Origin of the sequence: Mycolicibacterium palauense (assembly GCF_002592005.1) — a bacterium.
Taxonomy (GTDB): domain Bacteria; phylum Actinomycetota; class Actinomycetes; order Mycobacteriales; family Mycobacteriaceae; genus Mycobacterium; species Mycobacterium palauense.
Window position 1 is genome coordinate 1 of the sequence record NZ_NVQF01000026.1, and the last position, 55,947, is coordinate 55,947.

The 55,947-nt window shown below is 70.3% G+C and carries 57 protein-coding genes and 3 pseudogenes (1 of these 60 only partly in view); 35 read left to right on the forward strand and 25 right to left on the reverse strand.

From position 1 onward, the window contains the following. Positions 1–137 precede the first annotated feature (137 nt). From CSR00_RS30130 to CSR00_RS12615, 3 genes are all read left to right on the forward strand, one after another. Positions 138–347: a hypothetical protein gene (locus tag CSR00_RS30130; protein WP_141564348.1), complete on the forward strand. Its 210-nt coding sequence runs from the start codon at positions 138–140 to the stop codon at positions 345–347. Between the two features lie 370 nt (positions 348–717). After that, on the forward strand, positions 718–2,370 hold the full coding sequence (locus tag CSR00_RS12610; RefSeq protein ID WP_099022752.1) for an alpha/beta hydrolase: 1,653 nt from the start codon (positions 718–720) through the stop codon (positions 2,368–2,370). Continuing rightward, on the forward strand, positions 2,367–3,005 hold the full coding sequence (locus CSR00_RS12615) for a hypothetical protein (RefSeq protein ID WP_245905975.1): 639 nt from the start codon (positions 2,367–2,369) through the stop codon (positions 3,003–3,005). The genes CSR00_RS12610 and CSR00_RS12615 overlap by 4 nt, the downstream gene beginning before the upstream one ends. A 49-nt stretch (positions 3,006–3,054) precedes the next feature. On the opposite strand, the gene CSR00_RS12620 is transcribed toward CSR00_RS12615, so the two are convergent. Further along, positions 3,055–3,369: an ANTAR domain-containing protein gene (locus CSR00_RS12620; protein ID WP_407662434.1), complete on the reverse strand. Its 315-nt coding sequence runs from the start codon at positions 3,367–3,369 to the stop codon at positions 3,055–3,057. Positions 3,370–3,540: 171 nt separating this feature from the next. Here CSR00_RS12620 and CSR00_RS12625 point away from each other — a divergent pair, with 171 nt between their 5' ends. Next, entirely contained in the window at positions 3,541–3,753 is a 213-nt protein-coding gene (locus CSR00_RS12625) for a three-helix bundle dimerization domain-containing protein (protein WP_141564349.1), read from the forward strand. Between the two features lie 16 nt (positions 3,754–3,769). On the opposite strand, the gene CSR00_RS12630 is transcribed toward CSR00_RS12625, so the two are convergent. Further along, a complete protein-coding gene (locus CSR00_RS12630) occupies positions 3,770–4,027 on the reverse strand; it encodes a hypothetical protein (protein WP_099022755.1) in 258 nt (85 codons plus the stop codon). A 102-nt stretch (positions 4,028–4,129) separates the two neighbouring features. Here CSR00_RS12630 and CSR00_RS12635 point away from each other — a divergent pair, with 102 nt between their 5' ends. Beyond that, entirely contained in the window at positions 4,130–4,615 is a 486-nt protein-coding gene (locus CSR00_RS12635; RefSeq protein ID WP_099022756.1) for an SRPBCC family protein, read from the forward strand. A 13-nt stretch (positions 4,616–4,628) separates the two neighbouring features. On the opposite strand, the gene CSR00_RS12640 is transcribed toward CSR00_RS12635, so the two are convergent. Further along, positions 4,629–4,928 (reverse strand): hypothetical protein, encoded by a 300-nt coding sequence (locus CSR00_RS12640; protein ID WP_099022757.1) that lies wholly within the window; start codon positions 4,926–4,928, stop codon positions 4,629–4,631. A 142-nt stretch (positions 4,929–5,070) separates the two neighbouring features. On the opposite strand from CSR00_RS12640, the gene CSR00_RS12645 reads away from it, so the two are divergent. Genes CSR00_RS12645 through CSR00_RS12665 form a run of 5 tightly spaced genes read left to right on the forward strand, consistent with a single transcriptional unit; the run spans position 5,071 to position 7,699 of the window. Beyond that, a complete protein-coding gene (locus CSR00_RS12645) occupies positions 5,071–5,547 on the forward strand; it encodes an RNA polymerase sigma factor (RefSeq protein ID WP_099022806.1) in 477 nt (158 codons plus the stop codon). Next, complete coding sequence (locus tag CSR00_RS12650) at positions 5,544–6,152, forward strand: methylated-DNA--[protein]-cysteine S-methyltransferase (protein WP_099022758.1); 609 nt, start codon at positions 5,544–5,546, stop codon at positions 6,150–6,152. The genes CSR00_RS12645 and CSR00_RS12650 overlap by 4 nt, the downstream gene beginning before the upstream one ends. A 28-nt stretch (positions 6,153–6,180) precedes the next feature. Then, complete coding sequence (locus CSR00_RS12655) at positions 6,181–6,600, forward strand: TIGR03618 family F420-dependent PPOX class oxidoreductase (protein ID WP_099022759.1); 420 nt, start codon at positions 6,181–6,183, stop codon at positions 6,598–6,600. A gap of 59 nt (positions 6,601–6,659) precedes the next feature. Further along, the gene (locus CSR00_RS12660) at positions 6,660–7,160 is read left to right on the forward strand and encodes a hypothetical protein (RefSeq protein ID WP_099022760.1); all 501 of its coding nucleotides are present in this window, start codon (positions 6,660–6,662) and stop codon (positions 7,158–7,160) included. Then, on the forward strand, positions 7,157–7,699 hold the full coding sequence (locus CSR00_RS12665; RefSeq protein WP_099022807.1) for a GNAT family N-acetyltransferase: 543 nt from the start codon (positions 7,157–7,159) through the stop codon (positions 7,697–7,699). Before CSR00_RS12660 ends, CSR00_RS12665 begins: the two co-directional genes overlap by 4 nt. Positions 7,700–7,726: 27 nt before the next feature. Here CSR00_RS12665 and zapE read toward each other — a convergent pair whose 3' ends face one another. Beyond that, on the reverse strand, positions 7,727–8,794 hold the full coding sequence (zapE, locus tag CSR00_RS12670) for a cell division protein ZapE (protein ID WP_099022761.1): 1,068 nt from the start codon (positions 8,792–8,794) through the stop codon (positions 7,727–7,729). Positions 8,795–8,828: 34 nt separating this feature from the next. On the opposite strand from zapE, the gene CSR00_RS12675 reads away from it, so the two are divergent. The 4 genes from CSR00_RS12675 (at position 8,829) to msrB (ending at position 13,052) form a co-directional block, all read left to right on the forward strand. After that, entirely contained in the window at positions 8,829–9,626 is a 798-nt protein-coding gene (locus tag CSR00_RS12675) for a pyrimidine reductase family protein (protein WP_176562040.1), read from the forward strand. Positions 9,627–9,724: 98 nt separating this feature from the next. After that, positions 9,725–11,290, forward strand: a complete 1,566-nt coding sequence (locus CSR00_RS12680) for an alpha/beta hydrolase (protein ID WP_099022763.1) — start codon at positions 9,725–9,727, stop codon at positions 11,288–11,290. A 20-nt stretch (positions 11,291–11,310) separates the two neighbouring features. Further along, the gene (gene aftC / locus CSR00_RS12685) at positions 11,311–12,630 is read left to right on the forward strand and encodes an arabinofuranan 3-O-arabinosyltransferase (RefSeq protein WP_407662435.1); all 1,320 of its coding nucleotides are present in this window, start codon (positions 11,311–11,313) and stop codon (positions 12,628–12,630) included. Then, a complete protein-coding gene (msrB, locus tag CSR00_RS12690; RefSeq protein ID WP_099022765.1) occupies positions 12,627–13,052 on the forward strand; it encodes a peptide-methionine (R)-S-oxide reductase MsrB in 426 nt (141 codons plus the stop codon). Before aftC ends, msrB begins: the two co-directional genes overlap by 4 nt. 13 nt (positions 13,053–13,065) lie before the next feature. On the opposite strand, the gene hemQ is transcribed toward msrB, so the two are convergent. The 3 genes from hemQ to hemE all read right to left on the reverse strand — a co-directional run bounded on the left by hemQ (position 13,066) and on the right by hemE (position 16,267). Further along, positions 13,066–13,770: a hydrogen peroxide-dependent heme synthase gene (gene hemQ / locus CSR00_RS12695; RefSeq protein ID WP_099022766.1), complete on the reverse strand. Its 705-nt coding sequence runs from the start codon at positions 13,768–13,770 to the stop codon at positions 13,066–13,068. Between the two features lie 75 nt (positions 13,771–13,845). Next, positions 13,846–15,198, reverse strand: a complete 1,353-nt coding sequence (locus tag CSR00_RS12700) for a protoporphyrinogen oxidase (protein ID WP_099022767.1) — start codon at positions 15,196–15,198, stop codon at positions 13,846–13,848. Positions 15,199–15,205: 7 nt separating this feature from the next. Further along, positions 15,206–16,267 carry a uroporphyrinogen decarboxylase gene (gene hemE, locus CSR00_RS12705; protein ID WP_099022808.1) on the reverse strand — a complete coding sequence of 354 codons (1,062 nt, stop codon included), beginning with the start codon at positions 16,265–16,267 and terminating at the stop codon, positions 15,206–15,208. A gap of 133 nt (positions 16,268–16,400) precedes the next feature. Between hemE and CSR00_RS12710 the strand changes: the two genes are divergently transcribed. Together CSR00_RS12710 and CSR00_RS12715 are read left to right on the forward strand one after the other, a co-directional pair. After that, positions 16,401–16,937 carry a DUF3000 domain-containing protein gene (locus tag CSR00_RS12710; RefSeq protein ID WP_245905981.1) on the forward strand — a complete coding sequence of 179 codons (537 nt, stop codon included), beginning with the start codon at positions 16,401–16,403 and terminating at the stop codon, positions 16,935–16,937. Next, positions 16,849–18,288 (forward strand): HRDC domain-containing protein, encoded by a 1,440-nt coding sequence (locus CSR00_RS12715; protein WP_099022769.1) that lies wholly within the window; start codon positions 16,849–16,851, stop codon positions 18,286–18,288. Before CSR00_RS12710 ends, CSR00_RS12715 begins: the two co-directional genes overlap by 89 nt. A gap of 12 nt (positions 18,289–18,300) precedes the next feature. Here the strand turns inward: CSR00_RS12715 and CSR00_RS12720 are convergent, their stop codons facing one another. From CSR00_RS12720 to CSR00_RS12740, 5 genes are all read right to left on the reverse strand, one after another. Continuing rightward, positions 18,301–19,470 (reverse strand): lipase family protein, encoded by a 1,170-nt coding sequence (locus tag CSR00_RS12720; protein ID WP_245905982.1) that lies wholly within the window; start codon positions 19,468–19,470, stop codon positions 18,301–18,303. 95 nt (positions 19,471–19,565) lie between these two features. Then, complete coding sequence (gene dxs / locus CSR00_RS12725; RefSeq protein ID WP_099022770.1) at positions 19,566–21,479, reverse strand: 1-deoxy-D-xylulose-5-phosphate synthase; 1,914 nt, start codon at positions 21,477–21,479, stop codon at positions 19,566–19,568. Positions 21,480–21,507: 28 nt separating this feature from the next. After that, positions 21,508–22,818, reverse strand: a complete 1,311-nt coding sequence (nhaA, locus tag CSR00_RS12730) for a Na+/H+ antiporter NhaA (protein ID WP_245905976.1) — start codon at positions 22,816–22,818, stop codon at positions 21,508–21,510. A gap of 89 nt (positions 22,819–22,907) precedes the next feature. Then, positions 22,908–24,086, reverse strand: coding sequence for a class I SAM-dependent RNA methyltransferase (locus CSR00_RS12735; RefSeq protein ID WP_099022771.1), 1,179 nt, complete (start codon positions 24,084–24,086; stop codon positions 22,908–22,910). Continuing rightward, positions 24,083–26,080, reverse strand: coding sequence for an APC family permease (locus CSR00_RS12740; protein WP_099022811.1), 1,998 nt, complete (start codon positions 26,078–26,080; stop codon positions 24,083–24,085). Before CSR00_RS12740 ends, CSR00_RS12735 begins: the two co-directional genes overlap by 4 nt. A 123-nt stretch (positions 26,081–26,203) precedes the next feature. Here CSR00_RS12740 and CSR00_RS12745 point away from each other — a divergent pair, with 123 nt between their 5' ends. Then, entirely contained in the window at positions 26,204–26,887 is a 684-nt protein-coding gene (locus CSR00_RS12745) for a potassium channel family protein (RefSeq protein ID WP_099022772.1), read from the forward strand. Positions 26,888–26,945: 58 nt separating this feature from the next. Further along, positions 26,946–27,617, forward strand: a complete 672-nt coding sequence (locus CSR00_RS12750) for a potassium channel family protein (RefSeq protein ID WP_099022812.1) — start codon at positions 26,946–26,948, stop codon at positions 27,615–27,617. A 247-nt stretch (positions 27,618–27,864) separates the two neighbouring features. Here the strand turns inward: CSR00_RS12750 and CSR00_RS12755 are convergent. Next, positions 27,865–28,449 (reverse strand): annotated as a pseudogene (locus CSR00_RS12755) (DUF3159 domain-containing protein); the annotation flags it as partial. A 98-nt stretch (positions 28,450–28,547) separates the two neighbouring features. Then, entirely contained in the window at positions 28,548–28,919 is a 372-nt protein-coding gene (locus CSR00_RS12760; RefSeq protein ID WP_099022773.1) for an OB-fold nucleic acid binding domain-containing protein, read from the reverse strand. A gap of 149 nt (positions 28,920–29,068) precedes the next feature. Here CSR00_RS12760 and CSR00_RS12765 point away from each other — a divergent pair, with 149 nt between their 5' ends. Continuing rightward, positions 29,069–29,767 carry an alpha/beta fold hydrolase gene (locus tag CSR00_RS12765; protein ID WP_099022774.1) on the forward strand — a complete coding sequence of 233 codons (699 nt, stop codon included), beginning with the start codon at positions 29,069–29,071 and terminating at the stop codon, positions 29,765–29,767. A 285-nt stretch (positions 29,768–30,052) separates the two neighbouring features. Here the strand turns inward: CSR00_RS12765 and CSR00_RS12770 are convergent. Continuing rightward, positions 30,053–30,736 (reverse strand): annotated as a pseudogene (locus CSR00_RS12770) (DUF3710 domain-containing protein); the annotation flags it as partial. Next, on the reverse strand, positions 30,736–31,200 hold the full coding sequence (gene dut, locus CSR00_RS12775) for a dUTP diphosphatase (protein ID WP_099022775.1): 465 nt from the start codon (positions 31,198–31,200) through the stop codon (positions 30,736–30,738). The gene dut and the pseudogene CSR00_RS12770, both read right to left, overlap by 1 nt. Positions 31,201–31,225: 25 nt before the next feature. Here dut and CSR00_RS12780 point away from each other — a divergent pair, with 25 nt between their 5' ends. Next, positions 31,226–31,702, forward strand: a complete 477-nt coding sequence (locus CSR00_RS12780; protein ID WP_099022776.1) for a DUF3093 domain-containing protein — start codon at positions 31,226–31,228, stop codon at positions 31,700–31,702. Positions 31,703–31,765: 63 nt separating this feature from the next. On the opposite strand, the gene CSR00_RS12785 is transcribed toward CSR00_RS12780, so the two are convergent. Continuing rightward, positions 31,766–32,068: a DUF4193 domain-containing protein gene (locus tag CSR00_RS12785; protein ID WP_099022777.1), complete on the reverse strand. Its 303-nt coding sequence runs from the start codon at positions 32,066–32,068 to the stop codon at positions 31,766–31,768. Positions 32,069–32,257: 189 nt separating this feature from the next. Here CSR00_RS12785 and cei point away from each other — a divergent pair, with 189 nt between their 5' ends. After that, positions 32,258–32,908 (forward strand): envelope integrity protein Cei, encoded by a 651-nt coding sequence (gene cei, locus CSR00_RS12790; RefSeq protein ID WP_099022778.1) that lies wholly within the window; start codon positions 32,258–32,260, stop codon positions 32,906–32,908. Positions 32,909–32,926: 18 nt separating this feature from the next. On the opposite strand, the gene CSR00_RS12795 is transcribed toward cei, so the two are convergent. Further along, complete coding sequence (locus CSR00_RS12795; protein WP_099022779.1) at positions 32,927–33,814, reverse strand: inositol monophosphatase family protein; 888 nt, start codon at positions 33,812–33,814, stop codon at positions 32,927–32,929. 103 nt (positions 33,815–33,917) lie between these two features. Here CSR00_RS12795 and ppgK point away from each other — a divergent pair, with 103 nt between their 5' ends. Both ppgK and CSR00_RS12805 read left to right on the forward strand, forming a co-directional pair. After that, positions 33,918–34,709, forward strand: a complete 792-nt coding sequence (gene ppgK / locus CSR00_RS12800; protein ID WP_099022780.1) for a polyphosphate--glucose phosphotransferase — start codon at positions 33,918–33,920, stop codon at positions 34,707–34,709. Positions 34,710–34,958: 249 nt separating this feature from the next. Continuing rightward, positions 34,959–36,464 carry an RNA polymerase sigma factor gene (locus CSR00_RS12805; protein ID WP_099022781.1) on the forward strand — a complete coding sequence of 502 codons (1,506 nt, stop codon included), beginning with the start codon at positions 34,959–34,961 and terminating at the stop codon, positions 36,462–36,464. A 69-nt stretch (positions 36,465–36,533) separates the two neighbouring features. Here CSR00_RS12805 and CSR00_RS12810 read toward each other — a convergent pair whose 3' ends face one another. Then, complete coding sequence (locus tag CSR00_RS12810) at positions 36,534–36,920, reverse strand: DUF952 domain-containing protein (RefSeq protein ID WP_099022782.1); 387 nt, start codon at positions 36,918–36,920, stop codon at positions 36,534–36,536. Between the two features lie 127 nt (positions 36,921–37,047). On the opposite strand from CSR00_RS12810, the gene CSR00_RS12815 reads away from it, so the two are divergent. Both CSR00_RS12815 and CSR00_RS12820 read left to right on the forward strand, forming a co-directional pair. Next, on the forward strand, positions 37,048–37,239 hold the full coding sequence (locus CSR00_RS12815; RefSeq protein ID WP_099022783.1) for a DUF7455 domain-containing protein: 192 nt from the start codon (positions 37,048–37,050) through the stop codon (positions 37,237–37,239). Positions 37,240–37,308: 69 nt separating this feature from the next. Further along, a pseudogene (locus CSR00_RS12820) lies at positions 37,309–38,203 on the forward strand (YihY/virulence factor BrkB family protein); the annotation flags it as partial. Positions 38,204–38,398: 195 nt separating this feature from the next. Here the strand turns inward: CSR00_RS12820 and CSR00_RS12825 are convergent. Continuing rightward, a complete protein-coding gene (locus CSR00_RS12825) occupies positions 38,399–38,638 on the reverse strand; it encodes a DUF3039 domain-containing protein (RefSeq protein ID WP_099022785.1) in 240 nt (79 codons plus the stop codon). A gap of 100 nt (positions 38,639–38,738) precedes the next feature. On the opposite strand from CSR00_RS12825, the gene CSR00_RS12830 reads away from it, so the two are divergent. From CSR00_RS12830 to CSR00_RS12840, 3 genes are all read left to right on the forward strand, one after another. Beyond that, positions 38,739–39,146, forward strand: coding sequence for a DUF3099 domain-containing protein (locus CSR00_RS12830; protein ID WP_099022786.1), 408 nt, complete (start codon positions 38,739–38,741; stop codon positions 39,144–39,146). Positions 39,147–39,259: 113 nt separating this feature from the next. After that, positions 39,260–40,252 (forward strand): sigma-70 family RNA polymerase sigma factor, encoded by a 993-nt coding sequence (locus CSR00_RS12835; RefSeq protein WP_281259712.1) that lies wholly within the window; start codon positions 39,260–39,262, stop codon positions 40,250–40,252. A 185-nt stretch (positions 40,253–40,437) separates the two neighbouring features. Continuing rightward, entirely contained in the window at positions 40,438–41,130 is a 693-nt protein-coding gene (locus CSR00_RS12840) for an iron-dependent transcriptional repressor DtxR (protein WP_099022788.1), read from the forward strand. A gap of 25 nt (positions 41,131–41,155) precedes the next feature. Here the strand turns inward: CSR00_RS12840 and CSR00_RS12845 are convergent, their stop codons facing one another. Then, positions 41,156–42,265 (reverse strand): DUF4192 domain-containing protein, encoded by a 1,110-nt coding sequence (locus CSR00_RS12845; RefSeq protein ID WP_099022789.1) that lies wholly within the window; start codon positions 42,263–42,265, stop codon positions 41,156–41,158. A 187-nt stretch (positions 42,266–42,452) separates the two neighbouring features. Here CSR00_RS12845 and sthA point away from each other — a divergent pair, with 187 nt between their 5' ends. From sthA to CSR00_RS12865, 4 genes are all read left to right on the forward strand, one after another. After that, positions 42,453–43,868: a Si-specific NAD(P)(+) transhydrogenase gene (gene sthA, locus CSR00_RS12850; RefSeq protein ID WP_099022790.1), complete on the forward strand. Its 1,416-nt coding sequence runs from the start codon at positions 42,453–42,455 to the stop codon at positions 43,866–43,868. 404 nt (positions 43,869–44,272) lie between these two features. Continuing rightward, entirely contained in the window at positions 44,273–45,217 is a 945-nt protein-coding gene (locus tag CSR00_RS12855) for a proteasome assembly chaperone family protein (protein WP_245905983.1), read from the forward strand. Between the two features lie 113 nt (positions 45,218–45,330). Next, positions 45,331–46,353, forward strand: coding sequence for an alpha/beta fold hydrolase (locus tag CSR00_RS12860; protein WP_099022791.1), 1,023 nt, complete (start codon positions 45,331–45,333; stop codon positions 46,351–46,353). Between the two features lie 47 nt (positions 46,354–46,400). Continuing rightward, positions 46,401–47,090 carry a PhzF family protein gene (locus CSR00_RS12865; protein WP_099022792.1) on the forward strand — a complete coding sequence of 230 codons (690 nt, stop codon included), beginning with the start codon at positions 46,401–46,403 and terminating at the stop codon, positions 47,088–47,090. 16 nt (positions 47,091–47,106) lie between these two features. Here the strand turns inward: CSR00_RS12865 and nrdR are convergent, their stop codons facing one another. Beyond that, positions 47,107–47,571: a transcriptional regulator NrdR gene (gene nrdR / locus CSR00_RS12870; protein ID WP_099022793.1), complete on the reverse strand. Its 465-nt coding sequence runs from the start codon at positions 47,569–47,571 to the stop codon at positions 47,107–47,109. Between the two features lie 143 nt (positions 47,572–47,714). Next, a complete protein-coding gene (locus tag CSR00_RS12875) occupies positions 47,715–48,149 on the reverse strand; it encodes a LysM peptidoglycan-binding domain-containing protein (RefSeq protein WP_141564350.1) in 435 nt (144 codons plus the stop codon). A 431-nt stretch (positions 48,150–48,580) separates the two neighbouring features. On the opposite strand from CSR00_RS12875, the gene lexA reads away from it, so the two are divergent. After that, a complete protein-coding gene (lexA, locus tag CSR00_RS12880; RefSeq protein WP_176562042.1) occupies positions 48,581–49,321 on the forward strand; it encodes a transcriptional repressor LexA in 741 nt (246 codons plus the stop codon). A gap of 114 nt (positions 49,322–49,435) precedes the next feature. Here lexA and CSR00_RS12885 read toward each other — a convergent pair whose 3' ends face one another. Together CSR00_RS12885 and CSR00_RS12890 are read right to left on the reverse strand one after the other, a co-directional pair. Next, positions 49,436–51,706, reverse strand: coding sequence for an LGFP repeat-containing protein (locus tag CSR00_RS12885; RefSeq protein ID WP_456093786.1), 2,271 nt, complete (start codon positions 51,704–51,706; stop codon positions 49,436–49,438). A 347-nt stretch (positions 51,707–52,053) separates the two neighbouring features. Beyond that, positions 52,054–53,214 carry an acyl-CoA dehydrogenase family protein gene (locus CSR00_RS12890; protein ID WP_099022795.1) on the reverse strand — a complete coding sequence of 387 codons (1,161 nt, stop codon included), beginning with the start codon at positions 53,212–53,214 and terminating at the stop codon, positions 52,054–52,056. Between the two features lie 153 nt (positions 53,215–53,367). Between CSR00_RS12890 and CSR00_RS12895 the strand changes: the two genes are divergently transcribed. Continuing rightward, complete coding sequence (locus tag CSR00_RS12895) at positions 53,368–55,710, forward strand: molybdopterin guanine dinucleotide-containing S/N-oxide reductase (RefSeq protein WP_099022796.1); 2,343 nt, start codon at positions 53,368–53,370, stop codon at positions 55,708–55,710. Next, positions 55,707–55,947 carry the 5' end (the start) of a hypothetical protein gene (locus CSR00_RS12900; RefSeq protein WP_099022797.1) on the forward strand. Its footprint extends 275 nt past the window's final position, so 241 of the gene's 516 nt are visible here — the first part of the coding sequence; its start codon is at positions 55,707–55,709; its stop codon lies beyond the right edge, outside the window. The genes CSR00_RS12895 and CSR00_RS12900 overlap by 4 nt, the downstream gene beginning before the upstream one ends.

Sequence of the window (55,947 nt, forward strand, 5' to 3'; positions counted from 1 at the left end):
CCACAAAGGCAAACTGCTCGAACGGCCCACCGACATCACCCCACCGACACCGCCCTCAAACGACGACGAGCACACCGGAACGGAGGTCGCCTGAAACACCCCGATCCACAGGAATTGACAATTTCTCCGTCGGCACCGTGATCGCGTTCAGCAGCTTCATATTCGTTGGTCTGTCGGCGAAGGGGCTCGCGCCGGGATGGGTTCCGGTGGCGACGCTCATCGGTGGTATCGCCGTCGCCGCCCTCGGTGTGGTTGTTCTGATAGTCATCGAGGAGCGTGAGAAGCGGGCGGCTCAAGACGGCACGCCTTTGGACAACGCCGCTGCCACTGAAGGTACTGACGGATAGTGGTGGCGGAACGGCGGTGCGGACCACTACCAGAAGGCTTCTGGATCCCGGCCCGGGCTTCTGTCGGCGCCGCCCTCGCCCTCGCCCTCGAGGTTGACCGCCACCGGGCCTCCGACGTCTCGTCTCCAGAGGTGACTGGCACGAACCGGGCGTTGCTGCTACCCCTTGAGCAGAAACACCCGCCTACACACGACGGGTGACCGAAGGGGGTGTCGACATGGCGCCACACCCGGAGCAGCCGGCGCCGCCGGCATCCGCCGTCGCCCGCCAGCGGGTGCCCACTACCGGCATGCCGCCGATCCGGTGGCGTGACAAACCCCGCGGTGGGTGCCCCGGCGCGCACACCGCGACGCACAAGTCGTAGCCGACGGTGACACTCACCGTGGCCGACATCGACCGGTGGGATCCCGGTGACGTCCGGGAGGTGTTCCACGCGGCCGCCAGCCGCGCCCAGGCCGCCCAGGACGCCGCCAACGGGCTCGCGACCCTGCCGATGTTCGAGAGCTGGGGCGGCGAGGCTGCCGAGGCCGCCCGGCAGGCCATCGGCAGGACCCGCGCGGACCTCGACGCCCACGGTCGCGAGGCCCTGGCCGTGGCCAACGCGGCGCGCTCGGCGGCCGATGAGATCGAGCGCATCAAGTCCGAGCTGACCAGCGTGCGCGCCGACGCCGAGCTGCTCGGGATGCAGATCGACCCCGATACCGGGCGGGTGGTCGCCGGCCCGGGGTTCACGGGCACCCCCATGGAGGTGCTGCTCAAGCAGCAGCAACTGCAGCCCCGGGTGGACCGGATCGTGGCCGAGGCCAACCTCGTCGACCACGCCCTGGCACACGCCATCGAGATGGCCGACGGCACCGACCCGATCCCGGCGTCGCCGCACTCCAGCGATCCGGAGGTGCAGGCCGCCCTCAACGGGGACGTGCCGCAGGATCCGCAGCAGTTCGAGGATCTGTGGAACACGCTCGACACCGAGCAGAAGGACTGGCTCTACGCTCATGACCACAGCATCGGAAACCACCCGGGGATGCCGTGGGGCTCGGCCGACGACCCCGGCAAGGACCACTACAACCGTCTGCACCTCGATGAGCTTCGGGCCGCCAACGAGGCCGAGCTGCAACGCCTGCACGACGAGCACCCGCAGTGGGGCGCGAACCCGACGGCCCCCTCCGAGCAGTACCTGCAGTGGCGACGCCGATGGGACGACGCCACCCGACGCCACGACGAGTACGCCCAGGTGCGTCGGGCACTCGACGCGCCCGACGGCATGCCACGGCTGCTCGGGCTGCTCGATGACCAGGGCCATGCCGCCGTGGCCGTCAACAGCCCCGACACCGCCCGGCGGACGGCGACCTTCGTGCCGGGCACCGGCCAGGATCTGAGCCGCCTGGAATACAGCACCGCCAAATCCCAGGAGATGCTGCAGGCGACGCTGCGCGCCGACCCGACCCTCGATCCCGGTGACGTGTCGGTGGTGACGTGGATGGGCTATGACCGACCGATGAGCGTGATCACCGACGCCCCGTCGACGAGCTACGCGCACAACGGAGCCCAGGCCCTCGATGATTTCCAGGACGGTCTGCGCGTCACCCACGACGATGCCGCCGTGCGCGGTGCGTCGATCAACACCGTCATCGGCCACAGCTACGGCTCCACGGTGGTCGGCGCCGCCGGGCTCGACGGCCATCACCTCGACGCCGACAACGTCGTCACGGTCGGCAGCCCCGGTGTGCTGGCCGGGCACGCCAGCGACCTGAGCCTGGCCCCCGGCGCGCGCGTCTTCGCCGCGCGGGCCGAGAACGACATCATTGGCATCGCCACCTACGCCAGCCTGGGTCCCGACCCGATGGGCGCCGGGTTCGGGGCCATCCCGTTCGAGGCCGCCCCCGGCCCCGCCGGCCCCTTCGGCAGCCCCACCGTGGAGGCCCACAGCTCCTACTGGAGTGCGGGCAACCCCGCGCTGACCAACATGGGCCGCATCATTGCCGGACAAACCGACGTCACAGCACCTACCTTCACACCATGACCCGTCGCCTCACCCAGCTACCGGTCACGGCGCTGGTCGCGCTACCGGTCGCGGCGCTCATGGTCGCCTGCTCCTCCTCGACGCCGGACCCGACACCCGAAGACTCACCAGGCCGATCGAGCGTCACTGCGATTCCGGGAGGACCGATGGAGCCCCTGCCCACCCCCGCCGACCCGAAGATCCCCACCAGCCAGCGTGAGGCGCAGGAGACCCTCATCGGTTATCTGCAGAAGACCGTCGACGAGCTCCCCGCCGGCATCAGCCTGGACGGCTCGCGCTACGTGATCGGCGACGGCACCACCTACTGCGAAGACAACCCCAGCGGCCGGGACTCCCCCGTACACGTCGAAGACTGGCGCGACATGAAGGTCCCGCCCGGCACCGATTTCACCGAGCTGATCGACCAGACCGGCGAGATCTGGAAGCGGTGGGGCTGGGACGTCCTGGAGCGCGACGGCTTCACCAAACCCAACCGCTTCGGCTACGCCCCCGACGGGTATGTCCTGCAGATCGAGGCCCGACCGGACCCCAGCTACCCACCCTCGCTGATCGGGTCCTCCCCCTGCTTCCCGGGTGACCTGCGCAACGACCACATCACCGCACCGACCCTCATCCAGCAGGCACCCGGGACCTGAGCCGGACACGGCGGCCCGCCGGTCACGGTCGCGGCTGAGCGGGGTGTGGTTAGCCGGCGGCGAGGCGCGGCACGCCGCCGCTGCGCAGCAGTTGACCCCATTCGACCTGCACCGCGGCCCGGACCTCCAGACCGTGGCCGGGCACCGCAGGCGCGTCGGTGGCCAGCTCGACCAGCGCCGAGGCCACCGCCAACACGGTCACCTTGTGGCGGCGCGCCACGGTCACCAGCTCGTCGAACGCCTGCTGCACCGAGCACCGGCGCAGCCCGATCAGAATGCCCTCGGCCAGATCCAGGGCCCGCCGACCGTCCAGTGGCGGCACCCCCTCGGCGCGCATGCGCCCACCCGCACTGCGATGAAACACCACCACAGCATGACCGCCGGGGGCGGCGGGATCAACAGAACACGCGGTATCGGGGACGCGAACAGCGGAAAAATCACCCGATTCGGCCCCGCGGCCACGCGAAAGGTGGTCCGGGCGCGCGGATCTCGTGCACCGGTTGACCGTCGGTGAACGGAATGTGACCATCTGATGATGTCCGCGTCGATGGATGAGCAGACACTGGTCGCCGAGGTGATCGAGCGACTGGCTGCACGCTACCCGGCCCTGAGTGCGGCGGAGGTCGCCGACGTCGTACACGAGGTGCATGCGGCCTTCAACGGCGCCCCCCTGCGGGAGTATGTGCCGCTGTTCGTCGAACGCCGCGCGCGTTCCGCGCTGGGCGAATTGTCGGTCTCCTACGCCTGAGGACCGACCGGCGGCCTCAGACCCGGGCGCCCACTTCGCGGGACCGTTCGACGATCTCCGGGAACCGGCGGCACAGCCGGGCCACCAGGTACTGGGCCGTGCTGATCTCCTGGCGCAGCTCGGCCGCGCGGCGCCGCAGGGCCAGTCCGCGGTGACTGTCGACCGACCCGCGGTCACGCTCGATCGTGGCCAGCGTCGCGGTCATGTCCTGCAACTGCGTGCACAGGGCGTCGCGCAGCACCCGCGCCTGCGCGATATCGGCGTCCTCGATCACCCGACAATATTGACACCGGCGCCGACCCCCCGCACGCGGAAGCCGCCGGGCGCCGGTGAGCCCCGGCAGTCATCGCGCCGGCGCCGGTGACAGGATCGGGCCATGACCGATCGCATCGAGGTTCAGCGCACCATCGCCGCGCCCGCCGCCGACATCTTCGCCGTGCTGTGCGACCCCCAGGGCCATGTCGCCATCGACTCCTCGGGCATGCTGCAGGACGCCTCCGGCCGGCCCGCGGGTGGGGTCGGCGACGAGTTCGTCGTGCACATGGACCGCGAGGCACTCAACGACTTCCCCGAACTGGGCCGCTACGACGTGACGGTCCGGATCACCGAGTTCGAGCAGGACGCGGCGATCGCCTGGACCATCCTCGGCCAGATCACACCGCAGATCGGCCACGTCTACGGCTACCGTCTGGCGCCCAGCGCCGACGGTGAGGCCACCGTAGTCACCTCGTTCTACGACTGGTCGGACATCGATCAGACGTGGCGGGATGCCGGCATCTTCCCGGTGATCTCCGAGCTGGCGCTGAGGGGCACCCTGGGCATCCTGGACCGCACGGTGCGCCGCGGCTACCCGCGCGGCTGAGCGGCGGTGCGGCTCAGCCGATCTGCTCGGCCGGTTCGACGTATTCGCTGACGCCGCCGGGCGGCGCGGGCGGCACCCCGGGCGCGGCCACACAGACCCCGGTGGTGGCGTCGACCATCATGCCCTCGGGGCACTGGCTGCGGCAGCCGAAATCGGTGGCCTCGTCGTCGACGACCTGACCGGGCGGGCAGGTCGCCGATCCGGCCCATACCGGAGTCGCCGCGGGCAAACCGCTCAGCAGCGCCGCCGCGGCCAGCGCTGCGGCGCTCGCCGCGGCCCAGCGAAGCGCGCGAGGTCGGTGATCTGAACCCATGGCAGCCCCTCCCATCAGGGATGATGTCGCCGCAGCGTAACCGCGAGCCGGGCCCGCCCACCGGAGCCACGCCGGGCCCCCTCACCGGCGACTGCGCGCGATCTCACACCCGGGGCCGCCGCAGCGTCTTCATGATGTGAAGATGCGTCCCTTCGAAGAAGTGGTGGCCGACCACGGCGCCACCGTGCTGCGGGTCTGCCGGGCCGTCGTGGGCCCGGACGACGCCGAGGACGCCTGGGCGGAGACCTTCCTCTCGGCGCTGCGCGCCTACCCGGATCTGCCGGCCGACGCCAACGTCGAGGCCTGGCTGGTCACCATCGCCCACCGTCGGGCACTCGACGCCGGACGTGCCCGCAGCCGCCGACCCGCCCCGACGGCCGAGCTGCCCGAGCGGGCCGCCGCCCGCTCGGATCCCGCCGAGCGGGATCCCGACCTGTGGTCGGCCCTGGCCCGGCTTCCCGACAAACAGCGCCGCGCGCTGGCCTACCACCACATCGCCGGGCTGCCCTTCACCGACATCGCCGCCCTGCTCGGCAACTCACCCGACGCGGCGCGACGCGCCGCCGCCGACGGGCTGAAGAAGCTGCGCGCCACCTACCTGAGGGACCGAACCGCATGATCGACAACATCTTCGACACCGCGATCGCCGACACCGACGCCGCCGACGGCCGGCTGCTGACGCGGCTGCACGGCCGGCTGGAACGCGACGCCGCCCACCACGGCGTCCTGGACATCGGCTACCGCACCCTCGACACGCCCGCGGGGACGCTGCTGCTGGCGGCCACCGACCGCGGCGTGGTGCGGGTGGTCTTCGACCGCCAGGGCCACGACGCGGCGCTGGCCGATCTGGCCGAGCGCATCAGCCCCCGGATTCTGCGCGCTCCCGGTCGCCTCGACGAGACCGCCCGACAGCTCGACGAGTACTTCGCCGGCCGTCGCACCGAATTCGACCTCCCGCTGGATCTTCGCCTGGCACACGGGTTCCGGCGCTCCGTCGTCGAGCATCTGCGCGGCATCCGCTACGGCACCCGGGAGAGCTACGCTGCCGTGGCCGCCGCCGTCGGCAGCCCCAAGGCCGTGCGCGCCGCCGGCACCGCGTGTGCCCACAACCCGCTGCCGGTGCTGATCCCCTGTCACCGGGTGGTGCGCTCCGACGGCACCCTCGGGCAGTACGCCGGCGGCACGCCGGCCAAGGCGATGCTGCTCGGGCTGGAGGGGGAATAATCGGGCGCCGCAGCCGGTAGATCAGCTCATGAGGCTTCCCCAATCCGCCCGGGCATTGATCGGTTCCGGCGCCAACGCCACCCTCGTCACCCTCAACGCCGACGGCAGCCCGCACGTCAGTGTGGTCTGGGTGGCGCTGCAGGCCGGCGACACCGGCGACGAACTGGTCTCGGCGCACCTGGCCGAATACCGCAAGATCCGCAACGTGCGGCGTGAACCCCGCGTCGCGGTGACCGTCCTGGCTCCCGGATCGGGCGAGCTGATGACGCCGTACCTGAGCATCACCGGCACGGCGCGCATCGTCGAGGGCGGTGCCCCGGAACTGCTCACCCAACTGGCCGACGCGCTGGCGCCCGGCGCCGCGTTCCCGCCGCCCGACGCCCCGCCGGGATACCTGACCCGGATCGCCGTCGACACGGTGGGCGGGATCGGCCCCTGGGCGTCCTGACCCCAGCGGATGACACCAACCCCGGGTGCCGCGACACCCGATGTGCCATCATGCGACCCATGCGCCGCTGGTATGCGACCCTGCTCGTCCTCGCCTCCGCCCTGGCCCTGGGCTTCGGGGCTCCCACCCCGAGCGCCGGCGCCGTCGACGCCCCGATCGGCAAACTCGGCGACACGCTGCGGGTGCAGGACGGCGACCTGATCGCCGACGTCACCGTGCTCTCGGTGGAGCCCTCGGCGATCCCGCCGGGCTGGGGCTACCCGCCCCGCTGGCCGCGCCAGCAGGTGTGGAAGGCCAAGGTGGTGGTCCAGGCGGTGCGGGTGCCCAATCCCTATGCGATGACGGTGTCGTTCTGGTTCCGCGGGGTCACGCCCACCGGGGACGCCTACGAGCCACGCAACACCGACGCCCCCGACGATCTGCGCCTGGCGCTGCAGAACGCCCCGCAGGGCTCCACGGTGGGCGGGTTCGTGTTCTGGGACTGCTACCGCGACCTGGTCTCCAACGTGGTGCTCGTCGACAAGAAGACCGGAATCCGCCTGGCCCAGTGGAACCTCTGAGCACCGCGGTCGGGGTCGGCGCCGCCACCCGCGCCGACGTTCCCGAACTCTCCGCGCTCGCCGCACGCACCTTCCCGCTGGCCTGCCCGCCGTCGTCCACATCGGACAATGTCGCGGCGTTCATCGCCGCGAACCTCTCGACGGACCGCTTCGCCGCCTACCTCGCCGACCCCGACCGGGCGGTCCTGGTGGCGCGGGCCGGCGACGATCCCGCGATCCTGGGTTACGCGATGCTCGTGGACGGCGTGCCCGACGACCCCGATGTGCAGCGGGCGGTGACGGTGCGGCCCTCGGCGGAGCTGTCGAAGATCTACGTCGCACCCGAGGTGCACGGGGCCGGGGTGGCCGCCGCGCTGATGGCCGCCGCCGTCGAGTACGCGCGCCGCGGCGGCGCGCGCAGCGTCTGGCTCGGGGTCAACCAGCAGAACCAACGGGCGCAACGCTTCTACGGCAAGCAGGGGTTCACCGTGGCCGGCGCCAAGACGTTTCAGCTCGGCACCGAGGTCGAGCACGACTACGTGATGACGCGCCCCCTCTAGCGGACCCGGCGGCGGCCCCGCAATGACTCAGCTCGCCATGCCCGCCGCGGTCAGCGCGAGCAGCCGCGACGTGGCGCGCAGGTACTTCTTGCGGTAGCCACCGGCCAGCATCTCCTCACTGAACACGGTGTCGAGTTTGGCCCCCGAGGCCACCACCGGGATGCCCGCGTCGTAGAGCCGGTCAGTCAGCGCCACCAACCGCAGCGCGACGTTCTGGTCGTCGAGCTCGTGCACACCGGTCAGGAACACCTCGGTCACACCCTCGATCAGGGTCAGATAGCGCGACGGGTGCATGGTGGCCAGATGCGTGCACAGGGTGTCGAATTCGTCGAGGGTGGCCCCGGGCACCGTCGCGGCGCGCTCGGCCACCTGATCGTCGGTCAGCGGTTCCGGTGCCGGCGGCAACCCGCGGTGGCGGTAGTCGGGACCCTCGATGCGCACGGTGGTGAAAATCTCTGCCAGCGTGTTGATCTCACGCAGGAAGTCCTGTGCGGCGAACCGGCCCTCGCCGAGCTGCTCGGGCAGCGTGTTCGACGTCGCCGCCACCGACACCCCCCGCTCCACCAACTGTGACAGCATCCGCGAGACCAGGGTGGTGTTGCCCGGATCGTCGAGTTCGAACTCGTCGATGCACACCACCAGGTACTGGCCCAGCAGGTCGATGCACTCCACGAAGCCGAACACCCCGGCCAGCTGGGTGAGCTCACCGAAGGTGGCGAACGCCGTGGGCGCCAGCTGCCGGTCGCTCAGGGAGTAGTACGTCGAGGCCAGCAGGTGCGTCTTGCCGACGCCGAATCCCCCGTCCAGGTACAGCCCCACCCCGGGCAGCACCTCACGCTTGCCGAAGAGCTTCTTCTTGCCCTCCCGGCGGGTCACCGCCTCCTCGCAGAAACGCCGGCAGAATCCGACCGCGGCCGCCTGGGTGGGCTCGGCCGGGTCGGGCCGGTAGCTGTCGAAACTGACCTCGGTGAACGTCGGCGGAGGGACCAACTGGGCGATCAACCGCTCCGGGGAGACCGTCGGGTGCCGGCTGGAAAGCCGGGCGACCCCCTCGGTGTCGCGGTCCGCCTGGGCATCGGAGGAGAGGGCGGGCATGGGGGCACTTTAGCCACGTGCTGCAATCGTGTTCATGGCCGAACCCGCCGCTGGGACACAGCTCACACTGCTCGGCTCCACCGAGCCCGTCGACGACGACCGCCTGGCCGAGCTCTACGCCTATCCCCCGGCCGACCCGTCCGACGGCGGCCGGTGCTGGGTGCGGTCGAACTTCATCGCCAGCCTCGACGGGGCCGCCACCCTGTACGGCAGATCCGGTGACCTGGCCGGCCCCGGCGACCGCGCCCTGTTCCAGATGATGCGGGAGCTCGCCGATGTCGTGCTGGTCGGGGCGGGCACCATCCGCGTGGAGAACTACTCCGGTGTGCAGCTGGGCGCCAGCCAGCGCGAGGCCCGCCGGGGCCGCGGCCAGTCCGAGGTCCCGCCCGTCGCGATCGTCACCCAGTCCGGCCGGCTGGACCGCGACCTGCGGGTCTTCACCAACACCGAGGTGCCGCCCCTGGTGCTGACCTGCACCGACTCCGTTCCCGAGGCCACCGCCCGGCTCGGCGGCCACGCCGAGGTGATCGACAGCTCCGGAGCGCATCCCTCGGCCGTGGACCCGGAGGCCGCATTGCACGCGCTGGCCACCCGTGGGCTGCTGCGGGTGCTGACCGAGGGCGGACCGACACTGCAGGGCGCCCTGGTCGAGCAGGGACTGCTCGACGAGCTCTGCCTGACCGTCGCCCCGGTGATCGTCGCCGGCGACGCCCGGCGCATCACCCACGCGCCCCTGGAGAAAACCATCTCGATGCGGCGGGCCCACCTGCTGAGCGACGAGGCCGGCTACCTCTACAGCCGCTACGTGCGCGACGGTGAGGCCGGGGCCTAGTTGGGGATCCACGGCATCCCCCGCTGGTGGTGGCGCCGGCCGGCACGCCCGGCGGCAGGCACACGGGCACGCGGGCGCCGATCGCTAGTGTGGGCAGCATGAGTCGACGCGTCCAGTTCGTCATCGCGGTCGCCGCGGTGACCGCGGTCGTCGCCGGCTGCGCCCCGGGACTGGCCGCCAACCCCCGGTATGCGACCGACACCGGCCACGGCGATCAGTCCGGTGACACCACCACGACACCGACGGCGCCCCCGGGTCCCCCGCCGATCGCCGCCCCCAAGAACGATCTGTCGTGGCGCGAATGCACCTCCCAGGTGTTCGGGGAGGCGTCGCTGACCGCGCCCCCGGGGGTGACCCTCGACTGCGCCAGCTACGACGCCGACCTGGACCCGATCGCCGGGGCCACCGGCACCATCAGCATCGGGGTGGTGCGCGCCCGCAGCGTGAGCACCCCGGCCGACGCGGGTCCCCTGGTGTACACCACCGGATCCGACATCGCCACGTCGCGCCAGCTTCCGGCGTGGCTGGTGCGCTCCGGCCCCGACGTGCTCAAGGCCCACCCGATCGTCGCCGTCGACCGCCGCGGCATGGGAATGTCGAGCCCCGTCGACTGTCGAGACCTGTTCGACCGTCAGGAGATGCGCGACCAGGCGCAGTTCGAACCCGGCAACGACCCGGTGGCCAACCTCGGCGACATCACGATGACCGCCACCACCAGTTGCACCGACACCATCGCCCCCGGTGACTCGGCGTATGACAACAGGCACGCCGCCGAGGATCTGGAACGGCTGCGCAGCACCTGGGACGTCCCGGCGCTGGCGCTGGTCGGGGTCGGCAACGGCGCCCAGGTGGCGCTGGCCTACGCCGGTTCGCACCCCGACAAGGTCGCGCGGCTGGTGCTGGACTCCCCGATCGCCCCCGGCGTCAACGCCGAGGCCGAGGCCGAGCAGGCGGTCCAGGGTCAACAGGCCGCGCTGGACAGCTTCGCCGAGCAGTGCCTGGCCACCAACTGCGCCCTGGGTCCCGACCCGAAGGGCGCGGTGGACGCCCTGCTGACCGCTGCCGGCCAGGGCCGCGGGCCCGGCGGCGAATCGGTGGCGGCGCTGGCCAACGCCATCATCACCGCGCTGGGTTTCCCCGACTCCGACCGGGTCACCAGCACCAGCCGGCTGGCCTCCATCCTGGCAGCGGCCCGCGCCGGTGACGACGGGCCGCTGACCGCGCTGATGAATCGGGCCGAGACCGAACGGGAGACCGACGGCCAGTTCATCAACCGCTGCAGCGACGCCCTGAACCGGCCCACACCCGACCGGGTCCGGGAGCTGGTGGTCGCCTGGGGTAAGCAGTACCCCCAGTTCGGGACCGTGGCCGCGCTGAACCTGGTCAAGTGCCTGCACTGGCCGAGCGGGTCGGCGCCCGAGCCGCCGCAGAACCTCAAGGTCAACGTGCTGCTGATGGGGGGCCGCAACGACCCGATCGTCGGCTCGGAAGGCGTGGCAGCCACCGCCGCCACCATCATCAACGCCGGCGCGACCAGCCGACGGGTGATGTGGCAGGGCATCGGCCACGGGGTGAGCACCTACTCCGACTGCGCGATCCCGCCGCTGGTCAACTATCTGGACACCGGCGACGTGCCCTCCACCGACACCTTCTGCCCCGCCTGACACGCCCGGGCGCGGCGCCGGTGTACGGTGCGCACGTGATGGAAGCCGAGTCGACGACCTCCACCGGGCGGCGCAGCCCCCGCCGGGCGCTGCTGGCCGCGTTTCGTCCGCGCACCAGCGCCCCCGACACCGCCACCGTGCTGCGGTCGGTCCTGTGGCCGATCGCGATCATGTCGATCATCCACCGCAGCTACGTGCTGGCGTCCAACGGCTACATCACCAACGACTTCGCCCCGGTCTACCGCGCCGTCGTCCGGATGAAGCTGGGACTGCCGGTCTACGACGAGAACTTCGCCTTCGTCGACCCGCACTATCTGTACCCCCCGGGCGGCACCCTGCTGCTCTATCCGTTCGCCTACGTACCCGAAGAGGCCTCCCGCAACTGGTACATCTTCTTGAACACGGTCGCCATCCTGGTGGCGGCCTATCTGCTGCTGCGGCTGTTCAACTACACCCTGGCCTCGGTGGCCGCGCCGGCGCTGATCGCCGCGATGTTCGTCACCGAATCGGTCACCAGCACATTGGTGTTCACCAACATCAACGGGTTCATCCTGGTGCTGGAGGTGCTGTTCTTCCGCTGGCTGCTCGACGGCCGCACCAATCGGGAGTGGCTGGCCGGGGTGGCGGTGGGGCTGACACTGGTGGTCAAGCCGTCACTGGCTCCGCTGCTGCTGCTCCCGCTGCTGAACCGGCAGTGGCGCGCGCTGGTGCCGGCCTTCGGCGTGCCGCTGCTGTTCAACCTGGCGGCCTGGCCGCTGATCGTCGACCCGATGGACTTCGTGCGCCGCACCGTGCCCTACATCCTGGGGACCCGCGACTACTTCAACTCCTCCATCCTGGGCAACGGCATCTACTACGGGCTGCCGATGTGGCTGATCGTGCTGATGCGAGTCCTGTTCCTGCTCTTGGCGATCGGCAGCCTCTGGCTGTTGTACCGCTACTACCGCACGCGCGATCCGCTGTTTTGGATGTTGACCTCCTCCGGGGTGCTGCTCACCGCGTCGTTCCTGGTGTTCTCGCTGGGCCAGGCCTACTACTCGATGATGCTGTTCCCGTTCCTGATGACGGTGGTGCTGCCCAATTCGGTGATCCGCAACTGGCCGGCCTGGCTGGCGATCTACGGGTTCTTGACCATGGACCGCTGGCTGATGTGGCACTGGCCCACCACCGGCCGCTACCTGGAGTACATGAAGATCACCTACGGCTGGTCGCTTCTGCTCGTCGTGGTGTTCTGCGTGCTGTATTTCCGCTACCTGGACGCCAAGTCGGAGGGCCGACTCGGCGACGGCATCGATCCTGCGTGGCTGACCTCGGCGCGGCGCGATAGCGTAGACGCATGAGTGAGCACTACACAGACCTTCCTCCGGCCAAGGTCGAACTCACCGAGGACGAATGGCGAGCCAAGCTCACCCCCGCGGAGTACGCGGTGCTGCGCGAGGCCGGGACCGAACGGCCGGGTACCGGTGAGTACACCGACGTCCACACCGAGGGGATCTATCAGTGCCGCGCCTGTGGCGCCGAGTTGTTCCGCAGCACTGAGAAATTCGATTCGCACTGCGGGTGGCCGTCGTTCTTCGACCCGTCGCACTCCGATGCGGTGATCCTGCGGCCCGACGCCTCCCACGGCATGCACCGGGTCGAGGTGCTGTGCGCCAGCTGCCACAGTCACCTGGGGCACGTGTTCGGCGGCGAGGGCTACCCGACCCCCACCGACCAGCGTTACTGCATCAACTCCATCTCACTGAAGCTGCTGCCGAGCTGACCCGCGGCCCCGGTCAGGGCAGCGCGTTGACCAGCTGTTCCACCCCGACGCGCGGACCGGTGAAGAACGGGGTCTCCTCGCGGACGTGCCGACGCGCCTCGGTGGCCCGCAGGTCGCGCATCAGGTCGACGATCCGGTACAGCTCGGGAGCCTCGAAGGCCAGCAGCCACTCGTAGTCGCCGAGCGCGAACGCCGGGACGGTGTTGGCCCGGACGTCCTTGTACCCGCGGGCGGCCATGCCGTGGTCGGCCAGCATCTTTCGGCGATCCTCGTCGGGCAGCAGGTACCAGTCCAGCGACCGGACGAACGGATAGACGCAGACGTAGTTTCCGGGCTCCTCACCGGCGAGGAACGCGGGGACGTGGCTCTTGTTGAACTCGGCGGGGCGGTGCAGCGCCACGCTGCTCCACACCGGCTTGCTCGAGCGCCCCAGCGTGGTGGTGCGCCGGAAGTCGGCGTAGGTGGCCTGCAGGTCTTCGACGCGTTCGGCGTGGGTCCAGAACATGAAGTCCGCGTCGGCGCGCATCCCGGCCACGTCGTAGAGGCCGCGGACGACGACGCCCTTGTCCTCCTGCTGCTTGAGGAACGTCGCGGTCTCGTCGGCGATCCGGTCCCGGTCGGCCTGGTCGCTGGGCAGCACACCCGGATCAACGGCGAACACCGAGAACATCAGGTAGCGGACGGTGGCGTTGATCGCATCGAAATCCAAGCGGGCCATGGCATCAATGGTGCCACGGCGCGCCGTGGGCGCCGACCGCGGGCCCCGGGCGTCCCGCCGGGTCCCGGCGGGTGATCACGCGGGCCGGGGCGCCGTCAGCTCGGCGACCGCGCGCCCGGCCGCGCCGATGCAGGCGGGCACCCCGATCCCGTCGAGATAGCTGCCGGCCAGCACCAGGCCGGGCGGCAGCCCGGCGCGCAGCTCGGCGACCAGCGTGGCATGGCCGGGGCCGTACTGCGGCATGGCCTCCAGCCAGCGGTGCACGCAGACGTCCACCGGATCGACCTCGACGTCGAACAGGGTCGCGAGGTCCGACAGCGCCCAGGCCAGCAGCTGCTCGTCGGAGGTGTCGCGGGCGGTGTCGTCGCCGAACCGGCCGAAGGACAGCCGCAGCAGTTCGACGTTGCCGCCGCGCCCCCACTTGCGGCTGGAGAGGGTGACCGCCTTGGCGTGCAGCCGCTCACCGCTGGCCACCAGCACCCCGGACTGCTGCGGCAGCGGGGTGCCGCCGGGCACCGCGAGGGCCACCACCGCCGACGACGCGGTGGTGATGCGGCTGGCCGCCGCCGCGGTGCGCGGTGCCACCGCGGCGACCAGCCGGGCCATCCGGGGTGCGGGCAGCGCGAGGACGACACCGTCGGCGTGGCACACCGCGCCCTCGTCGTCGCGCAGAACCCAGCCGTGCCCGTCGCGTTCGAGGCGTTCGACCGCGGTGGCCCGCCAGCGGAACCGGCCCTGGCCGATCAGCTCGTCCACCAGCACCCGGTAGCCGCCGTCGACGGCGCCGAACACCGGCCCACCGGGGTTCGGCGGCAGCACCGTGCGCACCGCCTCGGTCAGGCTGGTCGCACCCCGGTCCAGGGCGGCGGCCACCCCGGGCACCGCGGAGCGCAACCCGATCGTGGCCGCCGACCCGGCATACACCCCGGCCAGCATCGGATCCACCGACCGGGTCACCACCTGCGCGCCGAACCGGTCCCCGACCAGCCCGGCTACCGGCGGATCGGCGCCCGGGCGCCAGTCCAACGGGCGCGCCGGTTCGGACTCCATCCGCCCCAGCGTGGCCGCGTCGACCAGCCCCGACATCGACGGGGCCGAACTCGGGATGCCGTTGACGGTGCCGGCGGGCAGCGGGTGCAGCCGGGCCTGGCTGTAGATCAGCGGGCGGGCACCGGTGGTGCCGACCCGCCGCTCGGCCAGTCCCAGCTCGTCGAGCAGGTCGACCGCCTCGGGGCGGCGCACCACGAACGCCTCGGCGCCGACGTCCATCGGCTGGCCCCCGACCCGCTCGGTGCGCAGAATGCCGCCGAGCCGGTCGGCCGGGTCGAACACCGTGATCGCGGCGTCGCCCCCCAGCGCCCGGCGCAGCCGGTAGGCGGCGGTCAGGCCCGAGATGCCGCCACCGACAACACAGTAGGAACCACTCACGAGCCGCTCACAGGGAATGCACCAGCGTCACCAGTTCGGTCACCAGATCCGGGTCGGTGCCGGGCAGCACCCCGTGACCGAGGTTGAACACGTGCCCGGCGGCCCCGGCGTCGAGTGCGCGGCGCCCGTCCTCGACCACCGCGCGGGCGCTGCGTTCGATGACCTCCCAGCCGGCGAACAGCACCACGGGGTCGAGGTTGCCCTGCAGGGCCGTGCCGGGCAGCACGCGGGTCGCCGCGTCGCTGAGCGCGGTGCGCCAGTCGACCCCGACGACCCGGGCGGGGGCGGGCCCAAGGGCCTCACTCATGGCGCCGAGCAGCTCGGCGGTCCCCACCCCGAAGTGGGTCATGGGGATCCCGGCCTGGGCCAGTTCGGCGAACACCCGCTCCGAGTGGGGCAGCACCGAGGCCCGGTAGTCGGCCAACGACAGCGTGCCCGCCCAGGAGTCGAACACCTGGATGGCGTCGACCCCGGCGTCGACCTGCACTTTCAGGAAGGCGATGGTGATGTCGGTCAGCGCCGACATCAGCGCATGCCAGGTCTGCGGGTCGCCGAGCATCAGAGCCTTGGTGCGTTCGTGGTGCTTGCTGGGCCCGCCCTCGACCAGGTAGGAGGCCAGGGTGAACGGGGCCCCGGCGAACCCGATCAGCGGGACGTCCCCGAGCTCCGCCACCAGCAGCTGCACGGCCCGGGCCACCGGGGCGACCTGCTCGGGCTGCAGCCGCGGCAGCGCCGCGACGTCCCCGGCGGTCCGCACCGGCTCGGCGATCACGGGGCCGACGTCGGGCACGATGTCGAGGTCGATGCCGGCACCGCGCAGCGGCACCACGATGTCGGAGAACAGGATCGCGGCGTCCACCTTGTGCCGCCGGACGGGCTGCAGGGTGATCTCGCAGACCAGCTCGGCGTCGAAACAGGCCTCCAGCATCCGGTGCTGAGCGCGCAGCGCCCGGTATTCGGGCAGCGACCGGCCCGCCTGACGCATGAACCACACCGGGGTCCGGGAGGGTTTGCGGCCGGAAGCGGCGGCCAGGTACGGCGACTCGGGCAGCGCGCGGCGGATGCTCACCGCGTCCATGCTGCCATTGCGCACCGTCGGCCCCAAACCCGGCGCGCCTGCTCCCGTAGCTGCGCCGATGGGTCTAGCGTGAATTGGTGTGACCTCTGCCGAACCGGCTGAATTCCGGTCCGCGGTGGCGGCGATGAGCGCCGTGACCGTGCGGCCCGAGATCGAGCTGGGACCCATCCGCCCCCCGCAACGACTCGCGCCCTACAGCTATGCGGTCGGCGCCGAGGTCAGGCATCCCGAGGTGCCCGACGTCCCCGAACAGTCCGACGGTGACGCGTTCGGCCGGCTGATCCTGCTGCACGACCCCGAAGGGTCCGACGCCTGGGACGGCACGATGCGCCTGGTCGCCTACATCCAGGCCGACCTGGACTCCAGCGAGGCGATCGATCCGCTGCTGCCGGAGGTGGCGTGGAGTTGGCTGGTCGACGCGTTGGAGACACGGGCAGACCACTTCACCGCGCTCGGGGGCACCGTGACGGCGACGACCTCGGTCCGCTACGGCGACATCTCCGGCCCTCCGCGGGCCCACCAGCTCGAACTGCGGGCGTCCTGGACGGCCACCACGCTCGAACTGGGCTTCCATGTGCAGGCCTTCTGCGAGGTGCTCGAGCATGCCGCCGGCCTGCCGCCGGTGGGTGTCACCGACCTCGGGTCACGGTCGCGCGCCTGAGATGACCGAACCGGAACCCGGCGCGCCGAACGCGCCCGAACCCGAGCTGGCGCCGTCCCCGGAACCGGTGCCGGAACCAGTGCCGGAACCAGTGCCAGAACCAGTGCCAGAACCAGTGCCAGAACCAGTGCCGTTGTCGGCGCCGGCCGACGGTGTGCCCGCGGTCTCGGTGACGGCTCACGAGATCGCCGCGGCCGCCGAGCTGCTGTCCGGCGGTCGCGGCGCCTTCGCCGTCGACGCCGAGCGGGCATCGGGGTTCCGCTACTCCAACCGCGCCTACCTGATCCAGATCCGACGCGCCGGGGCCGGCACGGTGCTCATCGACCCGGTCAGCCACGGCGGGGATCCGCTGACGGTGCTGGCGCCGATCGCCGAGGTCCTCGGCTCCGACGAGTGGGTTCTGCACGCCGCCGACCAGGATCTGCCGTGTCTGGCGGAGGTGGGCATGCGACCGTCGTCGCTCTACGACACCGAACTGGCCGGCCGTCTGGCCGGGTTCGACCGGGTGAACCTGGCCGCGATGGTGCAGCGACTGCTCGGTCTCGGGCTGGCCAAGGGGCACGGGGCCGCGGACTGGTCGAAGAGGCCGCTCCCGGCGGCCTGGCTCAACTACGCCGCCCTGGATGTGGAGGTGCTGATCGAACTGCGCGACGCGATCGCCGAAATCCTCGCCGAGCAGGGGAAAACAGATTGGGCGGCACAGGAATTCGAACATCTGCGCACCTACACCGGCGCTCCGACGCGCCGCGACCGCTGGCGGCGCACCTCCGGTATCCACAAGGTCCGTCAGCGCAGCGCCCTGGCCGGCGTGCGCGAACTCTGGACCGCCCGCGACGAGATCGCCCGCCGCCGTGACATCGCCCCGGGCCGGATCCTGCCCGACGCGGCGATCGTCGCGGCCGCGTTGGCCGACCCCAAGACCGTCGAGGAGCTGACGGCCCTGCCCGTGTTCGGCGGGCCCAAGCAGCGTCGCAACGCGCGGATCTGGCTGGGCGCGCTGGAGAGCGCCCGCGGCGCACCCGAACCTCCACAGGTGGCCGACCCGCAGAACGGTCCGCCGCCCGCGGTGCGCTGGGCCAGGCGCAAGCCGGAGGCCGCCGCCCGCCTCGACGCCGCCCGCAAGGGCCTCGCCACGGTGTCCGAGCGGGTCGGCGTGCCCACGGAGAACCTGCTGTCGCCCGAGCTGGTGCGGCGGTTGTGCTGGGACTGGGAGACGCGCGCCGGGACCTCCCCGGATGTATCCGATGTCATCGAGGCGTTCCTGCGTGACAACGGCGCGCGGCCCTGGCAACGCGAACTGACCGTTCCCGTGCTGACCGCCGCGCTCAGCGCCCCGGAGCCCCCGCAGTAGCGCGCCGCAGGGTCAGCCCGCGAACCGCTCGCGCAGGAACGGTGTCGAGTCGGGAACCGAGGCCAGCACGGTACCGCTGTGATCCTCGGCGGGGTAGATCCTGAGCGTCACGTCCTGGTTGTTGGCCACGAGCTGGTCGTAGAGCACCAGCGACGACTTGGCCGGGACGTCGGTGTCCAGCAGTCCGGCCCCGAGGAAGATCGGGCGGTCATAACCGGTGGTCGGTGTGCCCATGTAGGCATCGAGCGCCTCGGCGATCCCGGGCAGGGTGGCCATGGGGGCGCTGAAGAACCCGGTGAGCGTCATGTCCGAGAGCGCCCGGTCGAGCTGCGCCTTGCACAGGGTCTGCGCTTGGGCCACCGCGTGGCGGCCGGCGGGGGTGAGCACACTGGCCACGTCGATGTCCGGCCGCGCCTCGGAGAACCCGGCCAGGATGTAGGCCAGGTAACTGTTGGCGGCGCCTCCGACCGGCAGCGCCAGCCCGAGATCCGGCCCGGCGAGCTTGACGATCGCCTCGATGTTCGCCGGTGTGCCGGTGGCGACCACGCCGCGGTAGTCCAGCCCGGAGCCCGCCGAGAACTCGGTGGCCCAGCGTGCGCTGCTCACTGCCGCTCCCCCACCCTGCGACTGTCCGACGATGGCCCATTCCGGGGACAGCGGCAGGCCCATCTGGTGGGCGGCCACCACCGAGTCGATCACCGCGTGCGCGGTGGTGACGCTGTTGAGGTAGCTCATCAGCCCCGGCGTACCCAGCCCTACGTAGTCACTGCCCACGATCGCGTAGCCCTCGTCGAGCCAGTGCGATAGATACTCGTTGTCGCGGGGGCTGCGCCGCAACGCCGACGGGGTGCAGTCGTCGCCGAGGCCGACGGTGCCGTGCGCCCAGGCGATCACCGGCCAACCCCCGTCGGGCGCCGGGCCCTTCGGGGTGAACACCACGGCGGTGCTCACCGCCGGGCGGTCGTGCTGGTCGAGGGTGGAGTACAGGATCCGATAGGCCGACCCCGCTCCGGCGACCGACAGGGCCGGGTCCAGCGGCACCGCGCGGATCAGGGATCCCTCCGCGGGGATCGGGCCGTCGTAGTGGCGGGCGTCGAGCCCGGACCAGTCCGGGGCAGCCGCGGCCGCGGTGCCCGCCGATACGCCCAGCGCACCCGCGGTAAGGGCGGAGGTGAGCAGCACGGCGAGCAGAGCCCGGAATGCGATGATCCGTTGCACGCCTGCCACGATAGGGCCTGCCCGGCGTGGGCGGCCACACCGGTACCGGGCCCGGCCGGTCAGTCCAGCTGCTCGCTGACCGTCGACTCCGGCACCGAGGTACCCAGTGCGGCAACCCAACCCGTGATCTGACGGGCGACGTTGGCATCGGTGAGCCCGATCTGGCTCAGCACCTGAGAGCGGGAGGCGTGCTGCTGGAACTCCTGCGGTACCGCCAGGTCACGACACGGCGTGTCGATCTCCGCGCCCCGCAGGGCCGCCGACACCGACGAGCCCACACCGCCGGCCACCCCGTTGTCCTCCAGGGTGACCACCAGCTTGTGGGTCCGGGCCAGCTCCCCGATGACCGCGGGCACCGGCAGCACCCAGCGCGGATCGATGACCGTCACACCGATGCCCTGGCCACGCAACCGTTCGGCGATCGCCAACGCCATCAGCGCGAACGGACCCACGGAGACCAGCAGCACATCCTCGCTGAGCCCGTCGGCCGGCACCGCCATGACGTCCACGCCGTCGCGGCGCTCCAGCGCCGGGATGTCGTCGCCGACACTGCCTTTCGGGAACCGCACCGCGGTGGGGCCGTCCTTGACGGCCACCGCCTCGCGAAGTTCCTCACGCAACCGCTCGGCGTCGCGGGGAGCGGCAACCCGCATCCCCGGCACGATGTTGAGGATCGACAGATCCCACATGCCGTTGTGGCTGGCGCCGTCGGGGCCGGTGATCCCGGCGCGGTCGAGCACCAGCGTGACCGGCAGCTGGTGCAGGGCCACGTCCATCATCAGCTGATCGAAGGCGCGGTTGAGGAAGGTCGAATACACCGCGACGACGGGATGCAGCCCGCCCATCGCCAGACCGGCCGCGCTGGTCAGGGCGTGCTGCTCGGCGATGCCGACGTCGAAGAGCCGGTCGGGATAGCGCAGACCGAAAGCGGCCAGCCCGGTGGGCCCGGGCATGGCCGCGGTGATGGCCACCACGTCACGGCGCTTCTTGGCGATCGAGATGAGCTCGTCGGAGAACACCCCGGTCCAGCCCGGCGCGGACTCCGCGGTCGCCAGGCCGGTGATCGGGTCGATCACCCCGCAGGCGTGCATCTGCTCGGCCTCGTCGGCCTCGGCGGGCCCGTAACCCATGCCCTTGCGCGTGACGACGTGCACGATCACCGGGGCGTTGTAGCCGCGGGCGCTGCGCAGCGCGGCCTCCACGGCGTGCTCGTCGTGGCCGTCGATCGGACCGACATACTTCAGGCCCAGATCGGTGAACATCACCTGCGGGGCCAGCGCGTCCTTCAAGCCGGCCTTGACGCTGTGCAGGCACTGGTAGCACAGCTCGCCGATCATCGGGACGCCGCGCACCGCGCTGCGCCCCTTCTCCAGCACCGTCTCGTAGCCGGGCTGCAGGCGCAGGGTGGCCAGGTGGTCGGCGAGTCCGCCGATGGTCGGCGCGTAGCTGCGGCCGTTGTCGTTGACCACGATCACCACCGGCCGCTTGGATCCGGCGATGTTGTTCAGCGCCTCCCAGCACATGCCCCCGGTCAGGGCGCCGTCGCCCACCACAGCAACGACGTGGCGGTTGCGGTGCCCGGTGATCTCGAAGGCCTTGGCCAGTCCGTCGGCGTAGGACAACGCCGCACTGGCGTGGCTGGACTCCACCCAGTCGTGTTCGCTCTCGCTGCGCGACGGATAGCCCGACAGTCCGTCCTGCTTGCGCAGCGTGTCGAAGTCCGCGCACCGCCCGGTCAGCATCTTGTGCACATAGGCCTGATGGCCGGTGTCGAAGAGGATCGGGTCGTGCGGCGAGTCGAACACCCGGTGCAGCGCCAACGTCAGCTCCACGACCCCGAGGTTGGGGCCGAGGTGACCGCCGGTCGCGGCGACCTTGTGGATCAGGAACTCACGGATTTCGTGAGCCAGATCACTTAGCTGTGATTGCGAAAGGTGCTGCAGATCAGCGGGACCGCGGATCTGTTCAAGCATCCCGCCAGTCTACGCACCAATACCCGGATCAGTCGCTTCGAGCTTGGTAGATGTCGGGAATTCCGTCGTGGTCGACATCGGCGGTCTCTTCCCGGTGGATCTTGCGGTAGGTCGCGTTGCGGCTCAGCAGGACGGTGGCGGCCAGCGTCGCGGCCAGCGCGCTGGCGACCAGCACACCGAGTTTGACGTGGTCGCCGTCGGGCGTGCCGAATCCGTACGCCAGCTCCCCGATCAGAAGCGAGACCGTGAAGCCGATTCCGGCCAGCAGCGAGACCCCGAACACGTCACGCCAGGCCAGGTCGTCGTCCAGGCTGGCGTGGGTGAACCGGGCCAGCAGGAACGTGGTGCCCAGAATCCCGATCGGTTTGCCCAGCACAAGGCCCGCGATGACACCGAGGGTCACCGGCTGTTGCAGCGAGTCGACCAGACCCGACACACCGCCCACGGTCACCCCGGCGGCGAAGAAGGCGAACACCGGCACCGCGAATCCGGCCGAGAACGGTCGCAACAGGTGTTCGAAGTGTTCGGTGGCCGCGTGCCTGCCCAGCACCGGGACGGTGAAGCCGAGCACGACGCCGGCCACCGTGGCGTGGATGCCGCTGGCATGGACCAGCGCCCAGGTGGCGACCCCCAGCGGCAGCAGCAGCCACCAGCGGTGCAGGCCGCGCTGTACGGCGACCGCGAACAGGGTGCCCGGGATGAGGGCCAACAGCAGCGGCACCGGCTCGAGATGGTCGGTGTAGAACACCGCGATGACCGTGATCGCCAGCAGGTCGTCGACCACGGCCAGGGTCAGCAGAAAGGTGCGCAGCGCGGTGGGCAGGTGGCTGCCCAGCACGGCCAGCACGGCCACCGCGAACGCGATGTCGGTGGCCGTGGGCACCGCCCAGCCCTGCAGGGTGTCGTGGGAGTTCAACCCGACGTTGACCGCGACGAAGATCGCGGCCGGCACCACCATGCCGCCGACGGCCGCCAGGATCGGCAGGGCCGCACGGGCCGGGTTGCGCAGGTCACCGGCCACGAACTCCCGTTTGAGCTCGAGACCGACGACGAAGAAGAAGATCGCCAGCAGGCCGTCGGCGGCCCAGGTCGACATGTTCAGGTTGAGATGCAGCTCCCGGGGCCCCAGTACGTATTCGGAGATGGCGTCATAGGTCGGGGCCCACGGCGAGTTGGCCCACACCAGCGCCACCGCCGCCGCACTCAGCAGAAGCAGACCGCCGACGGTCTCGTCGCGCAGCACCTCGGCGATACGCGAGGCTTCCGGCCACGAGCCGCGCTGGAAGAGCAGCCGCCGACCGATCCGCCTGGATTTGGACCTGGATTCGGATTCGGCCACGCTCTCACCTCATCTAGTCGACGACACGCTTCACAGCTGCCGACCAGACTTCCCGGCGCACCATGTTGGACAACCAGTTTAGTGGGGCGTCATCGGGTCAGCAGGGCGACGCATTCCACATGATGCGTCAGTGGAAACGCGTCGAAGACCTCCAGCCGTTCGACGCGGTACCCGCGGGCGAGGTAGAGCCCGACGTCACGGGCGAACGCCGCGGCTTCGCAGCCGATGTGCACCACCCGCCCCACCCCGGCCGCGGCGACCAGGTTCACCACCTCCCGGCCGGCCCCGGAGCGGGGCGGGTCGAGCACGGCGACATCGGCCGCGGGCGTGCGCGGGTCGGCGAGCGCCCGGCGTACGGAATCGGTCACGAAACGCACCTGCGGCAGGTCGGCCAGGGCGCGCCGGCCGGCGCGGGCGCTCGCGCGCGACGTGTCGACGCTGAGCACCGCACCGGTCCCGCCGACGGCCGCGCCCAGCGCCGCGGCGAACAACCCGGCTCCGCCGTAGAGGTCCCAGGCCGTCATCCCGGGTGCGGGGCGCGCCCAGTCGGCCACCAGCGCGCTGTAGGTGTTCGCCGCGTCGCGGTGGGCCTGCCAGAACGCGGTCGCCGGCAGCTGCCATGCACGCCCACCGACCCGCTGGACGGTGTCGTAGGAGCCCTCCACCACCCGGGGCCGCCGGCCCTCCGCCGACGACACCACGTGCCGGGTGCCGTCGTCGTCGACGACCACGTACAGCTGGCCGGTGCGCTCCGGCAACGGGGCCGGCAGACCGTCGAGCATGCCGGCGCTGAGCTGACCGCATCGCAGGTCGGTGACCAGCTCGGCACTGTGGTAGCGGTGGAACCCGGGGCGCCCGTCGCCGCCCACCGCCAGGCGCACCCGGGTGCGCCAGCCGGTGGCCGCGCCGGCGCCCACGGCGCGGGCCGCACCCTGCCACTGGTAGCCGCCGAGCCGGTGCAACTGGTTGGCCACCACCTCGCCCTTGAGCCGGCGCAGCGCGGCGGGGTCGATGAACGACAGGTCGCAGCAGCCGGCGCCGCCCACCCCGGCGATGGGGCACAGCGGGTCGATACGCTCCGGTGCGGCTTCGACGATCTCCAGCGCGTCGGCCTGCCAGTAGGATCCGCGTTCGTCGGTGACGCGGGCGCGCACCGTCTCCCCCGGCAACGCGTAGCGGACGAAGACCACCCGCCCGTAGTGGCGGGCCACGCAGCTGCCGCCGTTGGCGGCCGGCCCCACCTGCAAAGTCAGCAGACCCGCGCTCACCCCAGCAGGCCCCGGCGGGTGTCGCCCGGCGCGTTGCCCGGCCGCAGTGTGCTGCGCACCCGCTCGGACGAGGTCAGCTGCCAGGGCACCGAGGTGACCATCACGTTGGGCATGAACAGCAGCCGGCCCTTGAGCCGCAGGGCGCTCTGATTGTGCAGCACCTGCTCCCACCAGTGCCCCACCACGTATTCGGGGATGAACACCGTGACCACGGTGCGCGGGGACTCCTTGCTGACCCGCTTGACGTAGTCGAGCACCGGCCGGGTGATCTCCCGGTACGGCGAGGCGACGACCTTCAGGGGAACCGAGATGTCGCTGTCCTGCCACTTGTGCACCAGTTCGCGCGTCTCGGCGTCGTCGACGCTGACGGTGATCGCCTCCAGCACGTCGGGCCGGGTGGCGCGGGCGTAGGCCAGCGCACGCAGCGTCGGCAGGTGCAGCTTGGACACCAGCACGACGGCGTGGTTACGGCTGGGCAGCACCATCTCGGCCTGCTCGGCCTCCTGTTCGGCCAGCTCGCGGGCCACCGTGTCGTAGTGCTTGTGGATCAGCTTCATGATCACGAACAGGGCGGTCATCGCCAGGATCGCGATCCAGGCCCCGGCCATGAACTTGGTGATGACCACGACGACGAGCACCGATCCGGTGCACACGAAGCCGACCGTGTTGATCATCCGCGACCGCATCATCTGGCGGCGCGCCGCCGGGTCCTGCTCGGTGCGCAGGTGGCGGTTCCAGTGCCGGACCATGCCGATCTGGCTGAGCGTGAAGGAGACGAACACCCCGACGATGTAGAGCTGGATCAGGGCGGTGACCTGGGCCTGGAAGGCGATGATGAAGGCGCAGGCGGCCGCGGCCAGGAACAGGATGCCGTTGGAGAACGCCAGCCGGTCCCCGCGGGTGTGCAACTGCCGGGGCAGGTAGCGGTCCTGGGCCAGGATCGAGCCGAGCACCGGGAAACCGTTGAACGCGGTGTTGGCCGCCAGCACCAGGATCAGCGCCGTCACACCGGTGATCAGCCACAGGCCCGGCGGGAACCCGTCGAAGACCGCCTCGGCCAGCTGGGCCACCAGGGTCTTCTGGTGGTAGTCGGCCGGGGCGCCGACGAATTGTTCGGCCGGCCGCTCGGCGATCTGGGCCCCGGTCTTCATGGCGAGCACGATGACACCCAGGAACAGCGTCACCGCGATCCCGCCGAGCATCAGCAGGGTGGTCGCGGCGTTGCGGGACTTCGGTTTCCGGAACGCCGGCACCCCGTTGCTGATGGCCTCGACGCCGGTCAGCGCGGCGCAGCCGGACGAGAAGGCACGCGCCACCAGGAAGACCATCGCCAGCCCGAGCACGTCACCGTGTTCGGCGTGCAGTTCGAAACCGGCCGACTCGGCGCGCAGATTGTCACCGAGCACGTAGATCTGGAACAGCCCCCAGCCCAGCATGATCAGCATGCCGATCATGAAGGCGTAGGTGGGGATGGCGAACGCGGTGCCCGATTCGCGGATACCGCGCAGGTTGGCCGCGGTCAGCAGCAGGATGGCCGCAACGGCGAAAAGCACCTTGTGGTGGGCGATGAACGGGAACGCCGAGCCGATGTTCGACATCGCCGAGGCCATCGACACCGCCACGGTCAGCACGTAGTCGACCAGCAGCGCGCTGGCCACCGTCAGCCCCGCGGTGGGTCCGAGGTTGGTCGTGGCGACCTCGTAGTCACCGCCCCCGGAGGGATAGGCGTGCACATTCTGCCGGTAGCTGGCGATGACGACCATCAGCACGACCGCGACGGCCAGCCCGATCCAGGGCGCCATCGCGTAGGAGGTCAGGCCCGCCACCGAGAGCACGAGGAAGATCTCCTCCGGGGCGTAGGCCACCGAGGACATGGCGTCCGAGGCGAACACCGGGAGCGCGATCCGCTTGGGCAGCAACGTGTGGCTGAGCTTGTCGCTCCGGAACGGTCGCCCCAGCACCAGCCTGCGTGCAGCCGTCGAAACCTTGGACACGAGGTCCAAGAGTATGCCCATGCGCGCCAGGCGGTAGCGTTCGGCGCGTACGGTCTGTCTTGCGGGCAGCCCCCAATGCCCGCCACAGGTATCGGGCCGCCCAGTGCGTCGAAAGGACCCCAGGTGCGGGTAGTGGTGATGGGATGCGGCCGAGTGGGCGCCTCGCTGGCCGACGGTCTGGCTCGCATCGGTCACGAGGTGGCGGTCATCGACCGCGACAGCATGGCCTTTCAGCGCCTGTCACCGGACTTCTCCGGCGAGCGGGTGCTGGGCATGGGGTTCGACCGTGACGTGCTGGTGCGGGCCGGCATCGAGGAGGCCGGCGCCTTCGCCGCGGTCTCCTCCGGCGACAACTCGAACATCATCTCGGCGCGGGTGGCGCGCGAGACGTTCGGCGTCCAGCGGGTGGTTGCGCGCATCTACGACGCCAAGCGCGCCGCGGTCTATGAGCGCCTCGGTATTCCGACGGTCGCCACCGTGCCGTGGACCACCGACCGTCTGCTCAACGCGCTGACCCGCGAGACCGAGACCACCAAGTGGCGGGACCCGACCGGCACGGTCGCCGTGGCCGAGTTGGCGCTGCACGAGGACTGGGTCGGGTACCGGATCACCGCGCTGGAGAGCGCCACCGGGGCGCGGGTGGCGTTTCTGATCCGGTTCGGCTCCGGGCTGCTGCCCGACGCGAAGACGGTGCTGCAGGCCAGTGACCAGGTGTACATCGCCGCGGTGTCCGGGCGCGTCGCCGAGGCCATGGCGATCGCCGCGCTGCCACCGGGCGAGGACGTCGATCCCGGGGAGGACCGATGACGCCTCACCCGACGAGCGCCCGCCCGATGAGCACGGTTGCGACCAGGAGGTGGCGGCGATGAAGGTGGCGATTGCCGGGGCCGGCGCGGTGGGACGGTCGATCGCGCGCGAGCTGGTCGACAATGACCACGACGTGACGTTGATCGAGCGCAACGTCGCCCACATCGACGTCGACGACATCCCGGCGGCGCGGTGGCGGCTGGGCGACGCCTGCGAGCTCAGCCTGCTGGAGTCGGTTCACCTGGAGGACTTCGACGTCGTCATCGCGGCGACCGGCGACGACAAGGCCAACGTGGTGCTCTCGCTGCTGGCCAAGACCGAGTTCGCGGTGTCACGGGTGGTGGCGCGGGTCAACGATCCACGCAACGAGTGGCTCTTCGACGACGCCTGGGGCGTCGACGTCGCGGTCTCCACGCCGCGGATGCTGGCCTCCCTGGTGGAGGAGGCGGTCGCCGTCGGTGACCTGGTGCGGATCATGGAGTTCCGCAAGGGCGAAGCCAGTCTCGTCGAGCTGACGCTGCCCGACGACACCCCGTGGGGCGGCCGCCCGGTGCGCAAGCTCGACCTGCCCCGCGACGCCGCGCTGGTGACGATCCTGCGCGGGGCTCGGGTGATCGTCCCGGAGTCCGACGAACCCCTGGAGGGCGGTGACGAGCTGTTGTTCGTCGCCGCGCCGGACGTCGAGGAGGACCTGCGCCGGATGCTGCTGCCGCAGGCGGGTTCGGACTAGACGCCGGACCAGACGTCCGGACTAGACGTCCGGACTAGACACGGTCTTCCAGCGTCGGCGGGGCCGAGCTGCCGTCACCACTCGGCGGAGCCGAAACGTCAACACCGCTCGGCGGAGCCGAAACGCCGATACCGCTCGGCGGAGCCGAAACGCCGTCCGTCTCGGCCGCGCTGTCGCCGGCGCTGGCACCCGGCGGACCGTGGTGCTCGTGGTGGGCGGCGTGCACGGCACGGTCGTGGGCGGCGTGCACGGCACGGTCGTGGGCGGCGTGCACGGCACGCTGGGCCGCTTTGATCGCGACATAGGTGGCCACCGCGGCCACCGCGGCCAGCGGCCAGCCCATGGCGATGCGGGCCACCCCCAGCCAACCGGTCTGGTCGGCGTCGTAGAGGTGATGCTGGACGATGAACCGGGCGGCGAACACCAGCACCCAGGTGCCTGTCGCGATGTCGAACGCGGTGACCGCCCGGCGGACCGACCGCCAGGATCCGTCGTGTTTGTTGACCCAGTTCCAGATGTAGCCGACGGCCGGGCGCCGGACGAGGATCGAGACCCCGAACACCACCGCCCAGAACAACGACATCCAGATGCCCAGCAGGAAGTAGCCCTTGGCCTCGCCGAGCAAGTAGGCGATCAATGCGCAGAAGCCGACACCGATGAAACCCGATATCGCAGGTTGTGCGGATTCCCGCCGGGCCAGCCGCCACACCAGCACCGCGGCGGCCACTCCCAGTGCGGACAGGATGGCGGCCTGCAGGCCCGCCAGGCTGGAGACGGGCACGAACACCACGACGGGCAGCGACGAGTAGATCAGTCCGCTGACGCCGCCCATCTGCTCCAGCAGAGCGTGCGAACTCAGGTTCTTATCGGCCACGTGGGGATACGACTGTGCTTTCCGGTCTCAGGGATGGCTGCGGGGCGGCGAGCGCCTCAGCGCTGGATCTCGTAATGCGGGTTGTAGATCGCCTTGGCGCCGCTCTCCAGCTTGCCGAGGCGCCCGTGTACACGCAAGGTGCGGCCGGAGTCGATGCCCGGGATCCGCCGCTGACCCAGCCACACCAGCGTCACCGTGTCGGTGCCGTCGAAGAGTTCGGCGCGCACACCCCCGGCGCACCCCTTGGAATTGGCCTCGACGCTGCGCAGTGTGCCGACCATCGTCACCTCCTGGCCGCGCTCGCAGTCGATGGCGCGCTGGGCACCGGTGTGCGTTGCTTCGTCGGTGAGTTCCTCGGCGTCGCGCTGTTCGGGATTCTCCGTCAGCCGTCGAGTGAGCCGGCGTAGATAACCTTCGGCCGTAGCCATGGTCTCTCCTGCTTCCTCTGTCGCGGAACGTGGAACACGCTCTTCGGAACCACAGTGCAACGCCACCGTAGACCGGTTACTTCCCGAATGCCACGCCGCACGCGCCGGTAAACGCAACTTCGCTGCCGGGGATTGGGCACGATCGAGGCATGCCTGTCGATCTGCGCGGGGTGCCCACCGTCCTTCTGCCCGGAACCGGTTCCGACGATGACTACGCCTATCGGGCGTTCGGCCCGGCATTGCACGAGGTCGGCGCACTGCCGGTGGCCAGTCCGCCCGATCCGCGGCGGCTGGTCGGCGGGTATCTCGACGCGCTGGCCGACGCCGCCCGCGGCGGCCCCATCGCCGTCGGCGGAATTTCGCTGGGAGCTGCCGTGGCCGCCGGCTGGGCGATCTCGCACCCGCGGCAGGTGGTCGCCGTCCTCGCTGCGATGCCGGCGTGGACCGGCTCGCCGCAGAGCGCCCCCGCCGCGGCCGCGGCGCGGGCGTCAGCGCACGAGCTGCGCCGCGACGGGCTGGTGGCGGCCGCATCCCGGATGCGTGGTTCCAGCCCCCGCTGGCTCGGCGACGAGCTCGCCCGCTCGTGGCTGGGCCAGTGGCCAGACCTGCCCGACGCCATGGAGGAGGCGGCCGCCTATGTGGCTCCGACCAGCGCCGAACTGGAGACATTGCGGGCCCCGATGGGGATCGTCTCGGCCACCGACGACCCCGTTCACCCGTTGGAGATCGGCGTGGAGTGGGTGTCGGCGGCACCGCGCGCGTCGTTGCGGACGGTCACGCTCGATGAGGTCGGCGCCGACCCGGCGACGCTCGGCAGGGCCTGCCTGGCAGCGCTGGCGGACCTGTAGCGCGGGCGGGGTACCTCAGCGCCCGATCGTGCCGCGCAGTTGCTGCATCGCCGAGCCCGCCGCACCGCGGCGGGCCAGCGGGGCCTGGACGCCGGCGGCCGAGGCCGACGGCGGGGCGGCACCCGCGCCCGGCGCCGCGGGCGGCTGCGGAGGCGGTCCCGGTGCGGCCGGCGGCGCCACCGGCGGTGCACCGGCGGGCCGTTGCGCCGTCGGCGGAGCCTGGCCGTGCGGCTGCGGTTGCGGCGGGGCCGGGGGTTGTGGCGGGGCCGGCGGCTGCGGTTGCGGCGGAGCCGGGGGTTGCGGCTGGCCCTGCTGGCCCTGTTGCTGGGCCTGGGCCGCGGCGGCCTGCTCGGCCACGGCACGCAGTTGGGCCGCCATCGGCTCGGGTAGCTGCACCGGCAGTGGGGTGCGCACCGGCATGGGGGTGTCCCCGCGGCGCACCACGGTGTCGGCCAGCGCGGTGCGGGCCTCGACGGTGAGCGCCTCGATGCTCTCGTGGGTGCCGTTGACCACGCAGCGGATCATCCAGCGATACCCGTCGACACCGATGAACCGCACCGACCCCGACGCCGTGCCGACCACCTCCCGCCCCCACGGCCCGGACTCGATCGACACCTTGTCGGCGTCCTTGCGCAGCGATTCGGCCAGCTCGCCGGCCACCTCTCGCCACAGCCCCGCGCTCTTGGGAGCCGCGTAGGCCGACACCGTGAACCGCCCCCGGGGCGTGACGACCCACACCGCGTTGGGAGCCCCGGCCTGGTTCAGTTCGACCTGCACCTGACCGTTCTCCGGCATCGGGATCAACACCGATCCCAGGTCGAGGCGACCGACCGCCGCCACCTCGGGATCGTCGAAATCCTCGATGTCGAAGGGCCCTTCGAGGTCGTCGGCGTCCGCCGGATGCTCCGCCCCCGCGGACGCCCCGGCCGGCTGCGTTTCCTCGACTTGCTTGCGTTTACCGAATGCCATCACAGACTCGCATGTCCTCCCGAAGACCCGTGGCCACCGTCGCCACGGGTGGTGTCCCCCAGTCCGGCCTCGTCGAACGAGGTGACCTCGACCAGCTCGGGCAGCTCGACGCGCTGGACGAGCAGCTGCGCGATCCGGTCACCGCGGCAGATCACGATCGGCTCGGACGGATCCAGGTTGATCAGCGAGACCTTGATCTCGCCGCGGTACCCGGCGTCGATGGTGCCCGGGCTGTTGACGATCGAAAGCCCAACGCGGGCAGCCAATCCCGAACGCGGATGGACCAAACCCACCATCCCGTCCGGGATGGCCACGGCGATACCGGTGGGCACCAGGGCCCGCCGGCCCGGAGCCAGGGTGAGGTCCTGGGCGCTGAACAGATCCACACCCGCATCCCCGGCGTGGGCACGCTCGGGCATCGGCAGATCGGGGTCCAGGCGCATGACCGCCAGACGGGTTAACACGAGCCATGAGACTACTCTTGGCCGCGTGTCAGCTTCGCGCGTGACCTCCCAAACGGTTCGCTACCGCGAGCGCCTGTCGGCGCCGTGGTGGTGGTGGCCGCTCGGCTTCGCCCTGGCGGCGCTGATCGCGTTGGAGGTCAATCAGGGTGTCGGCGGCATGCCGACCTGGGTGCCGTTCGCAGCGCTGTTCGTCGTCGCCGCGGGGACGCTGCTCTGGCTGGGCCGCACCGAGGTCAAGGTCGTCGCCGGCGAGACGGGGGTCGAGCTGTGGGCGGGTCGGGCCCATCTGCCGGTCTCGGTGGTCTCCCGCTCGGCGGAGATCCCCCGCTCGGCGAAGTCCGCGGCGCTGGGCCGCCAGCTGGACCCCGCCGCCTTCGTCATACATCGCGCATGGGTCGGCCCGATGGTCCTGGTCGTCCTCGACGACCCCGACGATCCCACCCCGTACTGGCTGATCAGCTGCCGCCACCCCGAGCGGGTGCTCTCCGCCCTGCGCAGCTGAGCGCGCACCACACGGGCGACCGGCGACCGGCGGCCGGCCGTTGTCCGGCCGCCGTCACCAGTGTCACGCCGCGCAGTCGTTACAGATCATCACGCCGTTCTTCTCGCTGGCCAGGCGGCTGCGGTGCTGTACCAGAAAGCAGCTCGAGCACGTGAACTCGTCGGCCTGCTTCGGGATCACCCGCACCGAGAGTTCCTCTCCGGAGAGATCCGCTCCCGGCAGCTCGAAGGATTCGGCTGATTCGGATTCGTCGACATCGACCACGGCCGACTGCGCCTCATTGCGGCGCGCCTTCAACTCCTCCAACGAATCTTCGGAGACGTCGTCGGTCTCGGAGCGCCGTGGGGCGTCATAGTCGGTAGCCATTTCGGTCCCATTCCCCTCGTGAATCTTGCAGCTCAGCTTTGTACCAGTGCCGAACGCGTGCGCCAAACGATTCGTGCCCCGAACGAGGCCATCTCAAGTGTGATTTACATCACACCCGTTGCCCGCGCCGGTCCGTCACCGCGAGAAGTGGTGCGTGCGCTGGCTTTGAGCTGCCTCTAGAGTGCAGGCGTGGTAGCGCAAATCACCGAGGGAACCGCGTTCGACAAGCGCGGTCTCCCGTTCCGACGTCGCAGTATGCTGCCCGGTTTGGCGGTCGCGGCCGTGCTGGCCGTGATCACCGCCACTGTGTGGACGATCGTGCTGACCCAACCCGCCGAGATCGACCAGGTCGCCGCCTGCAATCCGCCACCGCAGTCCGAGGACCCCGACGCGCCGCGGCTCGGCGAACCCGTCGCGAACTCCGAGATGGTGGACGTGATGCCGGCCAAACTGGCCGACACCCGGATCCAGGTACTCAACGCCAGCGGACAGGGCGGACAGGCCGCCGAGGTGTCCGGGGCCCTGCGCGACCTCGGCTTCGCCCAGCCCACCGCCGCCAACGACCCGGTCTATGCCGATTCCCGGCTGAACTGCCAGGGTCAGATCCGGTTCGGCCCCGACGGGCGCGCCACCGCCGCGGCGGTGTGGTTGGTGGCCCCGTGCACCGAGCTGTTCGAGGACCAGCGGTCCGACGACTCCGTCGACCTGGCGCTGGGCACCGACTTCACGACACTGACCCACAGCGACGACATCGACGCCGTGCTTGCCGGCCTGCGCCCCGAGGCCACCGAACCCGCCGACCCCGCGCTGCTGAAGAAGATCCACTCGGCCAGCTGCTGAGGGCCGGACCGGCGCGGGTCAGACCGGGAGGGCTTCCAGCCCGCCCGCGCCGGCGAACACCTCACGGAACTCGGTGGCGACCCCCGGGGCCGCCGCCACCAGCGGCTCCGCCCGCCCGGTACCGGTCCGGGGCAGCCGTACCCAGGCCCCGGCCTCGGCGGCGATCAGCGCGCCGGCGGCCCAGTCCCACACGTTGAGCCCGTGCTCGTAGTGTGCATCCAGGCGGCCGGCGGCGACCATGCACAGATCCAGCGCGGCCGACCCGATCCGGCGCACGTCGCGCACCGCCGGCAGCATGCGGGCCAGCAGGCCCGCCTGGGCGGCGCGCCGTTGCGGCGAATAGCCGAATCCGGTACCCAGCAACACCATTGACAGCTCCGACACGGCGCTGCACCGCAGCCGGCTGCGGCCGTGCGGACCCACGAGCTCGGCACCCAGGCCGACACCGGCCGAATAGATCTCCCCGGCGGCGACGTCGGCCACCGCCCCCGCGACCGACACGCCGCCGAGCTGGGCCGCCACCGACACGGCATACGCCGGGATCCCGTAGACGAAGTTCACGGTGCCGTCGATGGGGTCCAGCACCCAGGTGACCGTGTCGGAGGAGGCGTCGACGGCCTCGGCGGGCCCGCCGCCCTCCTCCCCGAGAATCGGGTCGCCGGGCCGCACCGCGGCCAGCCGGTCCCGGATCAGGCGTTCGGTCTCGGTGTCGACGACGGTGACCGGGTCCGTCGGGGTGCTCTTGGCCCGCACCGCCCCGTCGGGCGCCGCGCTCCCACCCGCGGTCCCGAACACCTCGGCGCGCCGACGGCGCACGAAGGCGGCCGCCTCCCCCGCCAGCGTCTCGGCGATCGAACGGAGTGCCGCGACGTCGCGGTGGTCGGGCGCGGATTCCGGGGTGCTCACGGCTCTATCGCAACACACCTGGACACCCACCGACACACTCACCAACTCGCCGAGCACGCACTAGTGTTGGGCGCGCCGACCGTCAGCCTCGCGAGGAGCCGTCATGACCGATTCCCCCGTTGCCCCACCCACCGCGGACACCGACCAGCGCCGCGGGTTCGGCATCGACGTCGGCGGCAGCGGCGTCAAGGGCGGGATCGTGGACCTCGACACCGGTCAGCTCATCGGGGAACGCTTCAAGCTGGCCACCCCGCAGCCGGCCACGCCCGAGGCGGTCGCCGGCACGATCGCCGCCGTCGTACGGGAATTCGGCTGGACGGGCAAGCTGGGCGTCACCTATCCCGGCGTGGTCGTCGAGGGCGTGGCGCACACCGCCGCCAACGTCGACAAGGCCTGGATCGGCACCGACGCCAGCGAAGTGATCGGGGCCGCGCTCGACGGACAACCGGTGACCGTGCTCAACGACGCCGATGCCGCGGGCCTGGCAGAGGAACGCTTCGGCGCTGGTCAAGACCACACCGGCGTGGTGGTGCTGCTGACCTTCGGCACCGGGATCGGCTCGGCGGTGATCCACAACGGCATCCTCTTGCCCAACACCGAGTTCGGCCACCTCGAGGTCGGCGGCAAGGAGGCCGAGCATCGCGCGGCCTCCTCGGTGAAGGAGAAAAAGGACTGGAGCTACGAGCGCTGGACCAAGGAGGTCACCCGGGTGCTGGTGGCGATCGAGAACGCGATCTGGCCGGATCTGTTCATCGCGGGCGGAGGTATCAGCCGCAAGGCCGACAAGTGGATCCCCCTGCTGGAGAACCGCACGCCGGTGGTCGCCGCCGTGCTGCAGAACACCGCCGGAATCGTCGGCGCGGCGATGGCCGCCGAGTTCGACGTGACTCACTGATCCCCGCGATCCGGGCGGCCCGGTTCCCGCGATTCCGGGCCGCGCCCGCCCTGTTTCGGAACGCAAAACTGCGCGCTCGGGACGGGACGGGGCCGCACTGTCGTTACAATGGTCCATGGCGGCCGCCATCCGGATAGCGGCGATACTTCAGGAAAGACTGACGCCGACAGTCCCGATAGCCCCCACATAGCCGAAAGAGCTTTCGGTGGTGCACGCACCTGCCCGCCGATCGCCCGTAAGACCGAAAGGGTGTACGTGGCAGCGACCAAGGCAGGCACCGCGACCGACGACGACGTCGACGGCACGACCGCCAAGCCACCCACGAAACGAGCCGCCGGCGCCAAGGCCCCCGCCAAGCGCACGTCCCGCGCGGCCAAGTCCGGCGCAGCCAAGGCCCCCGCCAAGCGCGCGGCCAAGTCCACCAAGCCCAAGGCCGACGGAGCGCCGGGCCGGGGACGCCGGAAGGCCGATGAGGCCGGAGCCGACGAGGTGTCCACCGACTCGGCCGACGACATCGACACCGACGACATCGACGCCGAGCCCGGCGACCTGGATTCCGATGACCTCGACGTCGACGAGCTGGACGATCTCGACGAGGACGACGCCGACGAGAGCTCCGACGACGAGGCCGAGGATTCCGAGGATGCGGGGGATTCCGAGGATGCCGGGGGTTCCGGGGACACCGCGGCCCCGGCGGCCAAGAAGGCCGCCAAGGCGGACGCCGATGACGAGATCGCCGAGCCGTCGGAGAAGGACAAGGCCTCCGGTGACTTCGTGTGGGACGAAGAGGAATCCGAGGCGCTGCGCCAGGCGCGCAAGGACGCCGAGCTCACCGCCTCGGCGGACTCCGTGCGTGCCTACCTCAAGCAGATCGGCAAGGTCGCGCTGCTCAACGCCGAGGAGGAGGTCGAGCTCGCCAAGCGCATCGAGGCCGGGCTCTACGCCACCCAGCTGATGTCCGAGCTGTCCGACAAGGGCGAGAAGCTGCCCGCCGCCCAGCGCCGCGACATGATGTGGATCTGCCGCGACGGCGATCGCGCCAAGAATCACCTGCTGGAGGCCAACCTGCGCCTGGTGGTCTCACTGGCCAAGCGCTACACCGGCCGCGGCATGGCGTTCCTGGACCTGATCCAGGAGGGCAACCTGGGGCTGATCCGCGCGGTGGAGAAGTTCGACTACACCAAGGGCTACAAGTTCTCCACCTACGCCACGTGGTGGATCCGTCAGGCCATCACCCGGGCGATGGCCGACCAGGCCCGCACCATCCGCATCCCGGTGCACATGGTCGAGGTGATCAACAAGCTCGGCCGCATCCAGCGTGAGCTGCTGCAGGACCTGGGCCGCGAGCCCACTCCCGAGGAGCTCGCCAAGGAGATGGACATCACGCCGGAGAAGGTGCTGGAGATCCAGCAGTACGCGCGTGAACCCATCTCGCTGGACCAGACCATCGGCGACGAGGGCGACTCCCAGCTCGGGGACTTCATCGAGGATTCCGAGGCCGTAGTGGCCGTCGACGCGGTGTCCTTCACGCTGCTGCAGGATCAGCTGCAGTCGGTGTTGGAGACGCTCTCCGAGCGCGAGGCCGGTGTCGTGCGACTGCGTTTCGGGCTCACCGACGGCCAGCCGCGGACCCTCGACGAGATCGGCCAGGTCTACGGCGTCACCCGCGAGCGGATCCGTCAGATCGAGTCCAAGACCATGTCGAAGCTGCGCCACCCGAGCCGCTCGCAGGTGCTGCGGGACTACCTGGACTGATCCCGCTCCGCACCCTGATCGACGTCGGTGGGCGCGCCCGCCGACGCCCCGTTCGGGGCCGCGGTCAGCTCACGCTCTCCCCCGGCCGTCGCGGGTCGGGGGTGTCGGCTCGCCGAACCGGCCGTCGGGTCCGGGCAGGTAGGGCGTGACGATTGTCACAGCTGCCGTCGGCAGGGGTCCGTACAGGTGCGGGAACACCATCGACCGGGGATCGGTCGGCACGCCCGGTTCCCATCGCAGCGGCGCCGCCAGCGAATGCGGATCCAGGTACAGCAGTACCAGATCCCGGCGGCCGGCGTAGAGGCGGTTCGCCGGCAGATGCACCTGTGCCACCGTGGAAAGGTGCACGAAGCCGGACTCCGCCAGTGACGGTGGCCGGTACTCCCCGTGGCCGGCCGAGGCGCGCCAGTCCTGCTCCGAACAGATGTGGACGAGCACTTCGGGGATGGCCGGCATACGACCAGAGTGCCCTACGCGCAAATCGACCAACGGGTGAGACACGACACACCGGTAAACGCCTCGGGAACAAGGCCGGAACGCCATACGTCTGAGACAGTAGAAACCACGCGAGAACGGAGGAGCCATGGAAGCAACTCTGACCAGTCCGGAGCTGACGAGGGCTGATCGCTGCGACCGCTGCGGCGCCGCCGCCCGCGTGCGCGCGAAGCTCCCGTCGGGAGCCGAGCTGTTGTTCTGCCAGCATCACGCCAACGAACACGAGGCCAAGCTGATCGAGGCCTCGGCCGTGTTGGAGGTCAGCTCAGCGGAGCTGTAGGCCGGTCCCCGCGACACGGCGCTGCGCGGTTGGGCAGAACCCCTCGACGTCGGGGATGCTGGGCTGGTCATGACTGACCAGCCGGCCACCCGCTCCCGCCACCACGTGTGGCGCATCACCAAGCGAACCCTGTTGAAGGCCTGGGACGACTCGATCTTCGCCGAGTCGGCTCAGGCCGGGTTCTGGTCGGTGCTGTCGTTGCCGCCGCTGCTGCTCGGCATGCTCGGGAGCCTGGCCTACATCGCCCCGTTGTTCGGCCCGGACACGCTGCCGACCATCGAGGCCCGGTTGATCAGCCTGGCCAACAGTTTCTTCTCCAAGAACGTCGTCGTGGAGATCATCGAGCCGACGATCCGTGACATCGTGCAGGGCGCCCGCGGCGAGGTCGTGTCGCTGGGATTCGTGATCTCGCTGTGGGCGGGCTCGTCGGCGATCTCGGCGTTCGTCGACTCCATCGTTGAGGCGCACGACCAGACTCCCCTGCGACATCCGGTGCGACAGCGGTTCTTTGCACTGGGTCTCTACGTCGCCGGACTGCTCATCGTCATCGCCACCGCGCCGTTCGTGGCGCTGGGGCCCCGCAAGATCGCCGAGTACATCCCCGACAGCTGGGACAACGTGCTGCGCTACGGCTACTACCCGGCGCTGATCGTCACCTTCGCCGTGGCGGTCACGATCCTCTACCGGGTGTCGCTGCCGCGCCCACTGCCCACCCACCGGCTGGTCCTGGGTGCGGTGCTGGCCACCACCGTGTTCGTGGTGGCCACCGGGGGCCTGCGCATCTACCTGAGCTACATCACCAAGACCGGATACACCTACGGCGCCCTGGCGACGCCGATCGCGTTCCTGCTGTTCGCGTTCTTCCTCGGATTCGCCATCATGATCGGCGCCGAACTGAACGCCGCGATCCAAGAGGAATGGCCGGCGCCGGTCACCCACGCCCACCGCCTGTTGTTCTGGCTCACCCGCAAGGCCGAGGAACGGGCCAACGGCAAGGGGCCGGTCGGGGAACCAACTGGAGAGCCAGCCAGGGAACCAGCCGGAGAGCAGAAACCGCCCGCTGCCCGCCCCGGCCGCGACACCGCGCCGGCGCCCGTCCAGGGGCCGGCCAGCACCGTTCCACCGGGTGTGGCCGGCACCGGGCCCCCCGAAGGCGGCGTCAGCTCTTCTTGAGGCCCTCGTAGATGCGCTTGCAGTCCGGGCACACCGGAGAGCCGGGTTTCGCCGAGCGGGTGACCGGGAAGACTTCGCCGCACAGGGCGACCACGTGGGTGCCCATCACCGCGCTCTCGGCGATCTTGTCCTTCTTGACGTAGTGGAAGACCTTCGGGGCGTCGTCATCGGAGCCGTCGTCGACCCGTTCGTCGGTGTCCGGACGCTCGATCGTCTGGGTCTGCATGGGCCCATTCTGCCGCAGAAAATAACGGCTGGGAATCCGCGCGATCCTCGGCGGTCATCTTCGGCAGCCGTCGTCGGTGCGTTGTGCAAGAGTGGAGGATATGCGGCACGCCCAGGAGCTCGGTTACGACGACGAGGGTCGGCCGGTGCTCATCACCCGCGCCGAGTTGCCCTATGAGGAGCAGCACCGGGCGCGGGTACGCAAGTACCTGACGCTGATGGCGTTCCGCATTCCCGCGCTCGTGCTCGCCGCCGTGGCCTACAGCGTGTGGGAGAACGGGTTGATCTCGCTGGCGATCGTGGCCGTCTCCATCCCGCTGCCGTGGATGGCGGTGCTCATCGCCAACGACCGCCCCCCTCGGCGGGCCGAGGAACCGCGCCGGTTCGACGATGCGCAGCGCCGCACCCCGCTGTTCCCGACCGCGCACCGCTCGGCGCTTGAAGGCCGCGTGCCGCAACGGGACTCGCAACGGGACTCGGGTGATCCCGGGCCCGGCGGTTCCCGATGAGCGGCTTCTAGCTCAATTCTCAGCCCATTCTCAGGTCGGTCGATCATTTCCGCACGTCAGAGGGTGTGAAACCGCTCGCCGGTGGGAACTCTTCGCTCCAGTCAGGCGTTGGACTGCTTGAGAGTGCGAGCCATGAGGAGGCCGATATGGCATATGCCACCGCAAGTCGGGTTGACAGCGATCTGGACAGCCAGAGTCCCGCCGCGGATCTCGTCCGGGTGTATCTCAACGGCATCGGCAAGACCGCGTTGCTCAGTGCGGCCGACGAGGTGGAACTCGCCAAGCGGATCGAGGCAGGTCTGTATGCCCAGCACCTGCTCGACACCCGCAAGCGTCTCGGCGAGAACCGCAAACGCGACCTGGCCGCGGTGGTCCGCGACGGGCAGGCGGCACGCCGCCACCTGTTGGAGGCCAATCTGCGCCTGGTGGTGAGCCTGGCCAAGCGCTACACCGGTCGAGGGATGCCGCTGCTGGATCTCATCCAGGAAGGCAATCTGGGGCTGATCCGCGCGATGGAGAAGTTCGACTACGCCAAGGGGTTCAAGTTCTCGACCTACGCCACCTGGTGGATCCGCCAGGCCATCACCCGCGGCATGGCCGATCAGAGCCGCACCATCCGGCTGCCCGTGCACCTGGTCGAGCAGGTCAACAAGCTGGCGCGGATCAAGCGGGAGATGCACCAGAACCTGGGCCGCGAGGCGACCGACGAGGAACTGGCCGAGGAATCCGGCATTCCGGTGGAGAAGATCAACGATCTGCTGGAGCACAGCCGCGACCCGGTGAGCCTGGACATGCCGGTCGGCAGCGATGAGGAGGCCCCGCTCGGGGACTTCATCGAGGACGCCGAGGCGCTCTCGGCGGAGAACGCCGTCATCGCCGAACTGCTGCACACCGACATCCGCCACGTGCTGGCCACGCTCGACGAGCGCGAGCAGCAGGTGATCCGGCTGCGGTTCGGTCTCGACGACGGCCAGCCGCGCACCCTCGACCAGATCGGCAAGCTCTTCGGCCTGTCCCGTGAGCGGGTACGCCAGATCGAGCGCGAGGTGATGGCCAAGCTGCGCCACGGCGATCGCGCCGACCGGTTGCGCTCCTACGCGAGCTGACGTCCCCGCAGCCGACTTCCCTGAATCAGTGTGCCCGCCGCGCCCCCCGGCGGGCACACTGCTGTCCGGGGGCCGCCGTCCGGGGCGGAGACGGCCCGGGCAGGCCGTCTGGACGCCGCGCCGCATGGTTAGCCAACCATTACCCCAGCTAGCCCAGTAGACTGACCACCGACGGAGGGTGGCACATGAACGACCTGGTCGATACCACAGAGATGTACCTGCGGACGATCTACGACCTCGAAGAGGAGGGCGTGATCCCGCTGCGCGCCCGCATCGCCGAACGCCTGGAGCAGAGTGGGCCCACCGTCAGCCAGACCGTGTCCCGGATGGAGCGCGACGGCCTGCTGCACGTTGCCGGCGACCGCCACCTGGAGCTCACCGAGAAGGGCCGCGCCCTGGCGGTCTCGGTGATGCGCAAACACCGTCTGGCCGAGCGGCTGCTCGTCGACGTCATCGGGCTGCCGTGGGAGGACGTTCACGCCGAGGCCTGCAAGTGGGAGCACGTGATGAGCGAGGACGTCGAGCGGCGGCTCATCGCCGTGCTGGACAACCCGACCGTCTCTCCGTTCGGAAACCCGATCCCCGGGCTGTCGGAGCTGGGCATGGGCAACAGAGACGGGTCCGAGGACGCCAACCTGGTACGCCTGACCGAGGTTCCGCCCGGTTCGCCGGTGGCCGTCGTGGTGCGCCAGCTCACCGAGCACGTCCAGGGCGACCAGAGCCTGATCGCCCGGCTCAAGGACGCCGGCGTGGTGCCCAATGCCCGCGTCACCGCCGAGATCAATCCGCTCGGCGGGGTCACGATCGTGATGCCCGGCCACGAGAATGTCGACCTTCCGCACGAGATGGCGCACGCCGTCAAGGTCGAGAAGATCTGAGCCCGGGCCACCCCCGATCCACCGATCACGGCGCGCCGGTCCGGCGCGCACGCCGCGGCGGCAGGGACACTCCGATCCGTGCGGCCACCTGATACCCGGTGAGCGCGAGCTCATGGATCTGTAGCGGGTGCATTCCGGTCTGCAGCGCCCGGTCCAGCATGCCGGCCATTCGGTGGGCCGGCTGGCAGCTCAGCGCGGCCTCCAGGGAGATGCCGGCCAGGGGCCCGTCACCGCGCACATAGGCGAAGAACGCCAACAGTGTCAGCGCGTGGGCACGCCACGGACCCGGCAGAGTCCGGGCCAAATCCACCCACAACGCTTCCGCCTGATCGGCCCTCTCCCCCGCTGCCAGCGCAAACAGCACGTCCCGCACCATCTCGTCGGCCAGCGCCGCGGCCAGCTCGGCCAGCTCACCCTCGGAGAGCTCCGCACCCCCGGCCACCCGATCCGCGGCCGCGATCACCGCCCGTGCGTCCGTGCGCGCCGAACGCTGCGGGTCCGTACCACGCGCCCGGGCCCGCCGCCGCTCCTGTGCCCGCGCCGCGGGGGCCAGCCCGGCGCTGCGGTGCTCGTCGGTGGTGGCGATGACGGCCTGCAACTCGTCCCGGCGGCCGTAGAGCCGCCGCCCGTCGAGCACGGCCGCCATCGCCATCGGGGACGACGTCGGGTCATCGACCTGTCCACCACCGCAGCCGAAGAGGCACCGCCAGCGTCCGCCGACACCGACGCGGTCCACGACGTGGACATCCCACAGTGCAATGCCGTAGGCCTCCAGCTCGTCGGCCAGGGCGGCGGCGAGCCGGCGGTGGTCCTCGACGCACTGCCCGCACGGGCTCCCTTCGTCGTCGACGTCGTCGACGTCGTCGACGATGACCGCGACCACCCCTTCCGGCCGCGATCCGGCCGCCGCCGCGGCCAGTTGGGCGACGTCGTCGACGAGTCCCTCGAACAGGTCGACGCGCATCACCGCACCCAATCGCCCTCGTTCGATCAGCGCGAGGACCAGCGAGTGTTCCGGCACGAAACCCAGCACCGCGGGTAGTCCGGCGATCAGCGCCCCGGGGCGGTTGACGGTGAAGTCGGCGGGATCGGCGGGATCGGCGGGATCGGCGGGAGAAGCGGAGGAAGATGTCATGCCCAGACGGTGGCAAGCGGCACCGTCACGACGGTGCCGCGCGGCCCCGCCACCGTCGCCGACTGTGGATGCGGGTCGGACTGTGCATGGCCTGTGGATGACCTGCGCATCACACGGCCCGATTGTTCACGCGCTAGTGACAGGCTCGGCATGCGAGATTCGCCGGACCGGCGTACACAACTTACTCATGAGTTCCTCGCAGGAATACGACCTCGTCGTCATCGGTTCGGGTCCCGGCGGCCAACGCGCCGCGATCGCGGCGGCCAAGCTGGGAAAATCGGTGGCGGTGATCGAGCGCGGGATGATGCTCGGCGGTGTGTGCGTCAACACCGGGACCATCCCGTCGAAAACCCTGCGCGAGGCCGTCGTCTACCTCACCGGGATGAATCAGCGGGAACTCTACGGCGCCAGTTACCGGGTCAAGGAGAAGATCACCCCGGCCGACCTGCTGGCCCGCACCCAGCATGTGATCGGCAAGGAGATCGACGTCGTGCGCTCGCAGCTGCTGCGCAACCGGGTCGACCTGTTCGTCGGGCACGGCCGCTTTCTCGATGAGCACACGGTGCTGGTCGAGGACCCCGGCCGGACCGAACGGGTGACGGTCAGCGGCACCAACTTCGTCATCGCCACCGGCACCAAGCCGGCCCGGCCGGCCGGGGTGGAGTTCGACGAGGACCGGGTGCTCGACTCGGACGGAATCCTGGACCTCAAGGCGATCCCCACCTCGATGGTGGTCGTCGGCGCCGGGGTGATCGGCATCGAGTACGCGTCCATGTTCGCCGCGCTGGGCACGAAGGTGACCGTGGTGGAGAAGCGGTCGACGATGCTGGAGTTCTGCGATCCCGAGATCGTCGAGGCGCTGCGGTTCCACCTGCGCGATCTGGCGGTCACGTTCCGGTTCGGCGAGGAGGTGACCGCCGTCGACGTCGGCTCGGCCGGCACCGTGACCACCCTGGCCAGCGGGAAGCAGATCCCCGCCGAGACGGTCATGTACTCGGCCGGGCGCCAGGGTCAGACCGATCACCTCGACCTGGAGAAGGCCGGGCTGGAGGCCGATCACCGCGGTCGCATCTTCGTCGACGAGAACTTCGCGACCAAGGTCGACCACATCTACGCCGTCGGCGACGTCATCGGCTTCCCCGCCCTGGCCGCGACCTCGATGGAGCAGGGCCGGCTGGCCGCCTACCACGCCTTCGGGGAACCCACCAAGGGCATGATGGACATGCAGCCAATCGGGATCTACTCGATCCCCGAGGTGTCCTACGTCGGGGCCACCGAGGTCGAGTTGACCAAGGACGCCGTTCCCTACGAGGTCGGGGTGTCGCGCTACCGGGAACTGGCCCGCGGCCAGATCGCCGGCGACTCCTACGGCATGCTCAAGCTGCTGGTGTCCACCGAGGACCTGCGGCTGCTGGGCGTGCACATCTTCGGCACCAACGCCACCGAGATGGTGCACATCGGCCAGGCGGTGATGGGCTGTGGCGGCACGGTCGAGTACCTGGTCGACGCGGTGTTCAACTATCCGACGTTCTCCGAGGCCTACAAGGTGGCCGCCCTCGACGTGATGAACAAACTGCGCGCCCTGAGCCAGTTCCGGTCCTGACCTCACCCGCGCCGGCGTGCCGACGGGGCCCGGTGCGGCCGTTTCGGCCGGTCGGGCCGGCCTGCGACGGGTGTTTTCCCTCGTCGCGAAATCGGACCGCCCCCGGAATCCGGCCGGGAATCCCGTTGTTGAAATAACTGTGAACGACGTGTGACGGGTCGACTGCCCGGTCACCGTCCATCTGGGGGACACTGGAGGGCAACCCGCAGGCAATGCCGCAGGGGGCCACCACGAGACCCCGTGACAGTATCGAGGAGGCGAAGCCGATGTCCGATCACAGTGACTCGACTCACCAGGGCCCGACTCAGGAAGGCCCGACTCAGGAAGGCCCGACTCAGGAAGGCGCAACTCGGGAAGGCGCCGTGCCCGACCAGGACCCGGGCTATGAGCCCGAGCAGAACGGCATGTACGAGCTCGAGTTCCCGGCGCCCCAGCTGGCGGCCGCCGACGGCCGCGGACCCGTACTGATCCACGCCCTGGAGGGATTCTCCGACGCCGGACACGCGATCCGGATCGCCGCCAAGCACCTCAAGGAGGCCCTGGACACCGAACTGGTCGCTTCCTTCGCCATCGACGAGCTGCTCGACTACCGGTCACGGCGCCCCCTGATGACGTTCAAGACCGACCACTTCACCCACTACGAGGAACCCGAGCTGTCGCTGTACGCGCTGCGTGACACGGCGGGAACACCGTTCCTGCTGCTCGCGGGCATGGAGCCCGACCTCAAGTGGGAGCGGTTCATCACCGCGGTGCGGCTGCTGTCCGAGCGGCTCGGCGTGCGCCAGACGATCGGCATGGGCACCATCCCCATGGCGGTTCCGCACACCCGGCCGGTGACCTTGACCGCGCATTCCAACAACCGCGAGATCCTGGCCGAGCACACCCCGTGGGTCGGCGAGGTCCAGGTGCCGGCCAGCGCGTCGAATCTGCTGGAGTACCGCATGGCGCAACACGGCCATGAGGTCGTCGGATACACCGTGCACGTCCCCCACTACCTGGCTCAGACGGACTATCCCGCCGCGGCACAGGCGCTGCTGGAACAGGTGGCCAGGACGGGTTCGCTGGAGATCCCGATGTCGGCGCTGAACGAGGCCGCCGCCGAGATCCACGTCAAGATCGACGAGCAGGTCACCGCCAGTCCAGAGGTCGCTCAGGTGGTGGAGGCCCTGGAGCGACAGTACGATGCATTCGTTGCCGCCCAGGAGAACCGTTCACTGTTGGCCCGGGATGAGGACCTGCCCAGCGGCGACGAGATCGGGGCGGAGTTCGAGCGCTTCCTGGCTCAGCAGGCCGGCGAGAAGGGCGGCGAGAAGAGCAAGGACCCGTTCTCCGACGACAACGACGCCTGACCGACGCCTGACCGGCGCCTGACCCAGCCGCCTCCGGCCCGACAACGAAGTTGGCAACGTATGACACCGGATACGCACAGCCCGACCGATCCGGCACGGAAGTTGCCGCGGTGATGCCGGCCAGGACGTCCGGCCTCCGCTCGGTGCGGTCGGTGACGCCGACTCTGGAGTTCCGCACCATCCACGGCTACCGGCGGGCGTTTCGCATCGCGGGGTCGGGGCCGGTGCTGTTGCTGATCCACGGCATCGGAGACAACTCCACGACGTGGGGTCCGGTGCACGCCAAGCTGGCGCAGCGCTTCACCGTCATCGCCCCGGACCTGCTGGGGCACGGTTTGTCGGACAAGCCGCGCGCCGACTACTCGATCGCGGCGTACGCCAACGGGATGCGCGACCTCCTGAGTGTGCTCGACATCGAGCAGGTCACCGTTGTCGGTCATTCGCTGGGCGGCGGGGTGGCGATGCAGTTCGCATACCAGTTCCCGCAGCTGGTGGAGCGACTGATCCTGGTCGGCGCCGGCGGAGTGACCAAGGACGTCAACGTGGCGCTGCGGATGGCCTCGCTGCCCATGGGTGGCGAGGCGCTGGCACTGCTGCGGTTGCCGATGGTCCTTCCGGCGTTGCAGGTCGCGGGCCGGGCCGCCGGTCTGGTTCTCGGCTCGACCGGGGTGGGAAGGGACCTCCCGGACGTGTTACGCATCCTGCGCGACCTTCCCGAGCCGACCGCGTCGTCGGCGTTCACCCGCACCCTGCGCGCCGTGGTCGACTGGCGCGGCCAGGTGGTCACCATGCTGGACCGCTGCTACCTGACCGAATCGGTTCCCGTGCAGTTGATCTGGGGCGAGCAGGATGTGGTCATCCCGGTCAGTCACGCGCACCTGGCGCACGCCGCGATGCCCGGCTCGCAGCTGGAGATCTTCAAGCGCTCGGGACACTTTCCGTTCCACGACGACCCGGACCGCTTCGTGGAGGTCGTCGAGCGATTCATCGACACCACCGAGCCGGCCAAGCACGACCAGGCGGCCCTGCGGCAGCTGTTGCGCGACGGCATCAGCGAGGGCGCCATCTCCGGATCGGTCGACACCAAGGTCGCCGTGCTCGACGCCATGGGTTCGGACGAGCGCAGCGCTACCTGACCGCCGAGAGCCCACCGGCGGCACCGGCGGGCCAGTAAAGTCGGTATATGGATATCGACGTGACAGTGCTGCGCGTATTCACCGATCCGTCGGGCAACTTCGGTAACCCGCTTGGTGTCGTGAACGCCGACACCGTTGCGCCGGGCGACCGGCAGAGCGTGGCGACGCGGCTGGGTTTCAGCGAGACCGTCTTCGTGGAACTTCCGGGCCCGGGCTCGCCCACCGCGCACGCCCACATCTTCACCCCGGCCGTCGAGCTGCCCTTCGCCGGCCACCCGACCGTCGGCGCATCGTGGTGGCTCAAATCGCTGGGGACCCCGGTGCACACCCTGCAGGTGCCCGCCGGAATCGTGCAGGTCACCTACGAGGGAGACCTGACGGCCGTGAGCGCCCGGTCGGAATGGGCACCCGAGTTCGCGATTCACAACGTGGACTCCGAGGAGGAGCTGGCGGCCGCGGATCCCGCCGACTACGACGACGACGCCGAACACTATCTGTGGACCTGGGTCGACAAGGAGGCCGGACACCTGCGCTCACGGAGTTTCGCCTCCGGACTGGGCATCACCGAAGACGAGGCGACGGGCGCGGCCGCGGTCCGGATGACCGACTTCCTCAGCCGCGACCTGGTCATCACCCAGGGCAAGGGGTCCCGAATCCAGACGAACTGGAGCCCCGAAGGCTGGGTGAAGGTCGCCGGGCTCGTCGCCCTCGACAGGACGATCCAGCTGCAGATGTGAGCTCCCGCCCGGGGCCTCAGCCGGGCGCCGAGAGCTTGCGGTGCTGCCGCATGTCGCGGATCTCGCGTTCGAAGTCCTCCGCCGAGGTGAACGATCGGTACACCGAGGCGAACCGAAGGTAGGCGACCTCGTCGAGTTCCCGCAGCGGGCCCAGGATCGCCAGCCCCACCTCGTGGCTCGGGATCTCCGGAGACCCGGCCGCACGTACCGTGTCCTCAACCTGTTGGGCCAGCAGGTTCAGTGCGTCCTCATCGACCTGCCGCCCCTGGCAGGCGCGCCTGACACCGCTGATCACCTTCTCGCGACTGAACGGCTCGGTCACCCCGCTGCGCTTGACGACCGCCAGCACCGCGGTCTCGACGGTGGTGAAACGCCGACCGCACTCCGGGCACGCCCGGCGCCGCCGAATGGCCTGACCCTCGTCGGTCTCACGGGAATCCACGACCCGGGAATCGGGATGGCGGCAGAAAGGACAGTGCATGACCGCTCCTTCGCCGCATAGAGGGTGAGACCCGAACCTCACCGAGATTACCCGGGCCCGCCCGGGCGCGGCGATTGCCGTCACGTCCCGCACCGCCGGCACCTCTTCCGACACCACGATCTCTGCTCCCGGACGAGGCGTAGTCAGCCGATCGGGGCGATCAGCGTCTGGCCAGCGGTCAGCGCCACCGAGTCGAGTTCGTTGAGTTCGCGGATGCGCTCGGCGACCTGTGCCGCCGGCGCGTCGGGCGCGACCCGTGCCGCCAGATGCTGCAGAGTTTCTCCGCCTCGGACCTGCACCACCGCCAACCGATCCGGGACCGGCGCCTCGGCGCCGTGGACGGCGTCGCCGAACTGGGCCACCAGGCCCAGCCAGATGGTGATCATCGCGGCCAGCACGGCCAGGCCCACCGTCGCGGCGGGGGTGATCGGACGCTGCCGGTGCGGCCCCCGTGAGACCGCCACCCCCGTGGTCCGGTACCGCATCGGCGCGACCGGGGGCCGGGCGGGCCCGGGCCGACGCCGGTGCGACGCCGTGGACCGGCACGCCGCCCGACCCGCCGGCAGAACCCGCGGCATCCGTGCGGGATCGGCCCGCAGGGCGGTGGACCCGGCGCGGGGGTCCGCGGAAAACCCTCCGCGGGCCGCGCCGGCTGTCGGACCGCAGGCCGGGCCGGAGGCCGGGCCAGAAGTCAGGCCAGAAGTCAGGGTGCGCGTCATGTCGATTCCTTCCCAAATCAGGCGGATTGCCATCAGGGTTTATTCGCTTCTATGTTCGAACAGTAATCGCTCACGTGTTCGAATAAAAGCGCTGTCCGAACGTGTGATCGATTCGTTGCCGAACGATAGATCGGGGGTCCGACAAAAATCCCTTCCGCCCCATCCGCCCCTTTCAACACATCCGCCACACGAATCACTCGGCCGGCACACCCCGACCGTCCCAGCCCTCCCGCCGACACGCGTCGAACACATGTTTGATTATTGTCGGTACCGCGACTAGATTCGGCTGCATGGCCGAGAGCACAGACACCACCGGCGGCACCAGCACGGGCAGCACTGCGGGCAGCACGGCGGGCGGTGCCGACGCGAGCCGCCGGGACGGCTCCCCCGACTCGTCGTTGACCGAACGCCAGCGCACCATCCTCGACGTCATCCGGACCTCGGTGACCACCCGCGGGTATCCCCCGAGCATCCGGGAGATCGGCGACGCGGTCGGTCTGACCTCCACATCGTCCGTGGCGCATCAACTACGGACCCTCGAACGCAAGGGTTACCTCCGGCGGGACCCGAACCGTCCGCGCGCGGTCGACGTGCGAAGCGCCGACGAATCCCCGGCCACGCCGGTCACCGATGTCGTGGGCTCCGACGCGCTACCGGAACCCACGTTCGTGCCGGTGCTGGGCCGCATCGCCGCGGGCGGGCCGATCCTGGCCGAAGAAGCCGTCGAGGACGTCTTCCCACTGCCCCGGGAGCTCGTGGGCGAGGGATCGTTGTTCCTGCTCAAGGTGGTCGGCGAATCGATGGTCGACGCCGCGATCTGTGACGGCGACTGGGTGGTGGTGCGCCAGCAGAACGTCGCCGACAACGGCGATATCGTGGCGGCCATGATCGACGGGGAGGCCACCGTCAAGACCTTCAAGCGCACCGGCGGTCAGGTGTGGCTGATGCCGCACAACCCGGCGTTCGACCCCATCCCCGGCAACGACGCCGCCGTTCTCGGCAAGGTCGTCACGGTGATCCGCAAGATCTGACGGACCGGACGCGGCCCGCGGCGCCGCCGCCATGCGGGCCGTCGGGCCGGATCGATCGCCCGTCCCGACACCGAAACCGACTGCCAAGCCGGTAGTGCCGGTAGTGGGTGGAGGTCAGTGCGCGCGCGTGAATCCGTTGGCTTCGGCGAGTTCGGCGCTGGCGAACCAGATCTCGGCGGTCACCGACTCATAGGAGGTGCTGCCGGGGGTGTGGTAGGTCCCCGTGCGCATGCTGCCCTTGACCGGATAGCCCGCAGGAGCCTCATCCGGGTCGTCGAGGGGCAGATGAATCGCCGGTGCCTGTTCCTGCCCGAACCCGGTCTCCGACTCCTCGTACTGCTCGTACTCCTCCGCGAGATGGGCCGGCTGACCGCCGTGTTCGAGTCGAGAGAAGGCCACCCCTTCGGCGTGGTAGTCCTCGACCACCTGCTCCTCGGCGACGTCCTCGCGGCCCTCGGGCGGGGGCACAGCCCCCTGGACGGGCGTGAACAGTGACTGCGGGCCGGGCAGATAGTCGTCCTCGTCATCCCACCCCGGCTCCTCCGTCCACCCCGACGGCGCCGCCGAGGACGCCGCGGCGTGTCGGCCCGACGGCTCGGACCCCTCGGAGGGGATCAGCGTCGGGGCGGTGTCGACATCGTCGGGGTTCTCGTCCTCGTACTCGTCGTGCTCCGGCGCTTCGTGGGCACCGTGGTGGGTGAACAACTCCCCGGGCTCGGCCGCCGCGCCGGGAATGAAGGCGGTCGACGCCGCCCAGTCCTCGTCGGATTCCTCGGATTCGGCGACCCCTCCGGCCTCTGTGAGTCCCGCCTGGTCGGCCCAGCGGCCGCGCGAGGCCAGGTAGCCCACCTCGTCGTCCTCCCGGTCCTCCAACCGACCCCGATCGTCGCCGAGGTCGGCGCCGGCCGCCGACCAGCGTCCGTCCTTGCCCTCGCCCTCGGGCTCGCGTGCGGCCCCGGGTATGGCCCCGGAAGAGGCCCCGGAAGAGGTGTAGTCCAGGTAGTCGTCGTCGGCGCCGAAATCGGGATTGTCGAAATCCGCCCGGTCATAGTCCGCCCGGCCATAGTCCGCCCGGTCATAGTCCGCCTGGTCGTGGTCGGCCCGGCCACCCCGGCGGCGACGCATGAACAGCCAGGCCACCAGCGAGGCGACCACCAGGAAGGCGAGCGGGACGATCCACCACAGCCACCAGGTCTGCCAGCGCAGCCCCCCGCCGCCTTCGTCTCCGCCGGCGGGCGCCTGGGCCGTCGGCGTGCTGCCGGCGGGCACCTGCACATCGTTGAGGGACTCCGCGAGGTTGGCCGGATCGGAGGTGAAGGTGTTGGTCTTGCTGTTCCACGACACCTGCCCGCCGCTGAACCGCTGTGTGACGACATCGCCGTCGACCGTCTGGTCGGACACCGGTACACCCAGTTCGCCGGTGGCACCGCCGAGTTTCTCCCAGGCCGCCTTCATCGAGCCCTGCACGGCGACCGCGCGTTCGTCGGGCGTCCAGAAGATCACCGGCTCGCCGGCGCCGGTGAACGTCACGATCCGGCTGTTGGGGGCGCCGCCGTCCTGCTCGCCCGTGGCCGGGAAGCCGAAGTCACCGGTGGGACCGCCCAGGGCCTCGTACTTCGCCAGGATGTCGCCACTGAGGACGCTGGCACCGGTGTCCGGGGTGTAGAAGATCTTGCCGCCGGCGAAGTTCTGCGCGGTGCCGTTGTCGCCGACCGGGTAGGGAGCACCCTCGCGCGCGCCCAGCGGCCCGCCGGCTCCACCGGAGGCGCGGTAGGCCCGATTGATCTCCGAGACCGGGTCCGAGGGGATCTGCAGGCCGGTGAGCTGGTCGGCCAGGCCCGGCGGATCCGTGGTGAACTCCCCGGTGGCGTCGTTGTAGGTGACCTCACCGCCGCTGAACTTCTGGCTCATGGCGTCGCCGTCGTAGGTCTCGGCGGCCACCGGGACACCCAGGACACCCGCGGACCCGCCGAGCTGGTCCCACGCCGCGTTGATCGGCCCGCGTACCACCCAGGCGCCGGTATCGGGGGTCCAGAAGATGACCGGGTTGTCGCCGGCACTGAAGATGACATTGCGGCTGTCGGGACCGACGAGACCGGCCCCCTCGTCGATCTCCGGGAATCCCAGGTCGCTGTCGGCGGGGCCACCCAGCTCGCGGTACTTGTCCAGGATGGCCCCGTACATCATCCTCGCGCCGGTGTCGGGCGAGTAGAACACGGCGCCCCCGGCGAAGTTCTGCGCGAACCCGTTCCCGACCGGGTAGACGTCCCCGTCCTTGGGGCCGAGCTGGGAGTTCTCGGCCCCGGCCTCGGTCCATGCGGCATTGATGGCATCGGCGGCGTCGCTCTCCGGCGAGGCGAGGGCAGGCGGCGCGAACAGGCCCATCGCGAGGGCCACCAGGGCCACTCCCAGGGTCGCTCGTGCGAGAGGTCGGAACGGCCTTCGTCGTCGCATTGGGTATCGCTGCCTCGTCATGCCCACTCCCCGCGGTTGCCTCACGTGTGCCCGCATCCGACCGCGTCGGTTACCGATGCGGCGCTGACCTGCTCGCTGGCCGTTCAACCGTCATTGCGGAGACAATACCCATCGCGTAAGCAAATGCGGCGAAGCCGCGACGAGGCGTGCCGAATTGATCCGGCGGCGATCTGCAATGCGACCCGGAATGGAATCGGCACCGGAGCCGCTGCGGGATCCGGTGCCGAGACCGACGCTGACGGGTTCACCCCACGCCCTCATACGCCCAGGCTGCGGCCGATGATCTCCTTCATGATCTCGGTGGTACCACCGTAAATGGTCTGCACGCGCGCATCGAGGTAGGCCCGCGCGACACCGTATTCGCGCATGTAGCCATATCCGCCGTGCAATTGCAGGCAACGGTCGATCAACTTCACCTGGGCCTCGGTGGAATACCACTTCGCCATTGCGGCCTGTTCGGCGGTGAGTTTCTCGTCGAGGTGCAATTTAATGAATTCATCAACCATGATCCGCACCGCGGTGGTCTCGGTGGCCAGTTCGGCCAGCAGGAACCGGCTGTTCTGGAAGCTGCCGATGGGTTTGCCGAAAGCCTTGCGCTCCTTGGTGTACTGGATCGTCTCGTCCAGCACCGCCTCCATGGCCGCGATCGCCATGATGGCGATCGAGATCCGCTCCTGCGGCAGGTTCTGCATCAGGTAGACGAAGCCCTGCCCCTCCTCGCCGAGCAGGTTCTCGGCGGGCACTTTCACGTCGGTGAACGACAGCTCGGCGGTGTCCTGCGCGTCCAGGCCGATCTTGTCGAGGTGGCGACCCCGCTCGAAACCCTCCATCCCACGTTCTACGGCCAGCAGCGAGAAGCCCAGCGCGCCCTTGTCGGGGTCGGTCTGCGCCACCACGAGCACCAGATCGGAGTTGATTCCGTTGGTGATGAACGTCTTGGAACCATTGAGGATGTAGTGGTCACCCTCCTTGACCGCCCGGGTTTTGATGCCCTGCAGGTCGCTGCCGGTGCCGGGTTCGGTCATCGCGATCGCGGTGATCAGCTCCCCGGTGCAGAACTTCGGCAGCCAGCGCTGCTTCTGCTCCTCGGTGGCCAGCCTCAGCAGGTACGGCAGCACGACGTCGTTGTGCAGGGAGAAACCCAGCCCGCTGTAGCGCCCGGCCACGGTCTCCTCCACCAGCACCGTGTTGTAGCGGAAGTCGTCGTTGCCGCCGCCGCCGTACTCCTCGGGCACGGCCATCCCCAGGAAGCCCTGCTTGCCGGCCTCCAGCCAGACGCCGCGGTCGACGATCTTGTCCTTCTCCCACTGCTCGTGGTGCGGCGCGACGTGCTTGTCCAGGAAGCCGCGATAGGACTCGCGGAACAGTTCGTGCTCCGGCTCGAACAGGGTGCGCTGGTACTTCACGGCGTTGTTCACGGGGACCTCCGGCGAAGTTTGATCAAACTGTGGAATCTGCCCCGACGATATACCAACCGAGCGGTTGGTCGAAAGAACGGGGGGCCCAGGCACCCCCGTACACTTGCCCTCCATGTCCCCTCCATGTCCGCGGTGCAGACGGTGACGGGGTCCATGCCCAAGACCACACCCCAGCCCACACCCGAGCCCACGCCGGGGACCGGGGTGGACGACGCGGCGCCGGCCGGCCTGACCCACTGGGGCGCGTTTCGTGCCCGGGTCGAAGACGGCGAGATCCGCGCGGTCGCCGCGCCCCGGGACGACGCCGACCCCTCCCCTCTGCTGGGCAACCTGCCCGGAGCCCTGCGCCACCGGTCACGGGTGCGTGCACCCGCGGTGCGGCGGGGCTGGCTCGAGAACGGCCCGGGCCCCTCCACCCGCCGCGGCTCCGACGAGTTCGTGGAGGTGTCCTGGGATCGGCTGACCGACCTGCTGGCCGGCGAGCTGCGGCGGGTTGTCGACCGGCACGGCAACTCCGCGGTCTACGGCGGGTCCTACGGCTGGGGCAGCGCCGGGCGCTTCCACCACGCACAGAGCCAGGTGCACCGCTTCCTGAACCTGCTCGGCGGCTACACCTTCTCTCGGCACTCCTACAGTCTGGGCGCCAGCGGCGTGATCATGCCGCGCGTCGTGGGCACCCACGACGACCTGTTCAAGAGATCGACGAGCTGGGACGTCATCGCCGAACACACCGACCTGCTGGTGTGCTTCGGCGGCGTGGGCACCAAGAACACCGCGGTCAACCACGGCGGCACCACGGCGCATCCCGCGCGCGGGGCGCTGGCCCGGTTCCGCGAGCGCGGCGGGCGCATCGTGTCGGTCTCGCCGCTGCGCGACGATGTCGACGGTGACTGCCAATGGCTGCCGGCGGTGCCGGGCACCGACGTCGCGATCATGTTGGCACTCGCCCATGTGCTGGCCACCGAGGATCTGGCCGACCGGGCGTTCCTGGCCTCCCACTGCACCGGATACGCCGTCTTCGAGCGGTACCTGCTGGGGACCGACGACGGCACACCCAAGTCGCCGGAGTGGGCGCAGCAGCGGTGCGGGCTGCCCGCCGCGACCCTGCGCGAGCTGGCCCGGCGGATGGCGGCCGGGCGCACCCTGGTCACGGTCAGTTGGTCGCTGCAGCGGACACGCCACGGCGAGCAGGCACCCTGGATGGGGCTGACGCTGGCGGCGATGCTCGGCCAGATCGGCCTGGCCGGAGGGGGATTCGGCCACGGCTACGGTTCGATGAACGAACCCGGGCTGCCTCCGCTGCGGTGCGGCCTTCCGGTACTGCCGCAGGGGATCAACCCGGTGCGGGAGTTCATCCCGGTGGCCGCGGTCAGCGACATGCTGCTGCACCCCGGCGAGCCCTTCGACTACAACGGCCAGCGGCTGACGTTTCCCGACATCCGCTGTGTGTACTGGGCCGGCGGTAATCCGTTCCACCACCACCAGAACCTGCCCCGGCTGCGTCGCGCACTGGGCCGCGTGGACACCGTCGTCGTCCACGACCCGTACTGGACGGCGATGGCCAAACACGCCGACATCGTCGTGCCGTCCACCACCGCCTATGAACGCGACGATTTCTCGGGATCACGCAACGACCCGGTGCTGATGGCGATGCCCGCCCTGGCGCCCCCCTACGCCCAGGCGCGCAACGACTATCAGGTCTTCGCCGGACTCGCCCAGCGACTCGGCTTCGGTGCCGAGTTCACCGAGGGCCGCAGCGAGCGGCAGTGGTTGGCCCACCTCTACGACACCTGGGCGAGCCGCCTGGACTTCGAGGTTCCCGACTTCGAGGAGTTCTGGTCGGCCGGCCGGGTGCGCCTACCGGTGCAGGAGGGCCTGACCCTGCTCGCGGACTTCCAGGCCGATCCGGTCCAACATCGGCTTGCCACCCCGAGCGGACGCATCGAGATCCACTCGCCGACCATCGCGGGGTTCGGGTACGACGACTGCGCAGGGCACCCGAGGTGGTACGAACCCAGCGAGTGGCTCGGCGGCCCGCGTGCCCGACGCTATCCGCTGCACCTGCTGGCCAACCAGCCCGCCACCCGCCTGCACAGCCAGCTCGACGGCGGAGCCACCAGTCAGGCCGCGAAGGTGGCCGGCCGTGAGCCCATCCGGATCCACCCCTGCGACGCCGCCGAACGCGGCCTGTCCGACGGCGACGTGGTGAGAGTGTTCAACGATCGGGGCGCCTGCCTGGCGGGCGTGGTGCTCGACGAGGGCGTGCGCCGCTCCGTCGTCCAGTTGGCCACCGGGGCCTGGTACGACCCCGTCGATCCCGCCGATCCGGATTCACTGTGTGCGCACGGCAACCCCAACGTGCTGACCGACGATGTCGGCAGTTCCGCCTTGTCCCGGGGGTGTACCGGGGCCCACGTCCTGGTGGAGGTGCACAGGCACACCGGGCCCCTGCCGCCCGTGCGCGCCCACGAGCCGCCCACGGTGGTGACCCGGTGAGCGACACCCTGGCGGTGCGCGACCGCGGGCAGATCCTGCGGTTCGGTTTCGAGGACCTGATGCGCTACCACGGCCCCGGTTCGCCCGGCGGCGTGGCCCATGCATTCAAGGTGCTCCAGCGCGCCTTCGCCCTGCTGTCGCCCGACCAGCCGCCGCCACGGCGGGAGATCTTGGTGCGCACCGCATTCCGCGGCCCCGGTGCACGCGATGGCATCGAGGCGGTCACCCGTGCGGTGA

Bases quoted from the DNA above. Each gene is read 5' to 3' on its own strand.
- CSR00_RS12615 (WP_245905975.1), top strand. From the start codon at position 2,367: ATGACCCGTCGCCTCACCCAGCTACCGGTCACGGCGCTGGTCGCGCTA.
- CSR00_RS12625 (WP_141564349.1), top strand. From the start codon at position 3,541: ATGTCCGCGTCGATGGATGAGCAGACACTGGTCGCCGAGGTGATCGAG.
- CSR00_RS12635 (WP_099022756.1), top strand. From the start codon at position 4,130: ATGACCGATCGCATCGAGGTTCAGCGCACCATCGCCGCGCCCGCCGCC.
- CSR00_RS12640 (WP_099022757.1), bottom strand. From the start codon at position 4,928: ATGGGTTCAGATCACCGACCTCGCGCGCTTCGCTGGGCCGCGGCGAGC.
- CSR00_RS12645 (WP_099022806.1), top strand. From the start codon at position 5,071: ATGCGTCCCTTCGAAGAAGTGGTGGCCGACCACGGCGCCACCGTGCTG.
- CSR00_RS12650 (WP_099022758.1), top strand. From the start codon at position 5,544: ATGATCGACAACATCTTCGACACCGCGATCGCCGACACCGACGCCGCC.
- CSR00_RS12655 (WP_099022759.1), top strand. From the start codon at position 6,181: ATGAGGCTTCCCCAATCCGCCCGGGCATTGATCGGTTCCGGCGCCAAC.
- CSR00_RS12660 (WP_099022760.1), top strand. From the start codon at position 6,660: ATGCGCCGCTGGTATGCGACCCTGCTCGTCCTCGCCTCCGCCCTGGCC.
- zapE (WP_099022761.1), bottom strand. From the start codon at position 8,794: ATGCCCGCCCTCTCCTCCGATGCCCAGGCGGACCGCGACACCGAGGGG.
- CSR00_RS12675 (WP_176562040.1), top strand. From the start codon at position 8,829: ATGGCCGAACCCGCCGCTGGGACACAGCTCACACTGCTCGGCTCCACC.
- CSR00_RS12680 (WP_099022763.1), top strand. From the start codon at position 9,725: ATGAGTCGACGCGTCCAGTTCGTCATCGCGGTCGCCGCGGTGACCGCG.
- msrB (WP_099022765.1), top strand. From the start codon at position 12,627: ATGAGTGAGCACTACACAGACCTTCCTCCGGCCAAGGTCGAACTCACC.
- hemQ (WP_099022766.1), bottom strand. From the start codon at position 13,770: ATGGCCCGCTTGGATTTCGATGCGATCAACGCCACCGTCCGCTACCTG.
- CSR00_RS12710 (WP_245905981.1), top strand. From the start codon at position 16,401: ATGAGCGCCGTGACCGTGCGGCCCGAGATCGAGCTGGGACCCATCCGC.
- CSR00_RS12715 (WP_099022769.1), top strand. From the start codon at position 16,849: ATGTGCAGGCCTTCTGCGAGGTGCTCGAGCATGCCGCCGGCCTGCCGC.
- dxs (WP_099022770.1), bottom strand. From the start codon at position 21,479: ATGCTTGAACAGATCCGCGGTCCCGCTGATCTGCAGCACCTTTCGCAA.
- CSR00_RS12750 (WP_099022812.1), top strand. From the start codon at position 26,946: ATGAAGGTGGCGATTGCCGGGGCCGGCGCGGTGGGACGGTCGATCGCG.
- CSR00_RS12760 (WP_099022773.1), bottom strand. From the start codon at position 28,919: ATGGCTACGGCCGAAGGTTATCTACGCCGGCTCACTCGACGGCTGACG.
- CSR00_RS12765 (WP_099022774.1), top strand. From the start codon at position 29,069: ATGCCTGTCGATCTGCGCGGGGTGCCCACCGTCCTTCTGCCCGGAACC.
- CSR00_RS12785 (WP_099022777.1), bottom strand. From the start codon at position 32,068: ATGGCTACCGACTATGACGCCCCACGGCGCTCCGAGACCGACGACGTC.
- ppgK (WP_099022780.1), top strand. From the start codon at position 33,918: ATGACCGATTCCCCCGTTGCCCCACCCACCGCGGACACCGACCAGCGC.
- CSR00_RS12810 (WP_099022782.1), bottom strand. From the start codon at position 36,920: ATGCCGGCCATCCCCGAAGTGCTCGTCCACATCTGTTCGGAGCAGGAC.
- CSR00_RS12815 (WP_099022783.1), top strand. From the start codon at position 37,048: ATGGAAGCAACTCTGACCAGTCCGGAGCTGACGAGGGCTGATCGCTGC.
- CSR00_RS12825 (WP_099022785.1), bottom strand. From the start codon at position 38,638: ATGCAGACCCAGACGATCGAGCGTCCGGACACCGACGAACGGGTCGAC.
- CSR00_RS12830 (WP_099022786.1), top strand. From the start codon at position 38,739: ATGCGGCACGCCCAGGAGCTCGGTTACGACGACGAGGGTCGGCCGGTG.
- CSR00_RS12840 (WP_099022788.1), top strand. From the start codon at position 40,438: ATGAACGACCTGGTCGATACCACAGAGATGTACCTGCGGACGATCTAC.
- CSR00_RS12845 (WP_099022789.1), bottom strand. From the start codon at position 42,265: ATGACATCTTCCTCCGCTTCTCCCGCCGATCCCGCCGATCCCGCCGAT.
- sthA (WP_099022790.1), top strand. From the start codon at position 42,453: ATGAGTTCCTCGCAGGAATACGACCTCGTCGTCATCGGTTCGGGTCCC.
- CSR00_RS12855 (WP_245905983.1), top strand. From the start codon at position 44,273: ATGTACGAGCTCGAGTTCCCGGCGCCCCAGCTGGCGGCCGCCGACGGC.
- CSR00_RS12860 (WP_099022791.1), top strand. From the start codon at position 45,331: ATGCCGGCCAGGACGTCCGGCCTCCGCTCGGTGCGGTCGGTGACGCCG.
- CSR00_RS12865 (WP_099022792.1), top strand. From the start codon at position 46,401: ATGGATATCGACGTGACAGTGCTGCGCGTATTCACCGATCCGTCGGGC.
- nrdR (WP_099022793.1), bottom strand. From the start codon at position 47,571: ATGCACTGTCCTTTCTGCCGCCATCCCGATTCCCGGGTCGTGGATTCC.
- CSR00_RS12875 (WP_141564350.1), bottom strand. From the start codon at position 48,149: ATGCCGCGGGTTCTGCCGGCGGGTCGGGCGGCGTGCCGGTCCACGGCG.
- lexA (WP_176562042.1), top strand. From the start codon at position 48,581: ATGGCCGAGAGCACAGACACCACCGGCGGCACCAGCACGGGCAGCACT.
- CSR00_RS12885 (WP_456093786.1), bottom strand. From the start codon at position 51,706: ATGGGCCTGTTCGCGCCGCCTGCCCTCGCCTCGCCGGAGAGCGACGCC.
- CSR00_RS12895 (WP_099022796.1), top strand. From the start codon at position 53,368: ATGCCCAAGACCACACCCCAGCCCACACCCGAGCCCACGCCGGGGACC.